This window comes from Seohaeicola zhoushanensis (genome assembly GCF_014656415.1).
Lineage (GTDB): Bacteria > Pseudomonadota > Alphaproteobacteria > Rhodobacterales > Rhodobacteraceae > Seohaeicola_A > Seohaeicola_A zhoushanensis.
This window is the reverse complement of record NZ_BNCJ01000004.1, coordinates 1-57,671: the sequence shown is the minus strand read 5'-3', so window position 1 is coordinate 57,671 and position 57,671 is coordinate 1. Positions and strand designations below refer to the sequence as shown.

Annotated in this window: 45 protein-coding genes and 1 pseudogene (1 of these 46 running past the window's edge); 19 read left to right on the top strand and 27 right to left on the bottom strand. The window is 68.2% G+C overall.

The window, feature by feature from the left end; all coding sequences use genetic code 11:
• Positions 1-939, bottom strand: the 5' portion of a protein-coding gene (locus tag IE266_RS09775; protein ID WP_189679900.1) for an HlyD family secretion protein. The gene continues 12 nt to the left of window position 1, outside the view; 939 of the gene's 951 nt are visible here — the first part of the coding sequence; its start codon is at positions 937-939; its stop codon lies beyond the left edge, outside the window.
• Positions 940-1,122: 183 nt separating this feature from the next.
• Here IE266_RS09775 and IE266_RS09770 point away from each other — a divergent pair, with 183 nt between their 5' ends.
• The 4 genes from IE266_RS09770 to IE266_RS09755 all read left to right on the top strand — a co-directional run bounded on the left by IE266_RS09770 (position 1,123) and on the right by IE266_RS09755 (position 6,605).
• On the top strand, positions 1,123-2,010 hold the full coding sequence (locus IE266_RS09770; protein ID WP_189679899.1) for a DNA adenine methylase: 888 nt from the start codon (positions 1,123-1,125) through the stop codon (positions 2,008-2,010).
• A gap of 417 nt (positions 2,011-2,427) precedes the next feature.
• Positions 2,428-3,063: a class I SAM-dependent methyltransferase gene (locus IE266_RS09765; RefSeq protein ID WP_189679898.1), complete on the top strand. Its 636-nt coding sequence runs from the start codon at positions 2,428-2,430 to the stop codon at positions 3,061-3,063.
• Positions 3,064-3,364: 301 nt separating this feature from the next.
• The gene (locus IE266_RS09760) at positions 3,365-4,516 is read left to right on the top strand and encodes a TAXI family TRAP transporter solute-binding subunit (RefSeq protein WP_229863989.1); all 1,152 of its coding nucleotides are present in this window, start codon (positions 3,365-3,367) and stop codon (positions 4,514-4,516) included.
• Between the two features lie 112 nt (positions 4,517-4,628).
• Positions 4,629-6,605, top strand: a complete 1,977-nt coding sequence (locus IE266_RS09755; RefSeq protein ID WP_189679897.1) for a TRAP transporter permease — start codon at positions 4,629-4,631, stop codon at positions 6,603-6,605.
• Between the two features lie 65 nt (positions 6,606-6,670).
• Here the strand turns inward: IE266_RS09755 and IE266_RS09750 are convergent, their stop codons facing one another.
• From IE266_RS09750 to IE266_RS09720, 7 genes are all read right to left on the bottom strand, one after another.
• Positions 6,671-7,609 carry a ribokinase gene (locus IE266_RS09750; RefSeq protein WP_189679896.1) on the bottom strand — a complete coding sequence of 313 codons (939 nt, stop codon included), beginning with the start codon at positions 7,607-7,609 and terminating at the stop codon, positions 6,671-6,673.
• 72 nt (positions 7,610-7,681) lie between these two features.
• Entirely contained in the window at positions 7,682-8,566 is an 885-nt protein-coding gene (gene purU / locus IE266_RS09745; RefSeq protein ID WP_189679895.1) for a formyltetrahydrofolate deformylase, read from the bottom strand.
• Positions 8,567-8,608: 42 nt separating this feature from the next.
• The gene (gene folD, locus IE266_RS09740) at positions 8,609-9,502 is read right to left on the bottom strand and encodes a bifunctional methylenetetrahydrofolate dehydrogenase/methenyltetrahydrofolate cyclohydrolase FolD (RefSeq protein ID WP_189679894.1); all 894 of its coding nucleotides are present in this window, start codon (positions 9,500-9,502) and stop codon (positions 8,609-8,611) included.
• On the bottom strand, positions 9,487-10,059 hold the full coding sequence (locus tag IE266_RS09735) for a sarcosine oxidase subunit gamma (RefSeq protein ID WP_189679893.1): 573 nt from the start codon (positions 10,057-10,059) through the stop codon (positions 9,487-9,489). The genes folD and IE266_RS09735 overlap by 16 nt, the downstream gene beginning before the upstream one ends.
• Complete coding sequence (locus tag IE266_RS09730) at positions 10,052-12,991, bottom strand: sarcosine oxidase subunit alpha family protein (RefSeq protein WP_189679892.1); 2,940 nt, start codon at positions 12,989-12,991, stop codon at positions 10,052-10,054. The genes IE266_RS09735 and IE266_RS09730 overlap by 8 nt, the downstream gene beginning before the upstream one ends.
• Positions 12,988-13,272, bottom strand: a complete 285-nt coding sequence (locus IE266_RS09725) for a sarcosine oxidase subunit delta (protein ID WP_189679891.1) — start codon at positions 13,270-13,272, stop codon at positions 12,988-12,990. Before IE266_RS09725 ends, IE266_RS09730 begins: the two co-directional genes overlap by 4 nt.
• Positions 13,273-13,279: 7 nt before the next feature.
• The gene (locus IE266_RS09720; protein WP_189679890.1) at positions 13,280-14,530 is read right to left on the bottom strand and encodes a sarcosine oxidase subunit beta family protein; all 1,251 of its coding nucleotides are present in this window, start codon (positions 14,528-14,530) and stop codon (positions 13,280-13,282) included.
• A gap of 94 nt (positions 14,531-14,624) precedes the next feature.
• Between IE266_RS09720 and IE266_RS09715 the strand changes: the two genes are divergently transcribed.
• Positions 14,625-15,575, top strand: a complete 951-nt coding sequence (locus tag IE266_RS09715; RefSeq protein WP_189679889.1) for a GlxA family transcriptional regulator — start codon at positions 14,625-14,627, stop codon at positions 15,573-15,575.
• A gap of 119 nt (positions 15,576-15,694) precedes the next feature.
• Here the strand turns inward: IE266_RS09715 and glnT are convergent, their stop codons facing one another.
• From glnT to IE266_RS09690, 5 genes are all read right to left on the bottom strand, one after another.
• The gene (gene glnT / locus IE266_RS09710; RefSeq protein ID WP_189679888.1) at positions 15,695-16,999 is read right to left on the bottom strand and encodes a type III glutamate--ammonia ligase; all 1,305 of its coding nucleotides are present in this window, start codon (positions 16,997-16,999) and stop codon (positions 15,695-15,697) included.
• A gap of 64 nt (positions 17,000-17,063) precedes the next feature.
• Positions 17,064-18,389: an FMN-binding glutamate synthase family protein gene (locus IE266_RS09705; protein ID WP_189679887.1), complete on the bottom strand. Its 1,326-nt coding sequence runs from the start codon at positions 18,387-18,389 to the stop codon at positions 17,064-17,066.
• A 10-nt stretch (positions 18,390-18,399) separates the two neighbouring features.
• Positions 18,400-19,083: a GltB/FmdC/FwdC-like GXGXG domain-containing protein gene (locus IE266_RS09700; protein ID WP_189679886.1), complete on the bottom strand. Its 684-nt coding sequence runs from the start codon at positions 19,081-19,083 to the stop codon at positions 18,400-18,402.
• A gap of 2 nt (positions 19,084-19,085) precedes the next feature.
• Positions 19,086-19,973, bottom strand: a complete 888-nt coding sequence (locus tag IE266_RS09695; RefSeq protein ID WP_189679885.1) for a class II glutamine amidotransferase — start codon at positions 19,971-19,973, stop codon at positions 19,086-19,088.
• A 149-nt stretch (positions 19,974-20,122) separates the two neighbouring features.
• Positions 20,123-20,779, bottom strand: a complete 657-nt coding sequence (locus IE266_RS09690) for a helix-turn-helix domain-containing protein (RefSeq protein WP_189679884.1) — start codon at positions 20,777-20,779, stop codon at positions 20,123-20,125.
• A gap of 403 nt (positions 20,780-21,182) precedes the next feature.
• Here IE266_RS09690 and IE266_RS09685 point away from each other — a divergent pair, with 403 nt between their 5' ends.
• The 3 genes from IE266_RS09685 (at position 21,183) to IE266_RS09675 (ending at position 26,048) form a co-directional block, all read left to right on the top strand.
• Positions 21,183-21,740, top strand: a complete 558-nt coding sequence (locus IE266_RS09685; RefSeq protein ID WP_189679883.1) for a biliverdin-producing heme oxygenase — start codon at positions 21,183-21,185, stop codon at positions 21,738-21,740.
• A complete protein-coding gene (locus tag IE266_RS09680; protein ID WP_189679882.1) occupies positions 21,733-24,318 on the top strand; it encodes an HWE histidine kinase domain-containing protein in 2,586 nt (861 codons plus the stop codon). Before IE266_RS09685 ends, IE266_RS09680 begins: the two co-directional genes overlap by 8 nt.
• A gap of 68 nt (positions 24,319-24,386) precedes the next feature.
• Complete coding sequence (locus IE266_RS09675) at positions 24,387-26,048, top strand: MFS transporter (RefSeq protein ID WP_268249753.1); 1,662 nt, start codon at positions 24,387-24,389, stop codon at positions 26,046-26,048.
• A gap of 6 nt (positions 26,049-26,054) precedes the next feature.
• Here IE266_RS09675 and IE266_RS09670 read toward each other — a convergent pair whose 3' ends face one another.
• Complete coding sequence (locus tag IE266_RS09670) at positions 26,055-26,531, bottom strand: META domain-containing protein (RefSeq protein ID WP_229864036.1); 477 nt, start codon at positions 26,529-26,531, stop codon at positions 26,055-26,057.
• A 192-nt stretch (positions 26,532-26,723) separates the two neighbouring features.
• Here IE266_RS09670 and IE266_RS09665 point away from each other — a divergent pair, with 192 nt between their 5' ends.
• Both IE266_RS09665 and IE266_RS09660 read left to right on the top strand, forming a co-directional pair.
• A complete protein-coding gene (locus tag IE266_RS09665; RefSeq protein WP_189679879.1) occupies positions 26,724-32,507 on the top strand; it encodes a hypothetical protein in 5,784 nt (1,927 codons plus the stop codon).
• Positions 32,508-32,524: 17 nt separating this feature from the next.
• On the top strand, positions 32,525-33,220 hold the full coding sequence (locus IE266_RS09660; RefSeq protein ID WP_189679878.1) for a CpXC domain-containing protein: 696 nt from the start codon (positions 32,525-32,527) through the stop codon (positions 33,218-33,220).
• 5 nt (positions 33,221-33,225) lie between these two features.
• Here IE266_RS09660 and IE266_RS09655 read toward each other — a convergent pair whose 3' ends face one another.
• Both IE266_RS09655 and IE266_RS09650 read right to left on the bottom strand, forming a co-directional pair.
• Complete coding sequence (locus tag IE266_RS09655) at positions 33,226-33,630, bottom strand: type II toxin-antitoxin system VapC family toxin (protein WP_189679877.1); 405 nt, start codon at positions 33,628-33,630, stop codon at positions 33,226-33,228.
• Positions 33,627-33,851, bottom strand: a complete 225-nt coding sequence (locus IE266_RS09650) for a type II toxin-antitoxin system prevent-host-death family antitoxin (protein ID WP_189679876.1) — start codon at positions 33,849-33,851, stop codon at positions 33,627-33,629. Before IE266_RS09650 ends, IE266_RS09655 begins: the two co-directional genes overlap by 4 nt.
• 180 nt (positions 33,852-34,031) lie before the next feature.
• Between IE266_RS09650 and IE266_RS09645 the strand changes: the two genes are divergently transcribed.
• Complete coding sequence (locus IE266_RS09645) at positions 34,032-34,991, top strand: pirin family protein (RefSeq protein WP_189679875.1); 960 nt, start codon at positions 34,032-34,034, stop codon at positions 34,989-34,991.
• Between the two features lies 1 nt (position 34,992).
• On the opposite strand, the gene IE266_RS09640 is transcribed toward IE266_RS09645, so the two are convergent.
• The 5 genes from IE266_RS09640 to IE266_RS09620 are packed head-to-tail and all read right to left on the bottom strand — an operon-like array spanning position 34,993 to position 39,745.
• Positions 34,993-35,475, bottom strand: coding sequence for a DUF2165 family protein (locus IE266_RS09640; RefSeq protein WP_189679874.1), 483 nt, complete (start codon positions 35,473-35,475; stop codon positions 34,993-34,995).
• Positions 35,472-36,362 (bottom strand): TauD/TfdA dioxygenase family protein, encoded by an 891-nt coding sequence (locus tag IE266_RS09635; RefSeq protein WP_189679873.1) that lies wholly within the window; start codon positions 36,360-36,362, stop codon positions 35,472-35,474. Before IE266_RS09635 ends, IE266_RS09640 begins: the two co-directional genes overlap by 4 nt.
• A 4-nt stretch (positions 36,363-36,366) precedes the next feature.
• Complete coding sequence (locus IE266_RS09630) at positions 36,367-37,755, bottom strand: FAD-binding oxidoreductase (RefSeq protein ID WP_189679872.1); 1,389 nt, start codon at positions 37,753-37,755, stop codon at positions 36,367-36,369.
• The gene (locus IE266_RS09625; protein ID WP_189679871.1) at positions 37,752-38,957 is read right to left on the bottom strand and encodes an amidohydrolase family protein; all 1,206 of its coding nucleotides are present in this window, start codon (positions 38,955-38,957) and stop codon (positions 37,752-37,754) included. Before IE266_RS09625 ends, IE266_RS09630 begins: the two co-directional genes overlap by 4 nt.
• The gene (locus IE266_RS09620; protein ID WP_189679870.1) at positions 38,954-39,745 is read right to left on the bottom strand and encodes a creatininase family protein; all 792 of its coding nucleotides are present in this window, start codon (positions 39,743-39,745) and stop codon (positions 38,954-38,956) included. The genes IE266_RS09625 and IE266_RS09620 overlap by 4 nt, the downstream gene beginning before the upstream one ends.
• Positions 39,746-39,910: 165 nt before the next feature.
• Here IE266_RS09620 and IE266_RS09615 point away from each other — a divergent pair, with 165 nt between their 5' ends.
• Positions 39,911-40,300 (top strand): RidA family protein, encoded by a 390-nt coding sequence (locus IE266_RS09615; protein WP_189679869.1) that lies wholly within the window; start codon positions 39,911-39,913, stop codon positions 40,298-40,300.
• Between the two features lie 131 nt (positions 40,301-40,431).
• On the opposite strand, the gene IE266_RS09610 is transcribed toward IE266_RS09615, so the two are convergent.
• The 5 genes and pseudogenes from IE266_RS09610 to IE266_RS09590 form a co-directional block, all read right to left on the bottom strand.
• A complete protein-coding gene (locus IE266_RS09610) occupies positions 40,432-40,677 on the bottom strand; it encodes a MoaD/ThiS family protein (RefSeq protein WP_189679868.1) in 246 nt (81 codons plus the stop codon).
• Positions 40,670-42,922: a xanthine dehydrogenase family protein molybdopterin-binding subunit gene (locus tag IE266_RS09605; RefSeq protein WP_189679867.1), complete on the bottom strand. Its 2,253-nt coding sequence runs from the start codon at positions 42,920-42,922 to the stop codon at positions 40,670-40,672. Before IE266_RS09605 ends, IE266_RS09610 begins: the two co-directional genes overlap by 8 nt.
• Positions 42,922-43,401: a (2Fe-2S)-binding protein gene (locus IE266_RS09600; protein ID WP_189679866.1), complete on the bottom strand. Its 480-nt coding sequence runs from the start codon at positions 43,399-43,401 to the stop codon at positions 42,922-42,924. The genes IE266_RS09605 and IE266_RS09600 overlap by 1 nt, the downstream gene beginning before the upstream one ends.
• Positions 43,398-44,251: pseudogene (locus IE266_RS09595) on the bottom strand (FAD binding domain-containing protein). The gene IE266_RS09600 and the pseudogene IE266_RS09595 overlap by 4 nt, the downstream one beginning before the upstream one ends.
• Before the next feature lie 129 nt (positions 44,252-44,380).
• Complete coding sequence (locus tag IE266_RS09590) at positions 44,381-45,118, bottom strand: GntR family transcriptional regulator (RefSeq protein ID WP_189679865.1); 738 nt, start codon at positions 45,116-45,118, stop codon at positions 44,381-44,383.
• 371 nt (positions 45,119-45,489) lie between these two features.
• Here IE266_RS09590 and araD point away from each other — a divergent pair, with 371 nt between their 5' ends.
• The 6 genes from araD (at position 45,490) to IE266_RS09560 (ending at position 55,838) form a co-directional block, all read left to right on the top strand.
• Positions 45,490-47,223, top strand: coding sequence for an L-arabinonate dehydratase (gene araD / locus IE266_RS09585; RefSeq protein ID WP_189679864.1), 1,734 nt, complete (start codon positions 45,490-45,492; stop codon positions 47,221-47,223).
• Complete coding sequence (locus IE266_RS09580; RefSeq protein WP_189679863.1) at positions 47,223-48,122, top strand: dihydrodipicolinate synthase family protein; 900 nt, start codon at positions 47,223-47,225, stop codon at positions 48,120-48,122. Before araD ends, IE266_RS09580 begins: the two co-directional genes overlap by 1 nt.
• Before the next feature lie 135 nt (positions 48,123-48,257).
• A complete protein-coding gene (locus IE266_RS09575; RefSeq protein WP_189679862.1) occupies positions 48,258-48,962 on the top strand; it encodes an ABC transporter ATP-binding protein in 705 nt (234 codons plus the stop codon).
• On the top strand, positions 48,959-51,322 hold the full coding sequence (locus tag IE266_RS09570; protein ID WP_229863987.1) for an ABC transporter permease: 2,364 nt from the start codon (positions 48,959-48,961) through the stop codon (positions 51,320-51,322). The genes IE266_RS09575 and IE266_RS09570 overlap by 4 nt, the downstream gene beginning before the upstream one ends.
• A gap of 3 nt (positions 51,323-51,325) precedes the next feature.
• Positions 51,326-52,558, top strand: coding sequence for an efflux RND transporter periplasmic adaptor subunit (locus IE266_RS09565; RefSeq protein ID WP_189679861.1), 1,233 nt, complete (start codon positions 51,326-51,328; stop codon positions 52,556-52,558).
• Positions 52,559-53,129: 571 nt separating this feature from the next.
• On the top strand, positions 53,130-55,838 hold the full coding sequence (locus tag IE266_RS09560; protein WP_189679860.1) for a CHASE domain-containing protein: 2,709 nt from the start codon (positions 53,130-53,132) through the stop codon (positions 55,836-55,838).
• Between the two features lie 33 nt (positions 55,839-55,871).
• On the opposite strand, the gene efp is transcribed toward IE266_RS09560, so the two are convergent.
• The gene (gene efp, locus IE266_RS09555; RefSeq protein ID WP_189679859.1) at positions 55,872-56,438 is read right to left on the bottom strand and encodes an elongation factor P; all 567 of its coding nucleotides are present in this window, start codon (positions 56,436-56,438) and stop codon (positions 55,872-55,874) included.
• 100 nt (positions 56,439-56,538) lie between these two features.
• Here efp and epmA point away from each other — a divergent pair, with 100 nt between their 5' ends.
• Positions 56,539-57,573 carry an EF-P lysine aminoacylase EpmA gene (gene epmA / locus IE266_RS09550; protein ID WP_189679858.1) on the top strand — a complete coding sequence of 345 codons (1,035 nt, stop codon included), beginning with the start codon at positions 56,539-56,541 and terminating at the stop codon, positions 57,571-57,573.
• Positions 57,574-57,671 lie beyond the last annotated feature (98 nt).

The following is a 57,671-nucleotide window of genomic DNA, read 5'->3' as shown; positions in this document are numbered from 1 at the left end:
GTCCGGCAGGGCGACATCGACGATCTGGCCCGGCTTGAGCGGGGTGTCACCGGCTGGCCGCGCCTCGACAAGGTAGACCAGCTTCTGGCGGTTCTCGAGCGAGTAGATCACCGGCGGGGTGAACTCGGGTTCGTCGGAGATATAGGTGATGCGCGCCGCCAGCCCCGGCGGGCAGCCGTCGCAGGCGACGTTCAGCCTGTCCCCCACGGCGACGCGGGCGATGGCGGTTTCGGGGACGTAGAGGCGCAGCTTGACCGCGCCGTCTTCCAGCACCGAGAGCACCGGCGCGGTCGGCCCGGCGATCTCGCCCGCGTTGCGGATCACGTCGAAGACGGTCACCGGGGCCGCCAGCGTCAGCGTGCGCTGCTCGTCGTTCCAGAGCGCGCGCGAGAGCGCCGCCTCAGCCGCCGTCACCTGCGCCTCGGCCTGGGCGATGGCCTGCGGGCGGGCCGGCAGCCGCGCCACCGCCAGCTCCGCCTCGGTCTGGGCGACGCGGGCGGCGGCGATCTGGGCCGCCGTCACCGTCTCGTCGCGCTGGGATTCGGTGGCAGCGCCACGGGTGGCGAGGCTGGAGATGCGGTCGCGGGTGCGGTTGGCCTCGGCCAGTTCGGCGCGGGCCGAGTTGAGGTTGGCCTCGATCACCGCGATCTCCTCGGGGCGCTTGCCCTCGCGCAGGTCGGCCAGGTGCGCCTGTGCCTCGGCGAGATGGGCGCGGGCCTCGGCCACGGCGATCCCGGTGTCGCGCCGCTCCATCTCGACCAGCAGGCCGCCGGCCTCGACCCGGTCGCCGCGCGCCACCGCCACCTGGCGCACCTGCGCCACGGCGACGGGGGCGACCAGGGTGAACTCGCCCTCGACATAGCCGGTGGCGAAGGGGCCTGGCCCGGCGCAGGCCGAGAACAGCGCCGCCGCCAGGGGAAGGGAGCAGAGAGTGACCATGAGCGCCGCCGTTTCCCGATGCCGTATCCGCGCCGGGGCTGGCCCGGCCCCGACAGGCTAAGGGCGCGGCGGGCGGCTGACAATGACCTGAACGCCGCGGGCCCGGCCAGAAACGCCTTGGATTTGCAGCCCCGCGCTGGCAAGACTGGCACCCATAGCGTGCAGGAAGGCCGAAATACCCAGATGCAGTATGCCTTGCCCAGGGAAGACGAAGCTGCGGCGCGCGCCCCCGTCGCGCCCTACAAGACGCAGCTGCTGAAATGGGTGGGCACGAAGCAGAAGTTCGCGCATGAGATCATCGCGCATCTGCCGGCGCGTTTCGGCACCTACCACGAGCCCTTTATCGGCGCCGGCGGCGTGATCGCCACCCTGGCGCCCGAAAGGGCGCTGGGGTCGGACATCTTCGCGCCGCTGGTCGAGATCTGGCAGACCCTCTCGGCCGATCCCGAGCGGCTGAAGCGCTGGTATGCCGAGCGCTGGGCGCTTTACCACGCCGGCGACCGGGTCGAGCAATACGAGAAGATCAAGGCCGCCTACAACGCCGGGCCGAACGGGGCCGACCTGCTGTTCCTTTGTCGCGCCTGCTATGGTGGCGTGGTGCGCTTCCGCAAGTCCGATGGCCATATGTCCACCCCCTGCGGCCCCCATGCGCCGATCCGCCCCGAGGCCTTTGCCCGGCGGGTCGACCAATGGGCGCAGCGCCTGAAGGGCGCTCGGTTCGAACGGCTCGACTATCGCGAGGCGATGGCGCGGGCGCGGCCCGGCGACGTGGTCTATTGCGACCCGCCCTATGCCTTCTCGCAGACCATCCTCTACGGCGCGCAGGGCTTCAGCCTGGCCGAGCTCTTCGAGGCCATCGCGGATTGCAAGGCGCGCGGCGTGGCGGTGGCGCTGAGCATCGACGGCACCAAGAAATCGGGGCAGCTCTATTGCGACATCGCCCTGCCCGAGGGGCTTTTCGAGCGCGAGCTACTGGTGAATGTCGGCCGCTCGATGCTGCGCCGGTTCCAGATGGGCGGCCAGACGCTGGAGGCCGAAGAGGTGCGCGACCGGCTGCTGCTGACCTACTGAGGCCGGGCGCGGGCAGAAGTGGCGAAAAGTTGCCGCACCCTGCCCCATTCGTTTGCAATCCTGATACGTAAACTGTGCAACTTGGGAGCGAAGATGGCCCGCGCCGTTGACGTGCGCGCGAGTCTCCCTTACGTCAGCAATGCGATTCCGACGCTTTGTCCATCAATCGCGACACGACCCAGTCACGGAAGGTCTTATTCTTGCCCGACCTGACCCTGCCAAGCGCGGTTTTCTTCCCGCCTTGCCACCCGACCCTCAGGCGCCCCGATCGGGCGTTCGGCGGCTTTTCCGGCAGCATGTCCGGCCAATCCGCGCCTCTCCCGCAGATCGAACAACAGGCTTCAGGTCTCTGAAGCAGGACAAGACCAAACCAAGGATCGGCAGCCCGACGCCGACACGAAGAGGAAAGTCAGACACTTGGAAATCGCGGCAATCAAGAATTCCTACAAGTACTGGGCCCCGGTCTACGATTACACCTTCGGGGCGATCACCCGCGCGGGGCGCCGGTGGGCGGTGGACTATATCAACGGCCGGTCGGGCCGGGTGCTGGAGATCGGTGTCGGCACCGGGCTGTCGCTGCATCGCTATGGCAGCCATCTCGACATCACCGGGATCGACGTCTCGTCGGACATGCTCGACAAGGCGCGCCAGAAGGTGGCCGAGAAGGGGCTGACCCATGTCACCCGGATCAGCGAGATGGACGCGCGCAGCCTGGCGTTTCCGGACAACCATTTCGACACCGTGGTGGCGATGCACCTGGTCTCGGTGGTGCCGGAGCCCGAGAAGGTGCTGGCCGAGATGGCGCGGGTCTGCAAGCCCGGCGGCGAGATCCTGATCGTCAACCATTTCGCCCGCAGCGAGGGCTTCCTGGCCGCGCTGGAGCGGCTGTTCGCTCCGCTGGCGAACGTGATCGGCTGGCACTCGGACTTCGAGATGGAGAAGGTGACCGGGGTCAGCTCGCTGGAGGTCACCGCGGTGAAGTCGATTCCCCCCTTCGGCATGTTCACCTTCCTGCGCCAGCGCAAGCGCGGCGCGGATGCGGTCGCGGCCTGAACGGGTCATGAGATTGACCGGTGGCGGGATGACCGCCGCCGGCTTTGGCTGACGGGCGCCCTGCGGGGCGCCGCGCCCTTGCTTCCTTGAGATAACGGCACTCCGGACCCGATCCGCGCGGGATGCGGCGCTGCGTCGGAATGTCCCCGTACACGCAAGCTTTAGCTTCGCGGCCGGGTTACGTCTTGACATTGACCTCGCACGCCTGATGATCGCAGTGCGAAATGAATTTCCGCAAAAACAGGAAGAACGTCACCGGAGGGGGAGCTCCGGTCCGTATCGCGACAAGGGAGGAAACCAGATGAAACCCAAGAAATTCATGTGCTTGCTGGCAAGCGTGGCGGTCATGACCGCGGGTCCGGCACTGGCGCAGAGCACGACGGCAGAGCTGCCCAAGCAACTGTCCTGGACCGCTTATGACACCGGCTCGGCGGGCTACAATCAGGCCGTGGCGATCGGCGCGGCGCTGCAGGATACGGTCGGCGTGAACCTGCGGGTGCTGCCCGGCAAGAACGACGTCTCGCGCACCGAACCGCTGCGCCAGGGCAAGGTCGATTTCTCGGCCACCGGCGTCGGCGGCAGCTTCATGGCGCAGGAAGGCGCCTTCGAGTTCGGCGCCGAGAACTGGGGACCTCAGCCGATTCGGGTGCTGCTCGCCAACAACGGTGGCGCGATCAACCTGGCGGTCGGCGTCGCGGCGGACCTCGGGATCAAGGAATACGCCGATCTCAAGGGCAAGCGCGTGGCCTGGATCGTCGGCGCGCCGGCGCTGAACGTGAACACGGGCGCCTATCTCGCCTATGGCGGGCTGACCTGGGACGATGTCGAGCGGGTCGAGTTCGGCGGCTTCGGTGCGTCCTGGAAGGGGCTGATCGAGAACCAGGTCGACGCGGTCTTTGCCTCGACCAACTCGGGCATGGCCTATGAGGCGGCATCGAGCCCGCGCGGGCTGTTCTGGCCGCCGGTCGACCCGGAGAATGCCGAGGGGCTGAAGCGGATGCAGGCAATTGCGCCCTTCTTCGTGCCGAACAAGGCAAAGGTCGGGGCCACCATCGACGGCACCGACGGCTACCAGGGTGCGGGCTATGCCTATCCGGTGCTGGTGGGGACCGACACCACCGATACCGACCTGACCTACAACATGACCAAGGCGATGGTCGAACTGTTCGACGCCTACAACGGCAAGGCGCCGGGCATCGGCGGCTGGGCGCTGGACAAGCAGGACATGACCTGGGTGGTGCCCTACCACGATGGGGCGATCCGCTACTTCAAGGAAGCCGGCATCTGGAACGACGAGGCGCAGGCCCATAACGACAGGCTGATCGCACGGCAGGCCGCGCTGAAGGCCGCCTGGGATGAACTGAAGGCCGAGAAGCCGGCGAACTGGGAAGAGGCCTGGGCCGAGAAGCGCCGCGCCGCGCTGGCCGCGGGCGGGTTCGAGGTGGTCTTCTGATCTGAACCCCGACCTTTGCCGCGCCCCGTGACCACGCGGGGCGCGGCCCTGTCCGGCCCTGCGCCGGACCAATCACATCATAAAAATCTATCCTCGACAGGGAGGTGATGCCATGAGCCAGCAGCAGTTCGAAGCCGCAGCGGTGGATGGGTCGTCGGTCAGTGAACGTATCGGCGGAATGCAACGGGTCGCGGTAATCGCGGCAACGGTCTTCGGCCTCGTGCTGGTCGTGCATCAATTGTTCAATCTCCGCGTCGGCGGTCTAGTGCTGATCGAGGGCCGCTATCTCGCCCTTTTGGGCGGGCTGTTCATGGCGGTGGCCTTCCTCACCTTCCGGATCAACGGATCGAAGGAGGGCGCGCCCTCGGTGCTGGACTGGGTGCTGGCGGGTATCGCGCTTTGCGCCACCGGCTACCTGGTGGCGACGGCGCAGCGGAACCTGTCGGAAGGCTGGGAATATGCCGCGCCGGAGACCGCGCGCTATGTCGCCTATGTCTTCTTCGCGCTGGTGCTGGAGGCGACGCGCCGGGCCGGCGGGCTGGTGCTGTTCCTGATCGTGACGCTGTTTGCCTTCTACCCGACCTTCGCGGGCCATGTGCCCGACCCCTTCTCGGGCTTCCAGAGCAGCCTGAGCGATGCGCTGGCCTATCACGTCTATTCCTCGGAAGCCTCGTTCGGGATCCCGATGAAGGCCTTCGGCGGCGTGGTGATCGGCTTCATCCTGTTCGGCGCGGTACTTCAACGCACCGGCGGCGGGCAGTTCTTCAACGATCTCGCGCTGTCGATGGTGGGCGGCTATCGCGGCGGGGCGGCCAAAGTGTCGATCTTCGCCTCGGGCTTCATGGGGTCGATGTCGGGATCGGTGATCTCGAACGTGCTGACCACCGGCGCGGTCTCGATCCCGGCGATGAAGCGCACCGGCTTCTCGGCCCGCACCGCCGCCGCGACCGAGGCCTGCGCCTCGACCGGCGGGGTGCTGATGCCGCCGATCATGGGGGCCACGGCCTTTGTCATGGCCTCGTTCCTGTCGCGGCCCTATATCGAGATCGCACTGGCTGCCGCCATTCCGTCGCTGCTGTTCTACTTCGGGCTCTTCGCGCAGATCGACAGCTATTCGGCGCGGCGCGGCCTCAAGGGGCTGGCCCGTGTCGACCTGCCTAGCCTGCGCGGCACCCTTCGCGACGGCTGGCTCTATATCGGCGTCTTTGCCGTGCTGATCTTCATGCTGGTGGTGCTGCGCCGCGAGACCTCGGCCCCCTTCGTCGCCACCGCCCTGCTGCTGGTGGTGAACCAGATCCTGCCGGCGCACCGGCTGACGCTGTCGCGGCTGGGCGACATGATCGTGGGAGTCGGCCAGGGCCTGGCCGAGCTGGTGGCGATCCTGCTGGGCGTGGGGCTGATCGTCGGGTCGTTCTCGGCCACGGGGCTGGCGGGCACGCTGGTGAACGAGCTGGTCTTCCTTGCCGGCGACAATACCTTCGTGCTGCTGCTGATGGGCGCGCTGACGGCCTTCATCTTCGGCATGGGGATGACGGTCACCGCCTGCTACATCTTCCTGGCGGTGGTGCTGGCCCCGGCGCTGGAACAGGGAGGGCTGAACCAGCTCGCGGTGCACCTGTTCATCCTCTACTGGGGCATGGTGAGCTTCATCACCCCGCCCGTGGCGCTGGGCGCCTTTGCCGCCGCCGCCATGGCCGGCGAGAATGCGATCAAGGTGGGGCTCGAAGCGATGCGGCTGGGCGGCGTCATCTATATCGCGCCCTTCTTCTTCGTGCTGAACCCGGCGCTGATCGGACAGGCCCCGGCGGCGGAGGTCGTGGTGGCGCTGGTCTCGGCGCTGACCGGGGTCGCGCTGATCAGCATGGCGCTGCAGGGCTATGTCAGCCTGCTCGGCCCCCTGCCCTCGGGTCTTGCCGGGATCGGGCTGCGGGTGCTGCTGTTCTTCGGCGGGCTGATGTTCGCGATGCCGCATTCCGACAAGCTGGGCGGGCTGGGCTATCTGGAGACCGCCGCGCTGGGCCTCGCGCTCGCGGCGCTGCCGCTGGGGCTGGCCTACCTGGCCGGGAAGCGCGCGGCGCGCCCGGCCTGAGCGCGGGTTTCGGGCGTGGCGCCGGGGCCTTACTGCGGGTTGCGGTCCTGCGCGTTTCGATACGCTCAGGCGGTCGCGCTTCTGCCCGCAAGCAGCGCGTCGATCTCCTCGGCGCGCGGCATGGCCGATTGCGCGCCGACCTTGCGGCAGGTCAGCGCGGCGGCGGCGACCGCGCGCTGCAGCGCGGCCTCGTCGGACAGCCCCTCGGCCAGTCCCGCCGCATAGGCACCGACAAAGGTGTCGCCCGCGCCGGTGGTGTCGACCACGTCGACCGGGATCGCCGGCAGGGTCAGGACATCGCCGCCGGGCAGGCCACGGCAGACCCCCTCGGCCCCGAGCGTGGCGATGATCCGGCAGCCGATGCGCGCCGCCAGCGCGGCGACGGCGGCGGGGATGCTGTCGCCCGCCGTGAGGCCCAGCGCGGTGCAGGCCAGCGCCAGTTCGTGTTCGTTCACCACCAGGATATCGACCTGGCCGAGCAGGTCGGCCATGGCCTCGGCCGATGCGCCCTCGGGCGCGGGGGCGAGGTTGAGCAGGACGGTGCAGCCGGCGGCCCTTGCGATCGTGGCCGCCTTGGCCACCTCGTCGAAGGGCACCTCCATCTGCATCACCAGGAGATCGCCGGGCCCGCCATAGGCCGGCGCATCCGCCTGCAGGCGCGCATTCGCCCCCGCCGCGACGGTGATGCTGTTCTCGCCGGTATCGTCCAGCAGGATCACCGCGCGGCCGGTCGGATCGGCCACCGTGCGGATGCCGGAGACGTCAATGCCCTCGGCCTCCATCGCGGCGCGGATCACCGGCCCGAAGGGATCGTCGCCCACCGCCCCGTGCATCGCAACGCCCCCCGGCCGGCCCAGCGCGCGCGCCGCGGCCACCGCCTGGTTCGCGCCCTTGCCGCCGTGAAGGGTCAGCGACTCGTCGGCCATCACGGTTTCGCCCGGCCCTGGCATCCGCCGCATCCGGAAGACGAAATCGACATTGATGGAGCCGAAGACATGGATCACGGCGTGCTCTCCCGAATGGTCGTCACGCCGTGATAGCCGGGCCGGCCCCGCGCTGCCAAGCCCGCGTTGGCCTCAGCCCATGCGTTCCGAGGCGTAGGCGCCGGGCGAGGCCGGGAAGACCACCGTCTTGTTGCCGTTCAGGAAGACCCGGTGATGGGCATGGGCATGGATCGCCCGCGCCAGCACCTGCGCCTCGACGTCGCGGCCCAGCGAGACATAGTCATCCGAGCTTTGCGCATGGGTGATGCGCACGGTGTCCTGCTCGATGATCGGGCCTTCGTCGAGGTCGGCGGTGACGTAATGCGAGGTCGCGCCGATCAGCTTCACGCCGCGTTCGAAGGCCTGCTTGTAGGGGTTCGCGCCCTTGAACGAGGGCAGGAAGGAGTGGTGGATGTTGATGATCCGCCCCGACATCTTCTGGCACAGCTCGTCCGAGAGGATCTGCATGTAGCGCGCCAGCACCACCAATTCGGCGCCGGCCTCTTCGACCACCCGCATGATGGCGGCCTCGGCCTCGGGCTTGTTCGCCTTCGTGACCTTGATGCAGTGGAAGGGGATGTCGTGGTTCACCACCACCTTCTGGTAGTCCATGTGGTTCGAGATCACCGCCACGATCTCGATCGGCAGCGCGCCGATGCGCCAGCGGTAGAGCAGGTCGTTCAGGCAGTGGCCGAAGCGGCTGACCATGACGACGACCTTCATCTTGGCGGCTTCGTCGTGGAAGCCGAAGGTCATGTCGAAGGGCTCGGCGACGGCGGCGAAGCCCTTCTCCAGCACGTCCAGCGCGACGCCCTGTTCGGACAGGAAGCTGATGCGCATGAAGAACTGGCCGGTGTTGATATCGTCGAACTGCGAGCTGTCGACGATGTTGCAGCCCTTGTCCGCGAGAAAGCCGGCGATGGCGGCAACGATGCCGCGCTTGGTGGGGCAGGCCACGGTCAGGCAGTATTTGTTCATAACGGTCCCTTTCAGGGGCTTCGGTTCAGGCAGGGGCCGCCGTCAGACGGTCAGCCCCTCGGGTTCGGGCTGCCCGTTGGCGCGGCAGCAGGCGGTGAGCGTATTGGCGAGCAGGCAGGCGATGGTCATCGGGCCAACGCCGCCGGGCACGGGGGTGATGGCACCCGCCACTTCGGCACAGCTCGCATAGTCGCAATCGCCGACGAGGCGGTCCTTGCCGCTTTCGACGCGTGTGCGATTGATACCGACATCGATCACCGTGGCGCCGGGTTTCAGCCAGTCGCCCTTGACCATTTCGGGCCGGCCGACGGCGGCGATCACGATATCGGCGCGGCGCACGACCGCTGGCAAGTCCCTCGTGCGGGAATGGGCGATGGTCACGGTGCAGCTGTCACCCAGCAGCAACTGCGCCATCGGCTTGCCGACGATGTTGCTGCGCCCGATCACCACGGCCTCCATCCCCGAGAGCGAACCATGCAGGTCGCGCAGCAGCATAAGGCAGCCCAGCGGGGTGCAGGGCACCATCGCCTTTTGCCCGGTGCCGAGCAGACCGACGTTGGAGATGTGGAAGCCGTCGACATCCTTGGCCGGATCGATGGCGTTGATCACCAGGTCGCTGTCGAGATGGCCGGGCAGCGGTAGCTGCACGAGGATCCCATGCACCGCCGGGTCGGCGTTCAGCCGGGCGATCAGTGCCAGAAGGTCGGCCTCGGAGGTGGTCGCGTCGAGCTTGTGCTCGAAGCTCGCCATGCCCGCCTCGAGCGTCTGTTTGCCCTTGTTGCGGACATAGACCTCGCTTGCCGGGTCCTCGCCCACCAGCACCACCGCCAGGCCGGGGGTGATGCCCGTTTCGGCCTTCAGCCGGGCGACGTGGTCCGCCACCCTGCCCCGGACCTTGGCCGCGAAGGCCTTGCCGTCGATTACTGCTGCGCCCATCCGCTCGTCTCCATTCTGCGGGCAGTGGTGGAGAGCGCGTGCCAGAGGCTTTCCGCCGCCGAGCGCGTCCCCCAGACCGCCAGTTCGGCCTCGGCCCGGCGGATGACGAACACGCCCATGTGCTCGACCGCCGTCCGCGTCGCCCGGCCGGGGGCCAGCGAAGCCGTGTCCAAGTTCACCAGACGTTCGAGCAGCCGCCCGACCGTCGCGCCGCTCTTGGCCGAGAACTCGAACAAGGTCCAGCCGTCGGTCTGTTCGGTCAGCGAACATCCTGGAAGATTGGGCAAAAAAGTTGCAACCACGTCGGTGTCGGCCTTGCCCGGCACCTCGACCATCCACTGGCCGGGGCCGGTCCAGAAGGCGGCCAGCCCCTCGCCCACCGCCCATGCGCCGGGGCCGGGCAGCGCCAGCCCCAGCGGCGCGGGCTGCGCCGCGCCCCGCCGCAGCGCGACCGACAGCAGCGCGGTATCGGGCCGTTCCGCAAGGGTCAGCGCGCCGAAGGTTTCACGGCGCGGTTCCGTCGCGCCAAGGGCGCAGATCGCAGTCAGGTCAGTCACGCTGGCGTCCTCCTTCGGGGTCGACGAAATGGGCCGAGGCGACACGGAGCCGGACGCTCTGCCCCTCGACCGGGTTGGCGGCGACGATCACCTCGCCCAGGCGCTGGTCGCCGTCTTCCAGGAAGCCCAGCCCGATGGAATGGCCGAGGTGCGGCGAGAAGCAGGCCGAGGTGACCCAGCCGTGGTCGTTCGCGGTGTCCTGCGCCGCGCCCTCGGTGAAGAGATGCGCGCCCGCCACCACCTTCTGCGCCGGATCGACCGGCACCAGCCCGACCAGCCGCCGCCGGTCTTCGGCCAGCCCCGCGCGCCGCGACATCACCGCGCCGATGCTGTCCTTCCTGGCCGAGACCATGCGCCCCAGCCCCAGCATCGTCGCCGTGGTCTGGCCGTTCAGCTCGGCCCCGGCGGCGTGGCCCTTCTCGATCCGCAGCACGGCGAGCGTTTCGGTCCCGTAGGGCGTCACGCCAAGGTCGGCCCCCGCCTCCATCAGCCGCGCCATCAGCGCGTGGCCATAGCGCGCGGGCACCGCGATCTCGTAGGCGAGTTCGCCCGAGAAGGAGATCCGGAACAGCCGCGCGCGCAGGCCGCCGCAGACGGTCAGGCTGGCGCAGGCCATGAAGGGGAAGGCGGCATTCGAAAGGTCGAAGCCGTCGACGATGCGGTCCAGCAGCGCGCGCGATTTCGGCCCCGCCACGGCGATCTGCGCCCAAGCGTCGGTGGTCGAGATCAGCTGCACGTCAAGCTCGGGCCAGAGGCACTGGCGCGCGAATTCCATGTTGCGGAAGACCGGGCCGGCGTTCGCCGTCGTGGTGGTGACGATGAAGTGATCCTCGGCCAGCCGGGCGCAGGTGCCGTCGTCATAGGCGGTACCATCCTCGCGCAGCATCAGGCCATAGCGGGTCATCCCGACCTTCAGCGTGGCGATCATGTTGGCGTAGATGCGGTTCAGGAACTCGCCCGCATCGGCGCCCTGCACGTCGATCTTGCCAAGCGTCGTCACGTCGCAGAGGCCGACGCCCGCGCGCACCGCCAGCGCCTCGCGGTCAACCGACTGGCGCCAGTGCGTCTCGCCGGGTTGCGGGAAATACTGCGCCCGCATCCATTGCCCCACCTCGACGAAGACCGCGCTCTGCGCCGCTGCCCAGTGGTGGGTCGGGGTCAGCCGGCGCGGGCGGAAATGCGCCCCGCTGTCGCCGCCGCCCAGCACACCCAGCGACACGCCGGTATAGGGCGGGCGATAGATCGTGGTGCCGGTCTCGGCGATGCCCTTGCCGGTGAGTTCAGCCATCACCGCGAGCGCGGTGACGTTCGAGGTCTTGCCCTGGTCGGTTGCCATGCCCAGAGTCGTCCAGCGTTTCAGGTGCTCGACCGAGCGCATGTTCTCCTGGTGCGAGAGCGCGATGTCCTTGACCGTCACGTCGTTCTGGTGGTCGACCCAGGCGCGCTTGCGCCCCGGCACATGCCAGAAGGCGGCCGCGGCGGTGCTGCGGTCCTCGGCCTTCGGCAGGTCGGGCTGGCCCGCGGCGATGCCGAGGTCGGCGAGCGTCTCGGCGGCCTTGCGGGCGCCATCGGCCAGCGCCTGGGCCGTGCTGCCCTGCCCAACGCAGGCGCCTGCCGGGACCAGCCCGACGGGGCCGCCCGCGCCCGGCAGGAAGGCGTTGCTGCCTGCGTCCCAGACCGGGCGGCCGCGATGGTGCGAGGCGAGGTGGACGTTGGGGTTCCAGCCGCCCGAGACGCCCAGCGCGGCGCAGTTTATCCACTCGCGCCGGCCGTTGGCCGTCACCTCGACCGAAGTGAGGCCCAGCCGCCCCTTCGAGTCGCTGACCATGCCGCCCGCGATGAGCCGGTAGTCGCCCTGCGCCACCGCATCGGCGCGGGTGTCGATCACCGCGGCGACCGGCACGCCCCGCGCGGCGAGGTCCAGCGCCGTGCGGTGGCCGTCGTCGCCATTGGTGAAGACCGTCACCGGCCCGCCGGTGCCCGGCGCCGCCGCCCAGCGGTTGGCATAGGCGCGCATCGCGCCCGCCAGCATCACGCCGGGGCGGTCGTTGTTGGCGAAGGGAATGTGCCGCTCGGTCGCGCCGGCGGCCAGCACGGCCCGCCGCGCGGTGATCCGCCAGAGCGTCTGTCGCACGCCCTGCCCCGGATCGGGCAGGTGGTCGGCCACCCGCTCGACCGCGCCGTAGACGCCGTGGTCGAAGACGCCGAAGACGGTGGTGCGCGCCAGCACCCGCACGTTGGGCATGGCGCGCAGCTCGGCCTCGGCCGCCGCGACCCAGTCGACCGCCGGAGCGTCGTCGAGCAGGTCGCTCTCGGCCAGCAGCCGCCCGCCAAGGCGAAAGTCCTCGTCGGCCAGCACCACCCGCGCGCCGGCGCGCCCGGCGGTCAGCGCGGCGGCAAGGCCCGCCGCCCCGGCGCCGATCACCAGCAGGTCGCAATGCAGGAAGCCCTTGTCATAGGCATCCGGGTCCGCCGCCTCGGCCAGCCGCCCCAGCCCCGCCGCCCGGCGGATCGCCGGTTCGTAGAGCTTTTCCCAGAAGGCGCGCGGCCACATGAAGGTCTTGTAATAGAACCCCGCCGCGAAGAAGGGCGACAGCAGGTCGTTCACCGCCAGCAGGTCGAAGTTCAGCGGCCCGACGTGGTTCTGCGAGGTGGCGGTCAGCCCGTCGAAAAGCTCGGCCATGGTGGCGCGGGTGTTGGGTTCGCGCCGCGCCCCGTCGCGCAGTTCGACCAGCGCGTTGGGTTCTTCCGACCCGGCGGCGAAGATGCCGCGCGGGCGGTGATACTTGAACGACCGCCCGACCAGCCGCACGCCATTGGCCAGCAGCGCCGAGGCCAGCGTGTCGCCGGGGTGGCCGCGATAGGCGCGCCCGTCGAAGGTGAAGGCGATGGTGCGGTCGCGGTCGATCAGCCCGCCGGAAAGCCGCGTCATGCCCGCCCCTCCCGCCGCGCCAGCGCCACGTCGCGGGCCAGCTCCGCGCCAAGGATCTCATGCGTGAGCGTGTTGCGCGTGACCACCAGCCACGAACGGTCGCCCTGTTCGTGATACCACAGCTCGCGGTGGACCCCGGCGGGGTTGTCGCGCAGGAAGACATAGTCGCAGAAGGCGTCCTCGCCCGCCGCCGGGTCGGGACGGTCGATCAGGGCGGCATCGCCGAGATAGGTGAACTCCTGCGCGTCGCGCAGGCCGAGAAGGGGATGCGGGATCAGCATGGCGGCCTCAGTGCAGGTTCGGCGTGGCACCCACGCCCTTTTCGTCGATGACATGGCCGCGCGCGAAACGGTCGAGCCGATAGGCGGTCGCGGTCTCGTGCGGGGTGTCGGTGGCCAGCAGGTGGGCGAAGGCATAGCCCGAGGCGGGCGTTGCCTTGAAACCGCCGTAGCACCAGCCGGCGTTGAGGTAGAGCCCTTCGACCGGGGTGCGGTCGATGATCGGCGAGCCGTCCATCGACATGTCCATGACACCGCCCCAGGCGCGCAGCAGCCGGGCGCGGCCGATGCGCGGCATCAGCGCCATGCCGCCTTCCAGCACATCCTCGAAGACCGGCAGGTTGCCGCGCTGCGCATAGGAGTTGTAGCCGTCGATATCGCCGCCGAAGACCAGCCCGCCCTTGTCGGACTGGCTGACATAGAAATGCCCGGCGCCGAAGGTGATGACGCCGTCGATCACCGGCTTGAGCCCCTCGCTGACGAACGCCTGGAGGACGTGGCTTTCGATCGGCAGGCGCAGCCCGGCCAGCGCCATCACGCGGCTGGACGACCCCGCCGCCGCCACGCCGACCTTGCCCGCGCCGATATAGCCGCGCGTGGTCTCGACGCCCAGCACGCGGCCGCCCTCGATGCGGAAGCCGGTGACCTCGCAGTTCTGGATGATGTCGACGCCGCGCTGGTCGGCGGCGCGGGCATAGCCCCAGGCCACGCCGTCATGGCGCGCGGTGCCGGCGCGGCGTTGCAGCAGCCCGCCCTTGATCGGAAAGCGCGCGTTGTCGAAGTTGAGCCAGGGATACATCCGCCGCACCCCGGCCTGGTCGAGCAGCTCGGCATCCGCCCCCGACAGCAGCATGGCATTGCCGCGCCGCCGGTAGGCATCGCGCTGCGCGTCGGTGTGCAGCAGGTTCAGGATGCCGCGCTGGCTGACCATCGCGTTGAAGTTCAGATCCTGCTCCATCCGCTCCCAGAGCTTCATGGAGAACTCGTAGAACGGCTGGTTGCCGGGCAGCAGGTAGTTCGAGCGGATGATCGTCGTGTTGCGCCCGATGTTGCCCGAGCCGAGATAGCCCTTTTCGAGCACCGCGACCCGCGCCTGACCGAAGACCGCGGCGAGGTGATAGGCGGTCGCCAACCCGTGCCCGCCGCCGCCGACGATCACGATGTCATAGGATGGCTGCGGATCGGGGTCGCGCCACAGGGGCGTCCATCCCTTGTGCCCGGTCAGGGCCTCTCTGATCACCCGGAACCCCGAGAATGTCATTGCCTGCGACTCCTTTGTCCTCCCCCTTTCCTAGCGGCTGCGTCGCGGCAATTCTTTCTTCAAACTGACATTGATTTCTGAAATCATGCCACGCATGACCCACCGCAGCATCGCCTTCGTCCTGCTGGACGGCTTCGCCCTGATGTCCACCGCCGCCGCGCTGGAACCGCTGCGCGCGGCCAACCTGTTTTCCGAGACCGAGCTTTACGCCACCCATATCCTGACCCCCGGCGGCGGAAGCGTGCGCGCCTCGCTTGGCAGCTGGTTCGACAGCCGCCCGCTGGCCGAGGCGCCCGAGGAGCTGGACCTGGTCTTCGTGGTGGCGGGGGGCGATCCGATGGCGGTGCGCGATGCCGCTCTCTTCGCCTGGCTGCGGCGGATGGACCGGGCCGGCGTGGCGCTTGGCGGGATCTCGGGCGGGGCGGCGATCCTGTGGCGGGCCGGGCTGCTTGAAGGGCGGCGGTTCACCCTGCACTGGCACCACATGGACGACCTGCGCGCCGAGGACCCGGCGGCGCTGATGGACCGCCGCCTCTTCGTGATCGACCGCGACCGCTATACCTGCGCCGGGGGCACCGCGCCGCTGGACATGATGCACGCGATCATCGCGCGCGACCACGGCAGCCGCTTTGCCCGCTCGATCGCCGACTGGTTCATCCAGACCGAGGTGCGCCTGGCCGATGCGCCGCAGCAGGCCGGGGCGGCCGCCGGCTATGGCCCCCTGCCCGCGCCGGTGGGCGCGGCGCTGGAGCTGATGGAAACCCATGTCGCCGACCCGCTGTCGGTCGACCAGCTGGCGGCGCTGGCGGCGATCTCGCCCCGGCAGCTGCAGCGCCTGTTCGCCGAGAGCCTCGGCGCGCCGGTGGCCGAGGTCTATCGCAACCTCCGCCTCGACGTGGCCCGCGACCTGGTGCGGCGCTCGACCCTGCGGATGGGCGAGATCGCCCAGATGACGGGCTTTGCCGCGCAGGCCCATTTCTCGGACGCCTACCGCGCCCGGTTCGACACCACGCCGAGGGCAGACCGGGGGCGGGTCAGTGTCTGAACGACCGTCTGTATTGGGTTCCCGCGATCATCGCACCCCGCACCTTCGCGCCACCCACCCCACCCGCCCCATGCAACGGGGGGCCGAAGCCCCCCAAGACCCGACCGGAGCAGGATCGGTCATATGTCGAGCGTGTTGTCCTTCTCCCACTGCGAGAAGTGCGAGACATAGCTCATCCATTCCTGCCGTTTCATCTTGATGTAGGACGCGGCAAAGCCGGTGCCCATCATCGCCTTCAACTCGGCGTCGGCGTCGAAGTTGCGGATGGCGTCGAGCAGGTTCAGCGGCAGCTTGGGCGCGTCCTTGACCAGGTGGCCCTCGGCATACATGTCGATGTCGTACCGCTTGCCCGGATCGGCCTTGCAGCGCACGCCCGAGAGGCCCGCTGCGATGATGACGGCCTGAAGCAGGTAGGGGTTGGCCGCCCCGTCCGGCAGGCGCAGTTCGAACCGCCCGGGGCCGGGGACACGTACCATGTGGGTGCGGTTGTTGCCGGTCCAGGTGACGGTGTTCGGCGCCCAGGTCGCGCCCGAGATGGTGCGCGGGGCGTTGATGCGCTTGTAGCTGTTCACCGTCGGGTTGGTGATCGCCGCCAGCGCCTCGGCGTGTTTCATGATGCCGCCGAGGAAGGTGCGGCCCTGATCCGAAAGGCCCAGCTCCTTCGTCTTGTCGGCGAAGGCGTTGACCTTGCCCTCGCGGTCCCAGACCGAGATATGGGCGTGGCAGCCGTTGCCGGTCAGGCCCTCGATCGGCTTGGGCATGAAGGTGGCGCGCAGGCCGTGCTTCTCGGCCACCGATTTCACCATGAACTTGAAGAATGAATGGCGGTCGGCGGTCACCATCGCGTCGTCAAAGCCCCAGTTCATCTCGAACTGGCCGTTGGCGTCCTCGTGGTCGTTCTGGTAGGGGCCCCAGCCGAGTTCGAGCATGTAGTCGCAGATCTCGGCGATCACGTCATAGCGGCGCATCACCGCCTGCTGGTCATAGCAGGGCTTCTCGGCGCTGTCGTAGGGGTCCGAGATCCGGTCGCCCTCGGGGGTGAGCAGGAAGAATTCGGCCTCGATCCCGGTCTTGACGCGCAGCCCTTCGGCGTCGGCTTCCTTGACCAGCCTTGCCAGCACGTTGCGCGGCGCCTGTTCCAGCGGCTGGCCGTCCATCACGCAGATGCCCGGCACCCAGGCCACGTCCTTCTTCCAGGGCAGCTGGATAACGCCCGAGGGATCGGGCACCGCCAGCATGTCGGGGTGCGCCGGCGTCAGGTCGAGCCAGGTGGCGAAACCGGCAAAGCCCGCGCCGTCGGCCTGCATGTCGGCGATCGCCTGGGCCGGCACCAGCTTGGCCCGCTGCCCGCCGAAGAGGTCGGTGTAGGAGATCATGAAATACTTGACGCCGTTCGTCTTCGCGAACTCGGCCAGATCGGTCATCTTGGTAATCCTTTCCCTGTTCCGGTTGGCGCGGGCCTCGTTGGACCCGCGCCCTGAATGGTCGTCAAAAGCCCGGCTTGCCCGGCCACCAGTCGGTGCCGGCCAGCGGCACCCGCGCCATGGCTGCGGCCTCCATGGTCAGCGCGCAGAGGTCCTCGGGTTCGAGGTTGTGGACGTGGCTCTTGCCGCAGGCCCGCGCGATGGTCTGGCATTCCAGCGTCATCACGTTGAGGTAGTTGCGCAGCCGCCGCCCCGCCGCGACCGGGTCGAGCCGCTTCATCAGCTCGGGGTCCTGGGTGGTGATCCCCGCCGGGTCGCGCCCCTCGTGCCAGTCGTCATAGGCGCCGGTCGTGGTGCCGAGCTTGCGGTATTCCTCTTCCCACTTCGGGTCATTGTCGCCCAGCGCGACCAGCGCGGCGGTGCCGATGGCGACCGCGTCGGCGCCCAGCGCCAGCGCCTTGGCCATGTCCGCGCCCGAGCGGATCCCGCCCGAGACGACCAGCTGCACCTCGCGGTGCATGCCCAGATCATGCAACGCCTGCACGGCGGGGCGGATGCAGGCCAGCGTCGGCTGGCCGACGTTCTCGATGAAGACGTCCTGCGTGGCGGCGGTGCCGCCCTGCATCCCGTCGAGCACCACCACGTCGGCCCCGGCCTTCACCGCCAGCGCGGTGTCGTAATAGGGCCGCGCGCCGCCGATCTTGACGTAGATCGGCTTTTCCCAGCCGGTGATCTCGCGCAGTTCGAGGATCTTGATTTCCAGATCGTCGGGCCCGGTCCAGTCGGGGTGCCGGCAGGCCGACCGCTGGTCGATGCCGATGGGCAGGTCGCGCATCCCGGCGACGCGCTCGGTGATCTTCTGGCCCAGCAGCATCCCGCCGCCGCCCGGCTTGGCGCCCTGCCCCACCACCACCTCGATGGCGTCGGCACGGCGCAGGTCGTCGGGGTTCATGCCGTAGCGGCTGGGCAGATACTGGTAGACCAGCTTTTCGGAATGGCCGCGCTCCTCGTTGGTCATGCCGCCGTCGCCGGTGGTGGTCGATGTGCCCGCCAGCGTCGCACCGCGCCCCAGCGCCTCCTTGGCATGGGCCGAGAGCGCGCCGAAGGACATGCCGGCGATGGTCACCGGGATCTTCAGCTCGATCGGCTTCTTGGCAAAGCGCGTGCCCAGCACCACCGAGGTGTCGCAGCGTTCGCGGTAACCTTCGAGCGGGTAGCGGCTGATCGAGGCGCCGAGGAAGAGCAGGTCGTCGAAATGCGGCACCCGCCGCTTGGCCCCGCCGCCGCGGATGTCGTAGATGCCGGTCGCCGCGGCGCGGCGGATCTCGGAGTTGACCTCGTTCGAGAAGGTCCAGGACTGGCGCGGGAGTGTCTGCGGTGTCTTATCCATGTCCGGCCTCTCAATACGCGTCGGCGTGGTCGATGTTGAAATTGTAGAGCTTGCGCGCCGAGCCATAGCGGCGGAACTCCTCGGGTTTCGCGTCGGCGCCGGTGCGCTCCAGCAGCTCGGCCAAAAGCGCCAGGTGCTCGTGCCGCATCTCCTTCTCGATGCAGTCCGCGCCCAGCGACTTGACCGTCCCGCGCACGAAGAGGCGCGCCTCGTAGAGGCTGTCGCCCAGCGCGTCGCCGGCATCGCCCAGCACGACAAGGTTGCCCTTCTGCGCCATGAAGGCCGACATGTGGCCGATGCTGCCATGCACCACGATGTCGATGCCCTTCATCGAGATCCCGCAGCGCGAGCTGGCGTTGCCCTTGATGTTGAGCAGCCCGCCCCGGCCGGTCGCGCCGGCATACTGGCTGGCGTCGCCTTCGACGATGACGGTGCCCGACATCATGTTCTCGGCCACGCCCGGCCCTGCCGAGCCCTCGACATGGATGGTGGCGAGCTTGTTCATCCCGGCGCAGTAATAGCCGGTCGAGCCCTTGACGGTGACCGAGATCGGCGCGTCGAGGCCGACGGCGACGGCATGGCTGCCGCGCGGGTTCTCGATGACCCATTCGGTCTGGTTGGTATCCGCGCGCTGCGCCTGAAGGGTGGCGTTGACCTCGCGCAGGTCGGTTTTGGACAGATCGAGCACCTGCATGATCAGCGTTCCCAGAAATAGACGGTGGCGGGTTCGGGTTCCCAGACGCGGGCGGTCTCGATGCCCGGAAGATCGGCGAAGGCACGGTATTCGCTGGCGAAGGCGACATAGTCGTCGGTCTCGGCCATCACCGCGGGCTTGCAGGCGACCGGGTCGCGCACCACGCCGAAACCGGTCTTGGTGCCGGTGACGAAGGTGAAGAACCCGTCGAGATCCTTCAACGTGCCTTCCAGCGCCTCGCCCAGGGTCGCGCCCTCGGCGATGCGGCTGGAGATATAGGCGGCGCCGACCTCGGTGTCGTTCTCGGTCTTGGTGTAGATGCCCTTGCGGGCCAGCCGGCGGCGCATGTCGTTGTGGTTCGAGAGCGAGCCGTTGTGGACCAGGCACTGGTCCCCCGCCGTCGAGAAGGGGTGCGCGCCCAGCGTCGTCACCGCGCTTTCGGTAGCCATGCGGGTGTGGCCGATCCCATGGCTGCCACCCATCGCGCGGATGCCGAAGCGGGCGGCCACGTCCTTGGGCAGGCCGACCTCCTTGAAGATCTCCATGCTTTCGCCGACGCCCATCACCCGGACGCCGCGCTTGTCGAGGAAGGCGAGCGCCGGGGCCTCGGCGTCGAGCGGCACGTTCAGCACCGCGTGGGTGTCGACCACCCGCATCGCCACCGGCGCGCCCAGCGCCTCGCCCAGCGCCAGGTCGAGCCCGGCGAAATCGGCGGCCGGGGTGTCCGACTGCACGGTGATCTTCAGCTTGCCGCTTTCCTCACCGTAGATCGCGATGCCCGCACTGTCCGGACCGCGATCCGTCATCGTGATGAGCATGTCGGTCAGCATATCGCCCAGTCTCGGGCGCAGGGCCTCCTTCTTCAGGAAAAGGCCAACGATGCCGCACATGAATTCCCTCCATCAGCTTCGCATGGGCCAACGTCCGGCCCGCTGCGAATCTGATTAGCAGGAAAATTTTTGTCTCCACAAGAAAGTCACGCACTCAAGGTCAATATTTTTTCCCGTCGAGAAAGATCATTGTTCAAAAACTGTGCACATCACCGCTGCTGGGGGTAGGTGATGATCGAAAGAAAGCGGATCGGCAGGGTGGTCAGCCCCTCTGGCCCGTGCGGCGCGTCGGAATCGAAGATCAGCGAGTCGCCCGGTTCCATCTGGTATAGCTGGTCGCCATGCCGGTAGGTCATCTCGCCGTCGAGCATGTAGAGTACCTCGATCCCCTCGTGCTGGAAGGTGGGGAAACGGTCGCTCTGGCTGTTCAGCACGATCAGGTAGGGTTCGACCACCACGCCCGAGTTGTTGGCCCCGATATGGCCGAGCAGGTGATACTGGTGCCCCGCGCGGGTGCCTTCGCGCTCGATCTCGACGCCGCCGCCGGCCTTGACGTGCATGCAGCCCTTGCCCTCGTCATAGCCCGAGAAGAGCTGTACCAGCGGCACCCGCAGCGCATCGGCCAGCGCCGAGATGGTGTTGAGCGAAGGCGAGATCACGCCGTTCTCGATCTTGGAGAGCATACCCACCGACAGGCCGGTACGGGCGGCAAGGTCGGCCCCGGTCATCCGCTGCCGCTTGCGCAGCTCGCGGACCTGCCGGCCAATGGCGACTTCGAGGTTCTTCTCGCGCACCTCCTTCACCGCGTGGGGGTTCTGGTTCAGCGATTTGCCATCCTTGCCGGCGGGCTTCGAGTCGGTCTTCATGCTTCAGGCGGTCCTTGTTTCTTCTCGTTTCCGCTGCAGCGGTGGCATTGTGCCCTCGCGACCGGCCACGTCCGGGCCGGAAACGACCTCCCCGAAATATTCCTGCAAAGAAAATTCCTTGACCAGCGGAAAAACCGTGCGTCTCCGTGCCATCCGGATGTTAGCGCATGACAGGGTCGCCGCAGCCGATGGAATATTTCGAGAATTTCCGGGAACCGGCTTGCACCTGCCGGCGTTTGGACCTGAGCGAACCTTGGATTTTGAACATGAGTGAGACGACAGGACCCTGCCGCCATCCGGGCGCAGGCAGCAAGAACGCCAGAAGCAGGCGCACCCCGGCAGGCGAAACCGCATCCATCACGGCAGATCCGCGTTCCGGCCGACAGGTCGTTAGGACGGTTTCGTGACGCCCAACTCCCCTCTCCAGCACCAGGGCACCAAGGGCTTTCGCCTTGCCCTGCGCGATGCCACCCGGGAAGACCACGAGGCCACCGAGCGGGCCTTCGGCGACCTGCTGGATGCGCCGCACCGCCACCTGCCGCAGTTCCTTCGCGCCCAATGGCTCGCCTTCGATGCCCTCGAACGCAGCATCGCGGCACATCCCTCGCCGTTCCTGTCGGACGTCCTCGCTGCCCTGAGCGCCGATGGCGCGGCGGGTGGCGCCTTGCCCCCTGCCCGCCCGCTCGACCCGCTGGCGGTTGCCTATGTCACCGCCGGCTCGCGCCTTGGGGCGGCGGTCCTGCGGCGGCGGCTGACCGAGGCGGGGGTCGATCCGATGCCCGCCTTCTTCGCCGCCGGCAAGGCCGAGAGCGGATGGCACGAGATCTGCGCGGCGCTGGACGCCATCCCGCAGGAGAGCCCGCGCGCAGAGCAACTCGTCGCGGATGTCCGCCACGCCTATCGCTGTTTCGAAGATGCAGCCACAACCGCCCGGCAAGAAGGCACACGAGCTTATGGCTGAACCGAAAGTCGACCTCACCAACTGCGACCGCGAGCCGATCCACCGGCTGGGCCGGGTGCAATCCTATGGCGCACTGCTGGCCCTCGGGCCGGACTGGACCGTGCTGAACGCCTCGGCCAATCTGGATAGCATCCTTGGTTCGGATGCAGCCTCGGCCATCGGGCAGCCGGTATCGACGCTGATCGACGCGGAAGCACTGAAACGTATACGCAGCAGCATGGGCGCGGTCGAGAGCAGCGACAACGCCGTGCGCCTATTCGGGCTGAAGGTGCGCGAGGCGCTCGGGCCGTTCGACGTGTCGATCCACCAGTCGGGGCGCCGGCTGCTGGTCGAACTCGAACCGAAGGGCCGCGCCGTCGAGGTCGACGTGATGGCCGAGGTGCACCCGCTGATCCGCCGCATCCGCTTCCGCGACAGTTTCGAGTCGCTGGCGGCCGACGCCGCCCGCAGCCTGCGGGCGCTGTCGCATTTCGACAGCGTGATGGTCTACCGCTTCGAGCGCGACGGCTCGGGCAAGGTGATCGCCGAGGACCGGGCCGACGGCAAGCGCCGCTATCTCGGCCAGCACTTCCCGGCGAGTGACATCCCGGTGCAGGCGCGCGCGCTCTACAAGCGCTCGCTGCTGCGGCTGATCGCCGACGTCTCGGATACCGGGGCGCGCATCCTGCCGGAACCGGGGCCGGGCGAGGAAGAGCTCGACCTGTCGATGGCGGTCACACGCGCGGTGTCACCCATTCATCTCGAATACCTGTCGAACATGGGTGTCGGCGCCTCGATGTCGGTGTCGATCATGAAGGACGGCGAGCTTTGGGGGCTTTTCGCCTGCCACCACGACGGGCCGCATTACATCGACTACGAACGCCGCACCGCGGTCGAGATGTTCGGGCACCTGTTTTCCTACGAGTTGGGTCGCTACGAGGAATCGGTGCGCCGCAAGGCGAGCGAGGACACCAGCCGCCTGCAGAACCGCCTCATGTCGCAGGTCGTCGACGGGCAAGATCTGTCCGGGCCGCTGCTGGCGATGTCCGATGGTATCCAGGGGCTGATCCCGCATGACGGCATGGCGCTGCTCTGGGCTGGGAAGATCGCCACGCGCGGCGACACCCCGCCCGAGGGTGCTATCCGCGCGCTGGCCGATACGCTGGCCGCGCCGGTTGGCGAGACCGGCGACGTGGTCGCGATCGGGAGCCTGGCGAGCCGGCTGGAAGGCGCGTCGGACTACGCCAAGACCAGCGCGGGCGCGCTGATCCTGCCGGTCTCACGTGGTGGCAGCGATTTCGTCATGTTCTTCCGCCGCGAGATCGAGGCGGTGATGGATTGGGCGGGCGACCCGAGCAAACCCGTCAAGGTCGGGCCGAACGGCATCCGGCTCACGCCGCGGCAAAGCTTCGAGGTCTGGCGCGAGATGGTTGTCGGCCACTGCGCGCCCTGGTCGGACTACGCGCTGCATGCCGCCGGCACCTTCCGCACCCTGCTGCTCGAGGTCGTCCTGAAGGTGGCCGAGGCACAGACGCTGGAACGCAAGCGCGCCACGGAACAGCAGCAGTTGCTGATATCCGAGCTGAACCACCGGGTGCGCAACATCCTGAACCTGATGCGCGGGCTGGTGGCCCAGTCCAAGGTCGGCGCCACCTCGCTGGCCGAATTCACCGACAGCCTCGACGGGCGCATCTATTCGCTGGCCCAGGCGCATGACCAGCTGACCCGTGACAGCTGGGAACCGGCCTCGCTGCGCCAGCTGATCCTTCTGGAGTTCGAGGCCTACGCCGATGCCAAGGCGCAGCGCGTCACCATCAAGGGGCCGGACGCCCGGATCCTGCCGACTGCCTACACGGCGCTGGCGCTGGTGCTGCACGAGATGGCGACGAACTCGATCAAATACGGCGCGCTTTGCGACAAGGCGGGCCGGGTCGATATCGAGCTGTCCTTCGACGCGCAGGGTGCCCTGACCATCGACTGGAAGGAGCGTGGCGGCCCGCCGGTCGCCCCGCCGCAGCGGCGCGGCTTTGGCACCACCATCATCGAGCGGTCGATCCCGCACGAGCTTCGCGGCTCGGCATCGATCGACTACAAGGTCAGCGGGGTCGAAGCGCGCTTCGTCGTGCCGGCCCCACTTGCGACGCGCGACGAAGAGCCGGAGACAGACATGAACACCGCCACCCCCTCCTCGGATATGCCTGCAAACGCGGCGCGGCCTACCACGGCCGTTTCGGGCGAAGGCCTCGTCCTGGAGGATTCGCTGATCATCGCGCTCGACGCGGCGGATACGCTGAAGGAACTCGGGGCCTCGAACGTGCATATCAGCTCGTCGGTCGGTGAGGCGCTCAAGATGATCGAGCAGCGCAGGTTCGACTTTGCCCTGCTCGACGTCAATCTCGGCTCGGAACAGTCGGTGCCCGTGGCGGAACGGCTGGCGGAGATCGGCGTGCCCTTCGTGCTGGCCACCGGCTATGGCGAGGCCGCCGCGCTGGTCGAGAGTTACCCGCCCTGCGTGATCGTGCAGAAGCCCTTTGCCAGCGACACGCTGTCCTCGGCTTTCGAGCGCGCGCTGGCGTCCGACGCCCCGCGGGCGGGCTGAGCCAAGGCGCGGGTTGACGCGAAGTCCTTGCGCTTGCCCCCGGCTTCTGGTCGGTATGGGGCAATAGAATTTCAAGCAGCGCCAAAGCACGCCGCCAGATGCCCAATAGCACGCCAACCCTCGCCGTCTTCCGCAACCGGACCTTCCGCAGCCTGTGGATCGCCACGCTTGCCTCGAACTTCGGCGGCCTGGTGCAGTCGGTCGGCGCGGCCTGGACGATGACCAACCTCACCGACTCGCAGAGCATGGTGGCGCTGGTGCAGACCTCGGTGACGCTGCCGATCATGGTCTTTTCGCTGACCGCCGGGGTGTTTGCCGACAACTTCGACCGCCGCAAGATCATGCTCTGGGCGCAGTGCTTCATGTGCGCGGTCTCGATCGTGCTGGCCTTCCTTGCCTACGAGGGATTCCTGACGCCCTGGCTCCTGCTTTCCTTCACCTTCCTGATCGGCTGCGGCACGGCGATGCACAACCCGTCGTGGCAGGCCTCGGTCGGCGACATCGTCTCGCGCGAGGAGTTGCCGGCGGCGGTCTCGGTCAACAGCATGGGCTTCAACCTCATGCGCAGCGTCGGCCCGGCGGCGGGCGGCGCCATCGTCGCCATTGCCGGCGCGGCGGCCGCTTTTGCGGTGAACGCGATGAGCTATGTGGCGATCATCGCGGCGCTGTTCCACTGGCATCCCGACCAGGCCCCGCGCCGGCTCCCGCGCGAGATGTTCGTGGGCGCCTTCGCCGCCGGGCTGCGCTATGTGGCGATGTCGCCGAACCTGCTGCGGGTGATCGCGCGCGGCTTCATCTTCGGCCTCTCGGCCATCGCCTGCCAGGCGCTGCTGCCGCTGGTGGTGCGCGACCAGCTGGCAGGCGGTGCACTGGTCTATGGCATCCTGCTTGGCGCCTTCGGCTTTGGCGCGGTGCTGGCGGCGCTGGCCAATGCACGGCTGCGCGAGCGATTTCACAACGAGGTCATTACCCGCTTCGGTTTTCTCGGTTTTGCCATCAGCACGGCGACCATAGCCCTCAGCCCGCATGCGATCCCGAGTGCGCTGGCGCTGCTGCTCTCGGGCTTCTGCTGGGTGCTCTGCCTGTCGCTCTTCAACGTGACGGTGCAGCTTTCGACCCCGCGCTGGGTGGTCGGGCGGGTGATCGCGCTCTACCAGACCTCGGTCTTTGCCGGGATGGCCGGCGGCAGCTGGCTCTGGGGTGCCGTCTCGGACAATGTCGGGCTGACGATCGCGCTGCTTGCGGCGGCGGGCGTGCTGGTCTTCGGGCTGTTCGTCGGCTTCCTCGCCCCCCTGCCGGATTCCAGCGAGATGAACCTCGCCCCGCTCAACCGCTTCCGCGAGCCGCCGCTGCAGCTCGACATCACCCAGCGCAGCGGGCCGATCATGGTGCTGGTCGACTATCGCATCTCGCAGCAGAACGTGCCGCGGTTCCTCGAACTGATGGGCAAGCGGCGGCGCATCCGCATCCGCGACGGGGCGCAGCAATGGGCCCTGCTGCGCGATCTCGAGGACCCGGACAACTGGACCGAGACCTACCACGTGCCGACATGGGTGGAATACATCCGCCACAACGAGCGCCGCACCCAGGCCGACGCCGAGGTGACCGATGCGCTGACGGCGCTGCACGAAGGCCCCGAGCCGGTGCGGGTGCACCGGATGATCGAACGCCAGACCGTGCCGATGCGCGACGACACCCCGCGCAAGCCGCGCGACCCGCAGGCCGGCTGAACCCGCCTAGCCCGCGTCGGCGCGGCGCGCCTTCACCCGTTCGAGGGTCTGCGCATAGAGCGTCAGCGTGCCGTCCGCGCCGATGACGAACCGGTCGCAGACTTCGAGCGCGCGCATGAAGTCCGTGTCGGCCCGCATCAGCTCGGGCGCGCATTCCTCGTTGTCGAAGGTCATCTCGCCAAGATTCAGCCTGTCGCCCTCGACCGTTGCCTCGCCCTGGTAGCCCCGGCAGCCACCGCTGCCCGCCAGCATTCCGCCCGCGAAATGCATCACCACTTGTGCCCCATCCGGCAGATCGGCCCCGGCGATCCAGGTTACGGACCAGGTGCCGTCAAGGCTGGTGGTCGTCTCTTGCTCGGTCATCGCCACGATCCCCTCTGCGCTGGTCAGGAGATCCGTGGCCGGACCGGAGGGCGACAGGCCTCCGCCAATCCAAAGCGCACCGGCAAGGGCGATCATGCTGAAGGTCAGGACGCCGACCATTTCCAAGCCTTTCGCGGGTCTCCTGCGCCAGTGTCGCGCCGCGGCCCGCATCGGTCAATGCCGCGTTGGGGCTATCGCCGGAAAGCCGCCGAGCCGAGCGCCACGGTTGCGAGACTCGGCGTCGCGTGGCACAGTCTTGGGACCAATCGATATTTTAATCCGTTCCATTTTTCATTTTGAGAGGGTGCCCCAATGCCCGCCATGTCGAAGGAAGCCATCAAGACTCTGCGCGCAGATATCGCCGAGGCCCGCAAACGCGCGGTGAACTTCGGCCTTTGCCTGGGCAAGAAGCCCGACGCCACGGTGCTGGTCACCCACAAGAGCAAAGCGGCCGAGACCCTGGCGCGCGAGGCGAAGAAGGCCGGCGAGACGGTCAAGACCGCCTGCGGCGTGCTCGAGGTCGACGGCAGCAAGCTGAATTTCACCTGCAGCGAGGATCCGCCCTCGGGCTTTGCCAAGAACCTCAAGGGGTTCATCAAGGCGGCCGGGCTGACCAGCATGAAGGTCCGAATCCTGAGCCTGGACGGCAACCTGCTGGAAGACGACGGCGACCCGGAGGAGACCGAGGACGGGGTCGAGGCGCCGGGCTACGAGGATACCACCGAGGAGAGCCCGGAAGAGCTGGAAAGCCGGGAGACTGGCGTCGAGGAGGAGCCGGAGCTGGAACCCGAGCCGGAGCCTGAACCCGAGCCGGAGCCCGAGGTCGAGACGGTTGTCGAACCGGAACTGGAACCGGAACCGGAGCCCGAAGAGGCGCTGCAACAGTCCGCAGAGGAGGTCCCCGCCGCCGCGAGCCCCGAGCAAGAGCAGCCGGCCGAGGCCAACCCGCTGGAAGCGAAGTGGAACGAGCTGCACGCGGCGATCGAGTCGATGGTCGAACAGGCGCGTTCGATCGACGGCCGCGTCGCCGAGGCCTGGGCCAAGATCAAGGGTGTGGCCGACAAGGGCGATTTCGACCTGGCGCTGAAGACCGCCGAGAAGCTGGGCGGCCATCTGAGCGGCATCCTCGCCAAGGCTGCGGCGGCGGCCTCGGCTCCGGCGGTGTCGCCGGAAGTCTCGGAAGCCGCGCGCAAGAAGTGGGTCGAGATCGAGGACCGCCTGCGCGGCCATGTCGAGGCGGCAATCGAGGCTGGCTGGCCCGCCGCCGAGAAGATCCGCCAGGCCTGGGCCGAGATGCTGGCGAAGACGGCGGATGGCGTGGGCGACTTTGCCGGGGCGATCAAGGGTGCGCCGGCGCTGATCCTCTTGCTGAAGGAAGGCAACAAGGCCCCGGCTGGCGGCGGAACCGCAGCCGCGCCGGCCGAGGCGCAGGGCGAGACCGCCGCCGCGCCGCAGGCCGATGGCGAGACCGACACCCTGCCCCCACCGCCCGTAGCGGGTGGCCCGGGAGATGGCGCAGGCGCGCCGCCCCCGGCCGAAGGGGCCGGCGACGCCGCCCCTGCCGATGCACCGCCGGCTGCTGCAGGCGAAGGCTTTGCCACCACCCCCGCCCCGGCGGCCAAGACCGCCGATCTGAGCGGCGACGACGCCGCCAAAATCGCGCGGATCGACACTGACCTGAAAGCGATCGACAAGCTGGTCACGGCCTATATGGCGGTGATCCCCGGCTCGGCCGAGCCGAAGCCCGTGGCCTGGACCACCGAAATCACCGCGAAAACCACCTTCCTGGCCGAGATGCAGGCCGCCGGCGCCGTGATCGAGACCGCCAAGCTCGACAAGGCGCTGAAGGAGTTGACCGCGCTGGTCAACACGATCAATGCCAAGACCGTCGAGAAGAAGGACTGGAAGAAGGCGCGCGACCTCGTCGATGCGCGCATCCTGACGCTCGACCATCACGCCCAGGCCACCTCGGCCGAGATCCAGCCCAAGATTGACGACATCAAGGCCAAGCTGGCCGCCGCCACCGCCAAGGCCGATACGCAGGACTTCAAGGGCGCGATCAAGGATGCCGAACCGCTGCTGGCCGCCTGCGACACGGTCGAGCTGCTGGCCGACGACTGCGCCCATTACAAGGCCGTGCTGGTCTCGCGCCAGAACCTGGTCGCCAGTTCGGCGGGCAACCCCGCGACGGGTGTCGCCAAGATCGACGGGATGCAGGCCAAGTGTCAGGACCTGCTGAACAAGGCCGCCACCGATGCCGCCGCCGACAAGTTCAAGGAGGCGGTCAAGAAGCTCGACGAGATCCCGCCACTGCATACCGAGATGCTGGTGCTGCAGCAGAAGAAGGCCGATTACGACTGGTATCTGACCCAGATCGACCCGGTCTTCACCACGATAAACGCGCTGCCCAACGATCAGAAGGCCCTGCTCGAACCGGGTCTTGCCGCCTTCCGCAAGGCCTATGCCGATGCCAAGGTCGCGGTGACCGGCGACTATAATGCCTCGGCCAACCTGATGATGCTCATCAACATGAAGGAGCGTCCCTTCTACGCCGCCGCCGCTGCCGCGGTCGCCGCCTACATGCCGGCCAAGACCGCCTTCGAGGCCAAGCTGGCGGAACTCGACGGCCATGCCGGCAAGGCCGGGATCGACGCCTTCCTGCAGGCGATGAAGGCCGACAAGGCGCAGGCCGAGACCGAGGCCGCCGCCAAGCGGTTCCCGGCGGCGACGGGGCTTTACACCCGAAGCCAGCCGCAATGGGTAGCCGAGAAACAGCGTGCCGATGACTGTGTCGCCTACGAGGCCAAGCTGGCTGCGCTGACCCCGCTGGTCGATGCCGAGCGCGGCCGCGCCGGGGCCGAGAACGGTGTCGGCCAGGCCGATACGCTGATCTCAACCGCCGCGAAGCAGGCCCTGGCCGGGGACTATGCCGGCGGCCTCGCGAACCTCACCGAGGCCGAGAAGCGCGCCGGCGATGCCAAGACCGCCGCTGATGCCTGCGAGGCGCTTGGCAAGCTCAAGGACACCGCCGCGCTCGACGACATGGCGACCGATTACGCCAAGGCGCACAAGGTCTATACCGACATGAAGGCCGCGGTGGACAGCGCCGACAACACCGGCACCTTCCGCGCCGAGATCGCCAAGGCCGACAACCCCGCAGGGGCAGCCGCTGCGGCCGCCGCCAAGGCCCCGCCGGATTTCGCCGAGGCGCGCACACAGCTCGACGCCGCCATCGCGCATCTCGAGAAGACCATGCCCAAGGTCATGGCCTGGGGCCCCTACAAGAACCACCACTCGGCGGCCAAGATGGACATCAACCTGAACCTGCCGGGGCTCAACAGCGACAACTGCATCCAGCCGCATATCGACGAGGCGACGGCCCTGCTGGCCGCCGCCGACGCGCTGGCGGCGGATCCTGCCTGGGATATCGCCGGGGCCGAGGCGCAGCTGACCAAGTGCAAGGTGGTGATCGACGCGGCCAAGGCCGATGCCGCGCTCTATCCCGCCGTGCGCAACGACGTGGCGACGATCACCGCGATCAAGGCGACGTTGGGCAATGCCGCGAATGCGCCGGTGGTCGCCTTCATGCCGGCCCGCGTGGCGCGCATCGACAAGTATCTCGCCGATATCCCCGCCGCCATCGCTGCCCGCAAGATGAAGGAGGCAGCGGCCGAGGCCAAGCAGGGGGCCGCGCTGCAACAGCCGGTAACCGATGAACTGGCCGCCGGTGCCGAGGCGATCCGGCGCAAGACGGCCTGGTATGACGTGAGCCTCGGCAAGGTGACCGGCCAGGCGGTCTGCCAGGACCTGATCGACCAGGCGGCGGAAAAGCTGAAGATCTACACCAAGGACATGGGCACGCCGAATTTCGCCGCCGCGGTGGAGAGCATCCGCCCGCCGAACTGGGACCTGATGGCCGCGAAGAAGCTCCTCGACGCTTCCGTCGCCTACGAGCCGCTGCGGATCGCCGCCGAGGCGCAGCTGAACTCGGTCCGCGCTGTGCGCAATGCCGGGGTCGAGACCGAGCTCAAGGCGCTGGAGGCGCGCTATGACGCGGCGCCGGCGCTGACGGCGGCGGGCAACTACCACCGCGCGACGATCGAGATGACCGAGATCGCGGCGGCCTGCCCCAATCTGCTGACCAAGGCCAACGGCTACCAGCCCTACGAGGACGCCCGCGTTCCGGCCAAGGAGAAGATGGACGAGGCGGCGGCGCACAAGCAGGCGGCGGCGATCCAGCCGATGATCCAGCGCATCACCGCCAAGTATGCGCAGGGCGAGAAGGCGGCGGCGGATGGCGACTATACCGGCGCCAGGACGCTGATGGAGGAAATCAAGGCCGACGCCGAGGCCGCAATCGAGAGCGCCGACCAGCACGCGAGAATCGAGCTGGCCACCGATGTGCTCGACGCGGCCGCCGATACCGGCATCCTGCCGCCAGCGGTGATCCTTGCCACCGAGGAACTGCTCGACCACCTGAAATCCAAGCCCGAGCACGTCGGCGCCAATGCCGAACTGGCCGCCGCCGCCGCGCAGCTGGCCGTTGCCAAGGCCGGTGTCGGGGCGACCAAGGCGGCGCTCAAGGCCGCCATCGCCGCCTGCAACGCCGCCGACGAGAAGATGAGCCAGTACCGGATGCTGGAACAGTCGGTGAAACGCGCGCAGGACCAGGTCGCCGCGATCAAGGGCCATGCCCAGGGCGCCTATGTCGCCCCGCTGCTGACCCCGGTCGAGACCGCCGTGAACAAGGTGCTGCCCGACGCGCAGGCGAGCGGCGACCACATGGCGCAGCAGACCGCGCTCGACGCGCTGGTGGTGCAGCTGGTCGACCTGGACCAGATGGCCGACGACTATGCCAGATACCTCACCACCCGCGCCGAACCGACGGTCGAGCCGCAGGTCGAGGTGCTCGAGAAGCACGACCACCGCTATGCGATCAAGGCCCCGATCGACACCATGCGCGCCAAGCTGGCCGAGGCCGCCAAGCAGGCCGAGGCCCACAAGCCGGCCGATGCGCTGGCCCTGCTCGAAGAGGTGCGCAAGATCGGGATGAGCGCCAAGATGCTTGCCGACATGCGCGCCAACGTGCCGCCGACGCCTGCGGACGTGAAGGAGATCCTCGCCCGTCCCGGCGGCGAGGCCGAGCTCGACGCGATGATCGGCCAGCTCGAACCCGACGCCCAGCGCGCGATCCTGCGCGTGGCCTTCGAGGCGCGTTTCGGCTGCAAGCTGGAGATCTACACCTATAACGCCGCGACCAAGACCCATACGCTCGACGCCATCGACGGGATGAAGACCGGTCCCAACATCAAGCGCTTCTTCGAGCTGATGTCGGCGCTGCCGCCGGCGGATACCACCGATAACGACAGCCTGCTGATCTGGAGCGAGAAGCAGGCCGGCGGGTCGAAATACAGCGGCGACCGGAAAGAGGTCATCATGGACGAGGGCCAGGATGAATCGAGCGGCTACTACGGTTTCGGCCGCGACTTCGAGGTCGGCGGGCAGGACGAGAACTGCAAGCCGGTCGACGACGAGCCGGTGACCCGCTTCAGCTGGAACACCCTGCACGAGGTCGGCCACGCGGTGGACGACAAGCACGGCTACATGGACAAGAACGGAGCCTCGGCGAACCACGGCGGCTGGCAGGTGCATGGGCGCGACTATGGCCCCGTCGCCAAGGTCATCGCCGATCACTACAAGTTCGACCAGACCTATGTCGAACAGGCGATGCTCAAGGTCGCCAATATCGCCATGCCCGAGGTGCCCTCCGGCGGCGCGGTCACGCCCGAGGAATGGGAAAAGCGGCGCATCGCGGTCTTCAACCACATCCAGCTGGCGCTGGAGGCGACCAAGCCCTGGAACTCCAATTCGCAGGCCGAGCGCATCGCGATTGGCGGGCGGGTCTACCAGGAAAGCTATCCGGGCAGCTGGACCAGCTACCTGCTCGCCGCGCGCGGTCAGGGGATGACCGGCTACCAGTTCCGCGCCCCCGGCGAGTGGTTCTCGGAACTCTACGCCGCCTATCACATCGGCAAGATGAAACCCGAGCACCCGGCCGCCGGCTGGTTGCAGACGCTCGCCGCGCCGGCACCGTGAGCTGAGGAGAGTTAGCGATGTCCCTGTTCCAGCCCCTGAACCTGATCTGCCCGAAGTGCGAGGCGCTCATCACCATGGAGGCGGTCGGCTCGGTCAATGCCGACCGCCGCCCGGACCTGCGCGATGACATCATGAGCGACCATTTCCAGGACGCCTCCTGCGGCGCCTGCGGCTTTACCTTCCGGCTGCAACCCAACTTCAACTATCTCGACGCCGGGCGCGGCCAGTGGATCGCCGGGATGCCCTCGGCGCGGATGCCCGACTACCTCGAGATCGAGGACGAGGTGAGCGACCTCTTCGCCACCAGCTATGGCAGCCGGGCGCCAGCCGCCGCCCAGGCCGTTGGCACCGCGCTTGCGGTCCGGCTGACCTTCGGCTGGCCGGCGATCCGGGAAAAGCTGCTGATCCGGCAGGAGGACCTCGACGACGTCGTCGTCGAGATGCTCAAGCTCGACCTGCTGCGCCGCCTGCCCGAGGCGCCGCTGGCGCCGGGAACCGAGCTGCGGCTGATCGGCACTACCGAGACGATGCTGAGCTTTGTCTGGGTCGAGACCGCCTCGGAGGAGGTGGTGGGCGAAGTGCTGGTGCCGAGGGGCCTTTACGACGCCATCGCCGAGGCGCCCGAGGCCTGGGCGCCGATCCGGGCGCAGCTGGTGAACGGGCCATTTGTCGACATGCAGAAGCTCTACATGGGCGAAGGCCGCGCGGCCTGATCCCCCTAGAACGGGTCGAAGACCCGCACCCCGGCGCGGGCAAAGTCCGCGCCGTTCGCCGTGACCACCACGGCGTCGCGGGTCAGCGCCTGGGCGGCGATCATCAGGTCGGCCGGCCCCGGCCCGATCCGCGCCGAGAGCACGCCCCAGACCATCGCATCCTGTGCCGAGAAGGCCAGCACCCGGTCGGCGAAGACGGTCACCGTCCGTTCCAGCCAGCGGCGCAGGTCGCCTGCGGCATCCGGGTCCTTGGCCTCTTGCAGGTGGATCCCGAGGGCGATCTCGCTGATGGAAACCACGCTGAGGAACAGCTCCTCCTCGTGCCGTGCCTTCAGCCAGGCGGCCAGCCTGGGCGCCCGGTCGGCCCGGCGCGACGAGGCGATGACCCCGGTGTCGAGGATGTATTTCATCGCGCCGCGTCGTGGCGGGATTCACCGCCCGGATAGGCAAGCAGGTGATCGGCAAAGCCCTCGCGCTGGGCCTGCGCCGCCTCGACCAGCCAGTGGTATTCCTGCGCCGCCACCACCACCACCGCCGGCTTGCCGCGCCGGGTCACCTCTTGCGGCCGGCCGGCAAGCGCCGCCTCGACCACCGCGCTGAACCGGTTCTTCGCCTCCTGCAAGGTCAGCATCGCCGCCCCCTATCTGGCCTGTTGTCTGGCCAGTCTAGCCGAAGTGTACCACCGCTCAAGCCTCTTGCCATGGCTGACACCCCCTGCGCGCCAGCGCACAGTTTCGTGCACTCGCAAGGCGCGACAGCGCGGGCGGGATGCGTCATGCTGGGTGCAGCGATCCAAGCGAAGGAGCCTGCCATGAGCTGGAACCCCACCCATTCCCCCGATTGCCCGCAGATCGACGGCGACGCCATCGAGACGCTGATCATCCCGCGCGCCCGCGATCTCGGCGGGTTCGAGGTGCGCCGCGCGCTGCCTTCCAGCCAGCGCCAGATGGTTGGCCCCTTCATCTTCTTCGACCAGATGGGCCCCGCCGAGTTCATCACCGAAGGCGGCATCGACGTGCGCCCGCATCCGCATATCGGGCTGGGCACGGTCACCTACCTCTACCAGGGCGAGTTCGAGCACCGCGACAGCCTCGGCACGCATCAGATGATCCATCCCGGCGAGGTGAACTGGATGGTCGCCGGGCGCGGCGTCACCCATTCCGAGCGCACCAGCGCCGAAACCCGCGCCAAGCCGCACCAGAAGCTCTTCGGCATCCAGACCTGGATCGCCCTGCCCGAGGACCGCGAGGACATGGCGCCCGATTTCGAGCACCACAAGGAAGCGGCGCTGCCCTTCATCGAGGACGCGGGCGCCCAGGCCCGGCTGATCCTCGGCACCGCCTATGGCAAGGAAAGCCCGGTGACGATGCAGTCCGAGACCTTCTACCTCGACGTCGTGCTGGCGCCGGGCGCCGCCTTCCCGTTGCCGGACGATCACGAGGACCGCGGCCTCTACATCACCACGGGCGAGGTGGAGGTGGCCGGCCAGACCTTCGAAGCGGGCCGCATGATGGTCTTCCGCCCCGGCGACCGCATCTCGGTGCGCGCCGGCGCGCAGGGCGCGCGGCTGATGGCGCTTGGCGGCGCGACGATGAACGAACGCCGCTATGTCTGGTGGAACTTCGTCTCCTCCTCGCGCGAAAAGATCGAGGCGGCGAAGGAGGCCTGGAAGGCCGCTGACTGGACCGGCGGGCCCTTCCACCTGCCGCCGGGCGATACCGAGGAGTTCATCCCCTTCCCGCCCGAGCTGGAGAATACCCGGCCGAAGTAGCCTAGCGCATCAGCACCAGCAGCACGCCCAGGCCCCAGAACAGCAGCATGAAGTGGTTGGCCTGGGCCGACTGGTGGCAATACCAGTAGCAATAGTAGTTGCCGCCGATGATGAAGCCGGCCCAGACCAGGGCAAAGAAGGCGGTGGCGAGGGTGGCGCAGACGCTGGCGAAGCCCGCCGCCGCCATGCCCGCCGCCGCCGCGGCCAGCAGCAGCGCGGCCCCGAGCAGCAGAACCGCCGCAATCGTCTCGGCCCAGCGCACAAAGCCGAACAGCAGGTCGATCGTCCTTTCGCTGCGCACCCGGCGGTCGGCCACCAGCGCGAAGGCCTCGGGGTAATCCCGCTCCATCAATTCCAGCCGCAGCACCTGCGCCAGCACCTGGCGGTTCAGCGCCGGAATGCGCCAGTTGTCGGCCACCGCCACCGCCATCCAGAGGCCGAGGCTGCCGACCAGCGCCGCGTCCAGCAGCAGCGGCCAGGTCATGCCGTCTCGCCGATCCGGGCCAGCGCGTCGAGGCCGTCAACGGGGCGCGCGCTGACGCAGATGCTCGAAAGCGTGCGCGGCTTGTCATAGGGCCAGGGCGTGCCCCGGTGCAGCACAGCGCGCTGGTCCCAGATAAGCACGTCGCCGACCTGCCACTGGTGCGAATAGACGTATTCCGGCCGAGTGCAGAAGCCGATCATCTCGTCGATCAGCGCCTGGCTCTCGGCCTCGTCATAGCCGTCGACCTTGAAGGAATGGCTGGCGAGGTAGAGCGCCTCGCGCCCATTCACCGGGTTGGTCCAGATCGCGTTCCAATGCTGGTCGGGCCACTTGTTGAACATTGCCTGCGCTGCCAGCTCGGGCGAGATCTTGGCGCGCGAGTGGCGATAGGCGTGCCAGACGCCGCGGCCCCGGATCCGTTTCTTCAGCGCCTCGGGCATCGCCGCCCAGCCGGCACGGGTGCTCGCAAGTTCGGTCGCGCCGCCGGTCTCGGTCACCACGCGTGCGATCAGCAGGTTGGTCAGCGCCGGCTGCGGCATGAAGGTGCTGTCGCAATGCCACAGGAAGTTCGCCTTGAGGTGCAGCGTGTGGTGATCCATCTCGGCGGTGGTCGAGCCGTCGTCCTTCACGTTCGAGACCTTCGGAATCTCGAACGCCTGCCCCGGTTTCCGCTCATCCGCCTTGCGGTCCTCGATCGGGCCGAAAAGCGTCGCCAGCGCCATGTGCTGCGCGTCGGTGATCTCCTGCCGCCGGAACAGCAGTGCCGAGTGTTCCTCGAAGAGCGCCCGGATTTCCGGGTAGCCTTCGCCCGTGCTGACATCCGACAGGGCGACGCCCTCGACAGCGACACCGAAATGCGGGTTCAGCGGGGTGGTCGTGATGGTCATGCTCTCAATCCCTGTCCAAGGCTTCGATCTCGTCCGCATCCAGGTGGCGGACATCCTCCCAGACCCGCGACTTGCCCGGATTGAGCAGCCCCTTCGGATCCATCCGTTTCTTCCAGGCGAGGTGGCGGTAGTTACCCTTCAGCCCGCCGCCCTCGACATGAAACGTGTGCGCGTCCCAGACCGAATGGCCATGCGCGCGGTAGATGTCGTCGATCTCGCGCAGCCGTTCCTCGGTCGAGAACCAGATGATCGGCAGGTTGAAGGCGACCACCTTGCCGTCGAGCCGCGCGAATTCGTGGTGCTGCCAGACATCCTCGCCCAGCGCCGCCTCGACGCGGGCGACGGCCTCGGCGTCCGAGGCATCGGGCACCCCGATCTGCTGGTAGGTCGCGGAACGGTCGGCCTTCAGCACCTGCAGGGTCGTGTGGTTGTAGGCGAATTCGAAGACATGCGGCAGGCCGGCCGCAACCCGTTCCGGATCAGTCATGGCGAGGTCGATCTCGCCGCCCTGCGCCGCGATCAGACCGCGGAAGGCCTCCAGCCCCTCGGCCGGAACCAGTGCCACCAGCAGGTGCCTGTCGGCGCGGATATGGTCCTTGAGCCGGGGGAAATAGCCCACGATCCGCGCCTCGACCGCCGAGACCAGCTTGCAGCCGATACCGGCCCGGCTCGCCAGCGCGTAACCGGCGGCATAACAGTCGCGGTAGGTGTCGAAGGTCGCCATGCAGCCGATCCAGTCGCGCGTCGGCACGGTCTTCAGCGTGACCTCGGTGATCGCCCCGTTCAGCCCCCAGGCGTGGTGGATCTGCAGGGCCTCCTCACCCTCGAAGAGATGCTCCTTCGGCTCGGCCTCGACCGACAGCGCCTTCAGCGCGATCAGGTTGCCCGGCTCGCGCAGCGCCCCGTTCGAGAGCGACCCGATCCCCGCCGAGCCACCGGCGACGAAGCCGCCGATTGTGGCGATATCCTGCGTCGAGGGGAACATCGCCATCTCCCAGCCTTCCGCGATCAGCGCCCGGTTGATATCGGCCATCAAGGCCCCGGCCTCGACCCGCACGAAGCCCTCGCCGATCTCGAGGATGCGGTTCATGCCCGTGGTCTCGACGATCAACCCTCCCCGCAGCGGCACCGCCTGCCCGTAGTTTCCGGTGCCGCCACCGCGCAGCACGACCGGGATATCGGCCGCATGGGCGACGGCGAGGCAATGCGCCAACTCCTCGCGCGTCTTCGGCACCGCCACGAGATCGCCAAAGCTCCTCTTGAGCTGCGCGTTCAGGATCGGCGAATACCAGAAGAAATCGCGCGAGCGTTTCTTCACCAGCACCGCCTCGTCGATCACCTCGACCGGCGCAAGCTGCCGCGCGATGGCGCCCCAATCGGTTGCGTCGGTCATGCTGCCAGCCTCTCCAACAAGTCACCCAGGGGAACCGCGCGCGGCGGCGCGCTCAGCAGGTCGGCCAGCGTGGTGGCCTCGAAGCAGATCAGGCCCTGCACCGCCGCGCCCGCGAGCGTCACCGCCTCAAGGCCCATGGCCAGCCGCGCCTCGGTCGAGATCATGCCCAGCCACCTCCCGAAGGGCGGGTCGAGATGCCCGGCCACCGCCGCCAGCGCCAGCGTCGCCAGCGGGTTGTGATTGCCCACCGGGCAGAAGGCATCGCGCACGTTGTCGGCGCCCAGCACCACCCGCACGCCACCCGCGCGCAGCTCGTGGATCCGGGTCAGCCCGCGCCGGTCGGGCGTGCCATCCGCGCGCCCCTGCAGGTAGAGGTTGGTATAGGGCAGCGCCGCCACCGCGATCCCGGCCCGCGCCAGCTTGTCGATGACGCGCGCGAGGTCGCCCCCTGTCCGGTTCATCAACGCGCAGGCATGGCCCAGCAGCACCGGCCCATTGAAACCACAGGCCAGCGCCGCATCGGCAACCCGCTCAACCCCGTCGAGCCCCGGCGCCAGCCCCTCGTCGACATGGACGTCCACCGCCAGCCCGAAGTCCTGCGCCAACCGGAACAGGTTGGCGATCCCCGCCGCGCGCTCGGGCTGATCATAGACGAAACAGCCCAGCACCCCGCAGTCGCGCGCCACGCGGGCCGCGATGCGACGGGCGTGCCCCGCATCGGCCATCACCGGCATACTCACCAGCGCCGCCCGCTGCAGCACCAGAGGATAAGCCTCGGCCACCTCGCCCAGCACCTCCCAGGCCAGCGGCACGGCGGCGGGGTCGTCGACCGTTCCCCAGTCGACGTGACTGCGCACCGCCCCGCAGCCCGCCGTGGCCAGTTCGTCCAGGCCCCGCGTCGCCCGCGCCCGGATATCCTGAGCCGTCCAGCCCGCCCGGTCCTGCCGCTGCGCTGCAATCGCCGCCATCAGATCGCCGCCCACGTGGGGGATGCGCCCCACCGTGTGGCACTTGTCGAGATGCACATGCGGATCCGCAAGCCGCGGCATGACGATGCGCGACGGCTCCGCCGTGGCCGGAGCCAGCCCGACCACCTGCCCCTGTCGCATCACGAGGTCACCTGCCAGCAGGTCGCCGCCGGAGGCAGCGAACCCCGCCAGCGCCGCCGGCACCAGCACCCCCGGCAGACGGGTCTCGCTCATGCCCCGCCCCCTAGATCGAACTGCGCGAACTCCCGCAGGAAGGTGGCGAAGTTGCGCCCCGCGCTCTCGATCAGCGCGCGGCCCTTTTCGGCCGTGGCCAGCGCGGCATTGCCGCAGGCCCCTTCCGGGTTCAGGTCCTCGATCACCCAGGCCGGCGATGCCGCTTGCCCGCTCAGCCCGATCCAGTCGAATTCCGCTTCCCAGCGATCCAGCGACGTGACGAAATCCCGCGCCTCTGCCATGTTCACCAACGCAGGCTTCACCGCCAGCATCGCCGAGGTCTCCAGGTCCCCGGCATGGATGTCCCGCGCATAGGCTTCGGCCGAGATCAGCCCCTCCGTCTCGGCAAACCCGAACCAGCCGCAGACCGCGACGATCATCCTGTTCGCCACCCGCAACTCGCGTGCCGCCACCTGCAACAGCGCGGTGTTCCCGCCATGCCCGTTGAACAGCACCAGCCGCCGCACGCCCGTGCGCGCCAGCGAGGCGCCGATATCGCGCAGCACCGCCAGCAGCGTCTCGGGGCCCAGCGTCAGCGTGCCGGGAAAGCTCAGATGCTCGTTGCTCTTGGTGACCGACAGCACCGGCAACGCCAGCACCGATTGCTCGGGCCCCAGCTCCCCCAGCATGGCCGCCACCGCCGCCTCGATCAGGTCGCGGTCGACCGAAACCGGCAGATGCGGCCCATGCTGCTCGATGGCGCCGAGCGGCAGCACGGCGACCAGATCGCCGGGCAGCTCGCGAAAGGCCGAGGACGGCAGGTCGGCCCAATGGCCCTGCAGGCTCATGGCCAACACCCCGCACAGCCAGGCACACGCATGTCCATTTCTCCCTCCCGGAAGGTGGTTGTCACGCGGCCCTGAGATGAATCTGTGCCAGAGATGTGAGGCAGAGGTTTTCAGAAGCCGCCCGCTCAGGCAAGCCTTAATCTGCCGCCCGGACCGGAGAGAGAGATGAAAGCCCTGATGCCCCCGACCCTGCGCCCGCCCTTCGGCGCCTATGCCCACGGAACCGAGATCCCGCCCGGCTGGCGCATTGTGCGCACCTCGGGGCAACTCGGCATCGGCCCGGACGAGACCATCCCCGCAGGCGCATATGACCAGGCCATGCTCTGCTTCGAGGCGATCCGCGCGATCCTGGCCGAGGCCGGCATGGGGCCGGCGGATGTCGCCCATATCTCGGGCTTCGTCACCGCGCGCGAGGATTTCCCGGACTACATGCGTGCCCGAGACGCCTTTGTCGGACATACCGCACGCCTGCCCGCCTCGACCCTGCTGATCGTCTCGGGCTTCACCCGCCCCGAGTTCCGCGTCGAGGTCGAGGTGATGGCCGCCGCCCCCTGATTTCTCTTCTTCCAAAATACTCGGGGGGAGTCGCCCGGAACGGGCGGCGGGGGGCAAAGCCCCCCTTCAACGGTGGCCACGAGCGCGGCCCCCCGTGCAAGGCGTAGGGCGGGGTTCACCCCGCCGCCCCCTCAGCCGCCCTTCAACCGCTGCATCAGGAAGACCTCGCTCTCGGCTGTGACCGGCGCATCGTTCTGCGCTGTCACCACCTCGCCATCGATCGCCACGGTGACGCCATCGGCGAAGAAGGGCTCGAGGCCCGGATGCGCCTTCACAAGCGCATCCAGCATCTCGCCCACGGTCGAGGCCTCCACCGTCACCACCTGCGCGCCATCGGTGAAGCGGCGCAGCCCCGACCAGAGGTTGACCTCAACCATCCCGCGACGCCTTCATCGCCGCCAGCACCTTGGGCGGGCTCAGCGGCAGGTGGCGGATGCGCGCGCCGGTGGCGGCGGCCACCGCGTTGGCGACGGCCGGCAGCGGCGGGGTGATCCCGGTCTCGCCGACGCCGCGCACGCCATATGGGTGGCCGGGGTTCGGCACCTCGACGATGACCGTGTCGATCATCGGCAGGTCCGAGGCGACCGGCACGCGGTAGTCGAGGAAGACCGGGTTCTGCAGACGGCCGTCCTTGCCATAGACATACTCCTCGTTAAGCGCCCAGCCGATGCCCTGCGCCGCGCCGCCCTGGTACTGGCCCTCGACATAGGCCGGGTGGATCGCGCGGCCGGCGTCCTGCACCACCAGGTAGCGCAGGATGGTGGTGCGCCCGGTCTCGGGGTCGACCTCGACATCGACGACATGGGTGCCAAAGCTCGCGCCCGCGCCGCCCATGGTCACCTCGTGGTGCCCGGCGATGGGCCCGCCGCTCGCGCCCATGCCGGCGGCGATCTCGCCGATGGTCATCGGCGGGAACTTCCCGGCGTTGTCACCGGCCGGGCGCGCCGCGCCGTCGGCCCATTCGACCGCCTCGGGCTCGATGCCCCACTTCTTCGCCGCGCGCTTGCACATTTCCTTGATGGTCTGGTTCGCCGCCTCGACCAGCGCCTTGCCGTTGGCAAAGGTCGCCCGGCTGCCGTGGGTCGGTTCGTTGACGCCCAGCGCGCCGGTCTCGACCACGTTCACCCGCACGTCCTCGTAGGGGATGCCATAGGTCTCGGCCGTCATCAGCCCGACCGAGGCGCGCAGCCCGCCGATGTCCGGCGTGCCGATCGAGACCGTCACGGTCCCGTCCTCGCCCAGCGCGACCGAAACCGAGGTCTCGCCGCCATGATTGAACCAGAAGCCCGAGGCGACGCCGCGGCCCTGGTTGGGGCCAAGCTTCACCTGGTAGTTCGGATGCGCCCTGGCCGCCTCTAGCGTCTCGACCAGGCCGATCTGCTTGTATTTCGGGCCATAGCTCGCCTTGGTCCCCTCGCGGGCGCCGTTCTTCAGGCGCACCTCGATCGGGTCGAGGCCCAGCGCGCGGCACATCTCGTCAACCAGGCTCTCGACCGCGAAGGCCGCCATGGGCGAGCCGGGCGCGCGGTAGGCGGCGGCCTTGGGCCGGTTTGCCAGCACCTCGTAGCCCTCGTGATGGATCGCCGGGATGTTGTAGCAGGCAAAGGCACAGCTCAGCGCCTCGCCCACCGGCGACATGCCGACAAAGGCGCCGCCCTGCATCCGGAACACCGCCGAGGCGGCGGTCATGGTGCCGTCCTTCTTCATGCCGATCTTGACGTCCATCGAGGCCGAGGCCGTCGGCCCCGTCGCCCGCAGCACCTCGGCCCGGCTCATCACCAGCTTGACCGGGCGCCCGCCCGCCTTGCGCGACAGCGCCAGCGCGATCGGTTCCGAGAAGATCGTCGTCTTGCCGCCAAAGCCGCCGCCGATTTCCGAAGGGGTTACCCGCAGCTGCGCCGCCTCGATGCCCAGCACCGCCGCGCTCATCCGGCGGATGTACCAGTGGCCCTGGGTGCAGACCCACATCTCGCCCTTGCCGTCCTCGCCCAGCTGGCCGACGCAGGCATGGGGTTCGATATAGCCCTGGTGCGTCGCCTCGGTGCGATAGGTGTTTTCCATCACCAGGTCGGCCTCGGCGAAACCCGCCTCGACATCGCCGTGACCGAAATCGAGACAGCGCGCCACGTTGGGCGGCGAGCCTTCCGGAACGGTGTGATCCGCCGCGCCTTCCTGCACCACCGGCGCATCCATGCGCATCGCATCATCGACGTCGATCACATGGGGCAGCACCTCGTATTCCACCTCGATCAACCGCGCCGCGTCCTGCGCGATCAGCGCCGAGGTCGCGGCCACGGCGGCGACCGCATGGCCGTCATAGAGCGCCACGTCCCCGGCCAGCGTGTTGTCCTGCAGGTTCAAGTCCTCGCCACTGAGGCCCGTGGGCAGGTCGGCGCGGGTCACCACTGCCTTGACGCCGGGCAGTGCCAGCGCCTTGCTGGCGTCGATCTTCAAGATCTTCGCATGGGCATGGGGCGAACGCACCACCGCGGCCCAGAGCATGTTCGGCACCGAGAAATCGGCGCCATAGCGGGCGCGGCCGGTGACCTTGTCGAGCCCGTCAGGGCGGTTGGGTCGGGTGCCGATCAGCTTGTAGCCGGCCTTCAGTTCATCCTTGGGCATCAGGCGGTCTCCCTCATCTCGGCGGCGGCGGCCTGCACCGCGCGCACGATCTTGTCATAGCCGGTGCAGCGGCAGAGGTTGCCGGCCAGCCAATAGCGGATCTCGGTCTCGGTCGGGTCGGGGTTGGTTTCGAGCAGGTTCTTCGCGGCGACCAGGATGCCGGGCGTGCAGATCCCGCATTGCAGCGCGGCATGTTCGATGAACTGGCGCTGCAGCGGGTGCAGTTCGCCGCCTGCGGCCATGCCCTCGATGGTCTCGATGGTCTTGCCCTGCGCCTCGACGCCGAGGACGAGGCAGGAACAGACCAGCGTGCCGTCCATGGTGACGGAACAGGCGCCGCAGTCGCCGGTGCCGCAGCCTTCCTTGGCGCCGGTCAGGTCAAGCTGGTTGCGCAGGCAGTCGAGCAGCGTCTCTCGCGGATCGCAGAGGAACTCGGTCTCGTCGCCGTTGACGGTGGTGGTAACGTGGATCTTGCTCATGCGGTGGCCCCCCTGGCCCGGTCATAGGCTATGCGGGCGGCGCGCTTGGCCAGCACCCCCGCGACTTCGGTGCGGAAAGCGACGGTGCCCCGCTTGTCGTCGATCGGCTGCCCGCCGCCGCCAGGCGCTCCAGCGCGGCCTCGTCCAGCGTGCTGCCCTCGATGGCCGACGCCGCTTCGGGCACCAGCACCACCGTTGGCGCCACCGCGCCCAGCGCGACCCGGGCCGAGGCGATCCTGTCGCCCTCGACCGTCAGGCTGACGGCGCAGCCGACCACGGCAATGTCCATCTCGGTGCGCGGGATGAAGCGCAGGTAGGCATCGCCGCCGTTCTTGCCGCGCGGCGGCAGGGTGATCGCCGCGATCAGCTCGCCTTTCTTCAGCGAGGTCTTGCCCGGTCCGGTCGGGATATCGGCGACCGCTACCTCGCGGGTGCCTTCCGGCCCGACCACCGTGACCATGGCACTGGCCGCGACCAGCCCCGGCACGCCGTCGGCGGCGGGAGAGCCGTTGCAGAGGTTGCCGGTCAGCGTCGCGCGGCCCTGCACCTGGGTCGAGCCGACCAGCTCCATCCCCTCGACCACGCCCGGCCAGTCGGCCGACAATTCCGCATGGCGGCCCAGCGCGATGCCCGGAACGGCAACGCCGATGCGCCAGCCGCCTTCAGCGGTGCGCTGGATGTCGCGCACGCCGGGAATGTGCTTGATGTCGATCAGGTCATCCGGCGTCACCAGCCCGGCGCGCAGTTGCACCAGAACGTCGGTGCCGCCGGCGAGGAACCGCGTCACGCCCCCTGCCCCGGCCGAGACGCGCGCCGCGTCTTCAAATGTCGATGGAGTGTGATAGCGCATGTTGCCTCCTTTCCGCGCCCGGGCGAGTCTGCCCCGGGCCTAGGTACCCCACGATCAAGCAATGCCCGCCGCGAAGGTGCAAGCGAAAGCAGGACCATTGGGCAAAGAATTGCGTCGAGGCCGCCGGGCTCAGCGGTAGAGGTTGTCGTCCTGGGTGAAATACTCGGGCCGTTCCGCGCGCAGGTCGTCGACCCGGCTGATGGTGCCCGACAGGTGCCGGCGCATGGCCTGGTCCGCCGCCTCGGGGTCACCGCTCTCGATGGCTTCCAGGATCGCGGTATGGGCCTCGACGATATCGGCCATCTTGCCCTTCTTGGGCAGTTCCATCCGCTGGCAGCGCGCCAGGTGGCCGAGCTTGCTGCCCACCAGTTCCTGGATCGCCCCGACCCCGACGCCGCGATAGAGCGTCTGGTGGAAGGTGCGGTCGAGGTCGTTGTACATGTCCATCTGCGCGATATCGCCGACCAGCGCGTTCTGCATCTGCACGATGGCGCGGGCGCGCTTGATGACATCGGGCCTCTGCGCCGCCGCCAGCCTGCGCACCACCTCGCATTCCACCGCCACGCGCAGGAAGTGGGTCTCGTAGAGTTGCTTCACGTCGATCCGCCGCACCACGGTGCGCGACTGCGGATAGATCCGCACCAGACCGTCCTGTTCCAGCTTCTGCAGCGCCTCGCGGATCGGGGTCTGGCTGACACCGAACCGCAGGGTGAGTTCGTTGCGCGCAAGAACGGTGCCGGGCGGCATCTCGAGGCCGATGATCTGCCGGCGCAGCGCATCGTAGACCCGCTGCGCCGCCGAGACGGCGGCGACACCGCCTTGGCCGGTCTCGCTGGTGCCGGGGCGGTAGGCGTATTCCAGGGACATGACGGTTCCGTTCCTGCCGGCGGCCCAGGCTGGCGCCGCGCTGCTTGCGCCCATCATAGGCGCCCGGCGGCGCTTGCACCACTCCCGGCGCGCGGCAAAGGCCCTTTGCCGCCGATGCCGGCATCCGCGCCACGGGTCGCCGCCGCTTGACCCAATTGATATGCTAATATAGCAAATCCTGAAAGGCTTGCGAGGCGAGGCGGCCAATGCCCGACCGCCCATGGGGCGGCTGGAATGCGGATCCCGACCTGCCCGACCGCCTGCATCGGGGAGACTGACATGACCGAACACGCCCCCTGCGACGTCCCCGCGGGCGCGCCGCGGCCCTCCAAGCCTAAGGCAAGGCCGCCGATGCGCCGGGGCGGGCAGCCATGACGCGCAAGAAACCGGAAGACCTCCGCTCGGCACGGTGGTTCGCGCCCGACGACCTGCGCAGCATGGGGCACCGCAGCCGCGCGATGCAGATGGGCTGGAACCCGGAGGACTGGGAAGGCAAGCCGGTCATCGCGGTGATCAACACCTGGTCGGACCTCTCGCCCTGCCACCATCACCTGCGCGACCGGGCCGAGTTCGTGAAGAAAGGCGTGCTGGCGGCAGGAGGCACCCCGGTCGAGATGCCGGTGCATTCCTTCTCGGAGCAATTCCTGAAACCCACCTCGATGCTCTATCGCAACATGGGCGCGCTGGAGGTCGAGGAGACCATCCGCGCCCATCCCATAGACGGGGCGGTGCTGCTGGGCGGCTGCGACAAGTCCACGCCGGCACTGGTGATGGGCGCGCTCAGCGCCGGGGTGCCGTTCATCTTCATGCCCGCCGGCGCAATGCTGCGCGGCAACTACGCGGGCGAAAAGCTCGGTTCGGGCACCGATGTCTGGAAATACTGGGACGAGCGCCGCGCCGGCACCATCGGCAAGGAGCAATGGGACGGCGTGCAGGGCGGCATCGCCCGCAGCTACGGCACCTGCATGACGATGGGCACCGCCTCGACCATGATGTCGATTGCCGAGGGTTTCGGCCTGACGCTACCCGGCGCATCCTCGATCCCCGCGCCGGATGCGGGCCACAAGCGCATGGCCGCCGCCTGCGGCCGCCGCGCGGTGGAAATGGTCTGGGAGGACCTGACGCCCGACAAGATCGTGACATGGCAGGCCACCCGCAACGCCGTCACCGTGGCCATGGCCACCGGCTGTTCGACCAACGCAATCATCCACCTGATCGCCATGGCCCGCCGCGCCGGCATCCCGCTGGAGCTCGACCACCTCGACACCATCGGGCGCACGACCCCGGTGCTGGCGAATATCCGGCCCTCGGGCAAAGAGTATCTGATGGAGGACTTCTTCTATGCCGGCGGCCTGCCCGCGCTGATGAAGGAACTGGGCGACAAGCTCGACCTGTCGGTGATGACCGTCACCGGCAAGTCGCTGGGCGAAGGCATCGCGGCGGCGGTGAACTACAACCCCGACGTGATCCGCCCGCTCTCGAACCCGGTCTACCACGAGGGCTCGCTGGCCGTGCTGAAGGGCAACCTCGCGCCTGATGGGGCGGTAATCAAGCCAGCGGCGATGGACCCGCGCTTCCAGACCCATCGCGGCCCAGCCATCGTCGCCGACAGCTATGCCGATCTGAAGACCATCATCAACGACGAGAACTACCCGATGACCCCGGACCACGTTCTGGTGCTGCGCAACGCCGGTCCGCTCGGCGGCCCCGGAATGCCGGAATGGGGCATGATCCCGATGCCGAAGGCGCTGCTGAAGCAGGGGGTGCGCGACATGGTGCGCCTGTCGGATGCGCGGATGTCCGGCACCTCGTATGGCGCCTGCATCCTGCATGTCGCGCCCGAGGCCTTCATCGGCGGCCCGCTCGCGATGATCCGGACCGGCGACATCATCGAGCTCGACATCCCGAACCGCAGCCTGAACGTCGCGCTCTCGGACGCGGAACTCGACGCACGCAAGGCCGACTGGACCGCGCCGCCGCCGCGCTATGAACGCGGTTACGGCAAGATGTTCTCGCAGCACGTCGAACAGGCCGACAAGGGTTGCGACTTCGACTTCCTGCGCACCGATTTCGGCGCGCCGGTCCCGGAACCGGAGATCAACTGATGCCGCATGACCTGAAGACCGCCCTGCGCGGCATCTCCGGCATCCTCGTCGCGCCCTTCGACGAGGACGGCGAACTGGCGACCGACCGCCTGTCTCCCATCGTCGACCGCGCCATCGGCGCCGGGGTGCATATCCTCGTCGCCAATGGCAATACCGGCGAATTCTACGCGCTGGACGAGGTCGAGGCGCGCCGCTTCGCCGAGGCCGCCGCCGCGCAGATCAACGGCCGCGTCCCGCTGGTCTGCGGCATCGGCCGCGGCATCCGCGAGGCCAGCCGCGCCGCCGCCCATGCCGCCTCGCTTGGCGCGGATGCGCTGATGGTACACCAGCCGCCCGATCCCTTCGTCAGCCCGCGCGGCCTGCGCGACTATGTCGCCCGTATCGCCGAGGCAGGCGACGGCACGCCGCTGATGCTCTACCTGCGCAACGACCTGATCGGCACCGCAGCCATCGCCGAGATCTGCGCAGTGCCCGGTGTTGCCGGCGTCAAATGGGCCACGCCCAACCCTCTGAAGCTCAAGGCTGCAATGGAAGCCGCGCCCGACCACATCATTTGGGTCGGCGGGCTGGCCGAGGTCTGGGCCCCGCCGCTCTACGCCGTCGGCGCGCGCGGTTTCACATCGGGGCTCATCAACGTCTGGCCCGCGCGCTCGGTGGCCATCCACGCTGCTTTGGACAAGGGCGACTATGACGAGGCCAACCGCCTGATCGCCGGCATGACCGTCTTCGAGGACATCCGCGCCGAGGAGATGGGCGGCACCAATGTCACCGGCGTCAAGTCCGCGCTGAAGCTGATGGGCGAGGATTGCGGCGCAACCCGCCCGCCCTCGGCCTGGCCGCTGACCGACAACCAGCAGGCGCGCCTGGCCGCCTTCATGAGGCAAAACGGCCTGGCCTGAGCAGGGGTGAGGGGACCATCCCGGCCCGTTGGCTTGACCCGGCAGGCACAGCGAACTCAGATGTTGGTTGACCGAGGTCAACTTGTGGTACGCCTTGTCGTGCAACACTGCCGCGCAAGCAGATCGGAGCAACGGATGACGCCGGCCTATTCCGCGAGGGGCCTGAGCAAGGTGTATGGCGAGGGCCCCTCGGCGGTCCACGCCCTGCGCGGTGTCGACCTCGACATTCCGGCGGGCGAGATCGTGGTGATGCTGGGCGCCTCGGGCAGCGGCAAGTCGACCCTGCTCAACATCCTTGGCGGGCTCGACCGGGCAAGCAGCGGCACTGCCCATTTCCGCGACCTCAGCCTGACCGACCTCGACGACCGCGCCCTGACCCGCTACCGGCGCAACCACGTCGGGTTCGTCTTCCAGTTCTACAACCTGATGCCGAGCCTCACCGCCCGCGAGAATGTCGAGCTGGTGACCGAGATCGCCGCGAACCCGATGCCCGCCGACGAGGCGCTGGCCATGGTCGGGCTGAAGGACCGGCTCGACCATTTCCCCTCGCAGCTCTCTGGGGGCGAGCAGCAGCGCGTCGCCATCGCCCGCGCCATCGCCAAGCAGCCCGAGGTTCTGTTCTGCGACGAACCGACCGGCGCGCTTGACAGCGCCACGGGCCGCGCGGTGCTGAAGGTGCTGAACGACGTCAACGCCCGGCTCGGCTCGACCCTGCTGATGGTCACGCATGCCGCCAGCATCGCGCAGATGGCGCATCGGGTGATAAAGCTCGCCGATGGCGCGATCCGCGACGTGCAGGTGAACGCGACGCGCCTGCCCCCCGAGGAGATACACTGGTGAGCCCGCTCGACACCAAGCTGCTGCGCGACCTCGCCCGGATCAAGGGGCAGGTCATCGCCATCGTGTTGGTGATCGCCGTGGGGGTGCTGCTGCAGGTGATGATGTCGGGCCTCGTCGCCTCGCTCAGCGAGACGCGCCGCGCATACTACGAACGCAACCGCCTGGCCGATGTCTTCGCCCCGGTCGCCCGCGCCCCCGAGGCCGAACTCGCGCGCCTCGCCGCCCTGCCCGGCGTTGCGCGCGCCGAGGGGCGCGTGGTCGGCGCGGCGCTGATCGACCTTGTCGAGGAGGCGGTGCCGATCCAGGCCCGCGCCCTTTCGCTGCCCGACTTCGGTGAGGCGACGTTCAATACCATCTACCTGACCGCCGGCCGCCTGCCCGAACCCGGCGGGCGCGACGAGACCCTGCTGCTGACTGCCTTCGCCAGGGCGCGTGGCATCGCCCCCGGCGACAGGTTGCCCGTCACCATGAATGGCACGCGGCGCAGCCTGCATGTCGTCGGCCTGGCGGAGGCGCCCGACCTGCTTTACATCGGCGTCCCCGGCGAGATGATGCCCGACCCCGCCCGCGTTGCCGCGCTCTGGATGCGCCGCACCGAACTGGCCGCCGCCTATGACATGCAGGGCGCCTTCAACGAGGCGCTGATCGCGCTGAGCCGCGACGCCACCGAGGCCGCGGTGCTCGACCGGATCGACGCCCTGCTCGACCCCTGGGGCGGCACCGGGGCCTATGGGCGCAGCGACCTGGTGTCCGACCGTTTCGTCTCGGAAGAGATCGGCGGGCTTGCCACCATGGCCCGCGCGGTGCCGCCGCTGTTCCTCGCCGTGGCGGCCTTCCTGCTCTACATCGTCGTCGGCCGCATCGTGCAGTCCGAACGCGAGGAGATCGGCCAGCTCAAGGCCTTCGGCTATACCAATACCGAGGTTGCCTCGCATTACTTCAAGCTGGTGCTTGCCGTGGCCATCGCCGGCGCGGCGCTTGGTTGCCTGCTGGGGGTGCTGGCGGGGCGCGCGATGATCCCGATCTACCTGACCTTCTACAACTTCCCCTTCCTCGTCTTCCGCCCCGACCCAGCGGCCTTTGCCATCGGTGCCATCGCCAGCGTCGCCGCCGCCTCGGCCGGCGGGATCATCGTGCTGCGCCGGGTCTTTGCCTTCACCCCGGCCGAGGCGATGCGCCCCCCCGCCCCGCCCGACTTCTCGCGCACGATCACCTTCACCGGGCGTGCCGCCCGCCTGCTCGACCAGCCCACCCGCATGGTGCTGCGCGGCATCGCGCGCCAGCCCTGGCGGACGCTGGCGCTGGCAGCGGGCATCGCCGGGGGCATGGCGCTCGCCTCTGGGATGACCACGATCTACGGCGCCTTCGACCGGATGATGGACCTGAGTTTTACCGTGATCGACCGTTCCGACGGTACCGTCGTCTTCACCCATCCGCTGGGCGAGAAGGCGGCCCTGGAACTCGCCCGGATCCCCGGCGTCTTTTCTGTCGAGCCGGTGCGCGATGTGCCCGCCATCCTGCGCAACGGGCGCGAGACCCATCGCGGCAGCGTCACCGGCCTTGTCGACACTCCCGAGATCGCCCGCGCCATCGATGCCCGCATGGCCCCTATCGCGTTGCCCGACAAGGGCATCGTCCTCAGCCAGGCGCTGGCCGATATCCTGAACATCGCCCCTGGCGAGATGCTGACCGTCGAGGTGCGCGAAGGCCGCCGCCCGGTGCTGGAGGTGCCCGTCACCAAGGTCGCCACCAGCCTGATCGGCGCGCCCGCCTACATGCGGCTCGACGCGCTGAACCGCGAACTGGCCGAGCCGGGGCGCATCTCGGGCGCGCGGCTGCGGGTCGACCCGGCCCGCGCCGAGGAGATCTGGCGCCTGCTCAAGGACCGGCCAACCGTGGCGGGCGTGAGCGTGGCCAAGGATGCCCGCGCCTCGCTGCAGAAGCTGATGGACCAGGGCGCGGGATCGGCGCGCTATATCATGGGCGCGGTCGCCTTCGTGATCACCTTCGGCATCATCTACAACGCCGCCCGCATCGCCTTTACCGAACGCGCCCGCGACCTCGCCTCGCTGCGGGTGATCGGCTTCAGCAAGGGCGAGGCCGCCTTCATCCTGCTCGGCGAACTTGCCGTCATCGTGCTGGCGGCGCTGCCGGTCGGCTCGCTTGCCGGCTATGGGCTGACCTTCGCCATCGCCGCCGGCTTCTCCTCGGAGCTCTACCAGATTCCGGCCGCCTTCGACCCCTTCAGCCACGGCTTTGCCGCCAGCTTCGTGCTGGGCGCGGCGCTGGTCTCGGGCTGGATGGTGAAGCGCGACCTGGACCGGACCGACCTGATCGCGGTCCTGAAATCAAGGGACTGACCCATGCGCCAACGCCGCTTTTCCCGCCCCATCCTGATCCTTGCCACCGTCGCGCTTGTCGGGGCCGGGCTGGCCTGGGCCTTCTGGCCGCGCCCGACGATCCTGGACATCGGCGAGGTCACCCGCGGCCCAATGCAGGTGACGATCAACGAAGAGGGGCGCACGCGGGTGCGCCAGGCCTACATGGTCTCCACCCCCGTCAACGGTCGCCTGCTGCGGGTCGAGGGGCTGCCCGGCGACCCTGTCGAGAAGGACAAGACCGTGGTGGCCCGGATGCGCCCCGCCGACCCTGCGGTGCTTGACGTGCGCACCCGCGAACAGGCGCTGGCGGCGGTCGATGCGGCGCGCGCGGCCACCCAGGTCGCCGAGGCCAATCTGGAAGCCGCCACCGCCGATTACGACCTGCTGCTCTCCGATCTCGAACGCAGCCGCCGGCTGGCCGCCAGCGGCACGATCAGCCACGCCGCGCTCGACCGGGCCGAAGGCGCCGCCCGCGCCGCCGAGGCGCGCCAGCACACCGCCGAGGCCGCCGTCGCCCAGCGGAAGGCAGAACTGCAGAGCGCCGAGGCGCAGCTGATCGGGATCGCCGATCACACGCAGCTTCACGCACTCGAGGCCCGTCTGGGCGAGGAACTGTCGATCCTGTCGCCCTCCGATGGCGTCATCCTGCGCGTCATCACCACCGACGAACAGATCCTGGCCGCCGGGGCCCCGATCCTTGAAGTCGGCGATATCCGCGAGGGGCTGGAAGCCGTGGTCGAGCTGATCTCCTCCGACGCCGTGCAGGTGCGCGTCGGCAACCCGGTGCGCATCGCCGCCTGGGGCGGTGCGACCGACCTGGCCGGGACGGTCACCCGCGTCGATCCCTTCGCGGTCACCAAGGTCTCGGCCCTCGGCGTCGAGGAACAGCGCGTGCCGGTCGTCATCGCCATCGACACGCCGCCGGACCTGCGCGACGGCATCGGTCACGGCTTCCGCATCGAGGCCCATATCGTCATCTGGCAGGCCGAGGACGTCACCCGCGTTCCCGCCAGCGCCCTGTTCCGCGAGGGCGGCGACTGGGCGGTCTTCGTCATCGCCGACGACACCGCAGAGCTGCGCACCGTCCGGATCGGGCACAACAACGGGCAGGAGGCCGAGGTGCTGGACGGCCTGGCCCCCGGAGACCTCGTGGCCCTCTACCCTCCCGCCGGGCTGAGCAGCGGGCAGAGCGTCGAGCGACGACAGGTGGATTGAGTACGGGCCCCATGGAGGCCGCGGAGTCTTGACGTTCGGCCGGCCATCATATGATGCCGAAATGCATCTTTCGGAGTGGAAATATTTTCTGCCGGCAAGATCGCTTGGCAGCCCGCGGACCGGCAGTCTTTAATCTGGCAAGTTGCCTGCGGCACGACGCGACCTTCGCAAAGGAGTTTCAGCCGCCACCCTTTGGCTGAGAACATTGAATTTCACCCGTTTGCCCAATCGGCTTTGCTCGGGTTTTTCCACTTTGCGAAACTCGATATCTCTCAAGCAGAACAAAGGCCGACGGAATTTGCTCAGGACACGCGAACGGAGATCGCCAAACCATTGATACAACTATAGCTTGTGGGCTGAATGAAAATGGTTAATATTCCATCTAAACCCACGCATTTGGCTCGCAGTGACGGGAATAAGAGGGAAACAGGCCTTGGTCTTTCGCTTTAGGTCAGTGCGATACGCACTTATCGCCGTTTGCCTCGGGCTGACCACGCTGTCCTATTGGGTCGTCGATAACATCGCGCGCACGCGATCCCTCGATGCTTTCGAGACGATAACGGCAGACAGCATGTCGACGCTTGTCGAACGGCTAAGCGCCTATCGGCAAAGCCTGAACGGCCTCAGCGGCCTGTTCGCGGCCTCGCATCGCGTCACGCAGGATGAGATCGACGCCTATGTCAGCCAGATCGACATGGCCGCGAACATGCCCGAGGTCAACGGCCTGGGCCTGATCGTCTCGGTCCAGCGCGCGGAGCTTCCCGGCTTCATGGCAGAGGCCCGCGCCGATGGCGTTCCCGAGTTCACGATCCACCCGGCCAGCGACGCCGATACGCTCTTTGTCGTCAAATACATCGCCCCCCGGTCGGACAACACCGCGCTTCCCGGCCTCGACATCGGCTTCGATCGCGGCTGGCGCGCGTCGGCGATTGCCGCCCGCGATACCGGCCTGACGCAGATGACCCCGCTCGGGCAGTTCACGCCGGACGACAAGGCCGAGGCCGGCTTTCTGCTGCTCCGGCCGATCTATGCCCCGCGGGCCTCGACAGTTACGGCAGCCGAACGCCAGGCAGCCCTGATCGGCTGGGCGTTCGCGCCCCTCATCAGCGCGCGTTTCCTCGAGGATTTCGCAAGCCTGCGCACCCAGCTGTTCGAGATCCAGCTCTTCGACGGCAAAGGCACGAACACCGGCGATCTGATCTATAGTTCTGTGGCCAACCCCGATGCTTCGACCGCCTTTTCCAAGACGGCGGAGATCGAGGTCTTTGGCCGCATCTGGACCATTCACTGGCAGAGCACGCCGGAGTTCGACGCAGCCCAGCCCTGGCGCGCGCCCTATGTCGTCCTGGCCATCGGCCTCAGCCTTACCCTGCTGATCGGCCTGATCTTCCGGATGATGGCGCGCAGCGAAAGGCGCGTCCGGAGCCAGGTGCGCGAGAAGACCCGCGCTCTCAGGACCAGGGAAGAGGAATACCGCTCGGTCTTCGAGAACGCGCATATCGGCATCCTTACCCTTGATGGCGCAGCCGTCATCCTGCGCGCGAACGAAACCGCCATCGAGGGTCTCGGCGGCCAGCGCGACCGTATCATCGGCCACCCGGTGGAGGATATCCTTCCCGAAATCGACATCGCGCTGAACGGGGGAAAGTGCTTTGGTCCCCCGCCAGCGCCCGGCATGGACGAACGGATCTTCGACTATCGCCAGAGCCAGTGGCGCGACGTCAATGGCGAGTTGCGCCGCACCATACTCCTGCTCGACATCACCGAGCAGGAAGAACACGTGGCCCAGATCAAGGAAACCGAGAAGCGGTGGAACCTCGCGCTCAAGGGCGCGCAAATCGGTGTCTTTGATCTCGATGTTACAACCGGCAAGTCGGTGGTCTCGGACAGCTGGCGGCGGATCATGGATGTCGAGCTCGAGCCCGACGACTTCAACCCGCAATCGGTCTTCATCGACCGGGTCCACCCGGACGACTACAAGCGGCTGCGCGCCAGCGACGACGCTTGCCTGCGCGGCGAGACGGTGCGGTCATCTTGCCATTACCGCGTCCGCTTCGGCGAGGACGAGTGGCGCTGGATGCATTCGGACGGCACGGTTGTCGACTGGGACAGCAACGGACGCGCCCTGCGCTTTGTCGGCGCCCAGACCGACGTTACCGAGCAGATGATCGCCCAGAACGCCCTGGCGCTCAGCGAGGAGCGCTTCCGGCTGGTGTTCTTCCATGCCCCGGTTGGCAAGGCCATCGCCGAAGGCAAATACTATTTCACCGCCGTGAACGAGGCGATGTGCAAGTTCCTCGGATATACCGAGGAGGAACTGCTGACCAAGATCCGCCTGCGCGACGTTCTCGACTGCGAGGATCTGGCCGACATCTACAACGAAATCGACCTGCGCCGCGAAGCCGGCGAAAGTTCGATGCAGGCGGAAAAGCAGTTCATCCTGCGTGATGGGACGAGAGGCTGGGGTCTCATCAGCATCTCCTGGACCATGGACGAAAGCCTTGGCGACCTGCTTTTCATCGTGCAGATCAACGACATTTCCGAAATCAAGGAAATGGAGCGCACCAAGAGTGAATTCGTCTCGACGATCAGCCACGAATTGCGCACCCCGCTTACCTCGATCCGGGGCTCGCTCGAACTCATGGCTTCGGCCGAGCTTGCCGAGTTCCCCGACAAGCGCAAACGGCTGCTCGACATCGCCCGCCAGAATTCGGACCGCCTGCTGCGGCTCATCAACGACGTGCTCGACCTAGAGCGGATCGAGTCGCGGCGTTTCGAGTTCGCCCACTACGACGAGGACGCGGACGAGCTTCTGACCGAATCCTGCGAGATCAACTCGCCCTTTGCCGTCAAGCTGAACGTCTCGCTCGAGATCGCGCAACTGACCGGAGGAGCCACGGTCAGCGTCGACCGCAACCGCTTCGGCCAGGTGATGACCAACCTCATCTCCAATGCCTGCAAGTTCTCGGACCCCGCAGGCACCGTTCGCATCGGCGCCGAGATCGAGGGCGGCTTCGTGAGGTTCTGGGTGAACAATCGTGGCCCCGGCATCCCCGATTCCTTCCGCGCGCGGGTCTTCACCCCCTTCTCGCAGGCCGACGGGACCGATACGCGCCGCGTCGGCGGCACGGGGCTTGGCCTCAACATTGCCAAGCAGATCGTGGAACGGATGGGCGGGACGATCGGTTTCACCTCGGTCGTCAACGAGGAAACCACCTTCTGGTTCACCTGCCCCCTTTCCGAGGAAGCCACGGCAGACCAACGCCAGGTGGCCGGCTGACGGCCCGCGCGAAGCGGGCCGCCTCGAACGCACTCAGCTCTTGGCGCGCTCGACGTAGGTGTTGTCGGCGGTGTTGATCACGATCCGGGTGCCGACGTCGATATGCGGCGGCACCATGACGCGCACGCCGATCGTGGTCATCGCCGGCTTGTAGCTCGACGAGGCGGTCTGCCCCTTCACCACCGGCTCGGTCTCGGAAATCTCGACGACGATCTTCTGCGGCAGTTCGATGGCGATCGGGGCGCCCTCGAAGGTCTGCAGGAAGACCTTCATGCCCGGCTCGAGATAGGCGGCCGCGTCGCCGACCACATCGGGGGTCGCCGTGACCTGGTCGAAGGTCTCGGGGTTCATGAAGTGATAGCCCTCGCCGTCGTCATAGAGGAAATCCCACTCCCGCTCGTCCACGGTGGCCTTCTCGACCTGCTCGGTGGTCTTCCAGCGTTCGGTGGTCTTCACCCCGTCGGAAATCCGGCGCATGTCGACCGAGGTGGTCGGCGTGCCCTTGCCGGGGTGGAAGTTCTCGGCCTTGAGAACGACATAGAGCCGCCCGTCCAGTTCGACGACGTTGCCCTTGCGGAGAGAGGAGGCGATGACTTTCACGGGGTTTTCCTTGTGGATGGTCGCGTTGCGCTCTATGCGCCGGTATCGGACAGGGGCCTAGCCCATGTCCGCGCGAGAATCCAGAGAAAGAGCAGAATCCATGACCGACAGCCGCTGGTGGAGCCCCTCCCGTCACGCCGACCGCCGGCCGATCCTGCTGGCGCGCAACCGAATGCAGGCGGCGATCCGGGCATTTCTGGCGGGCGAGGACTTCGTCGAGGTCGACCCCGCCGCGCTGGCGGTCAGCCCCGGAAACGAAGCCCATCTGCACGCCTTCGCGACCGATGCGATAGGCAATGACGGTCTCGGGCGGCGGATGTATCTGCACACCTCGCCTGAATTCGCCATGAAGAAACTGCTCGCCGCCGGCGAGAAACGCATCCATGCCTTCGCCCATGTCTGGCGCAACCGCGAGCGCGGGCCGAAACACAGCCCGGAATTCACCATGCTCGAATGGTATCGGGTGGGCGAGGACTATGCCGTCCTGATGGAGGACGTCGCCGAGATGGTCCGCCTCGCCTGCCGGGCGGCGGGCACCGATGTCCTGCGGTACAACGATATCACCTGCGATCCCTTCGCGCCCTTTGAACGGGTTTCGGTTGCCGAGGCCTTCCGCCGCCATGCCGGGATCGACCTGCTGGCGACACTGAACGGGGCCGCAGCCGTCCGCCCTGCCCTTGCCGCCCAGGCCAGTGCCGCCGGGATCCGCATTGCCGAGGATGACAGCTGGTCGGACATCTTCTCGCGCATCCTCTCGGAACGGGTGGAACCGCACCTGGGCCACGGCCGCATCACAGTGCTCGACCGCTACCCCGCCGCCGAAGCGGCGCTCGCCCGGGCCTGCACCGACGACCCGCGCGAGGCGGAACGCTTCGAGGTCTATGCCTGCGGGGTCGAGCTCGCCAATGGCTTTGGCGAACTGACCGACTCGGCCGAACAGCGCCGTCGCTTCGAGGCCGAGATGGACGAGAAGCAGCGTGTTTACGGCGAGCGCTATCCGCTCGACGAGGATTTTCTCGCCGCGCTGGCGCTGATGCCCGAGGCTTCGGGGATCGCGCTGGGGTTCGACCGCCTGGTGATGCTGGCCACCGCCGCGCCGGGCATTGACGCGGTTGTTTGGACGCCTGTTGGGTAGAGGTGGTTCTGGACGCTGTTTTTGGGATTAATGGTCGTCAAACGCATGAACGCCGCCCTGATTATGGGCGGCGTTTTGTGTAGTGTTTGTAAAGAGAG

What these genes read in the sequence shown, in the direction of transcription:
- IE266_RS09770 (WP_189679899.1), top strand. Translation starts at nt 1,123, where the DNA reads ATGCAGTATGCCTTGCCCAGGGAAGACGAAGCTGCGGCGCGCGCCCCC.
- IE266_RS09760 (WP_229863989.1), top strand. Translation starts at nt 3,365, where the DNA reads ATGAAACCCAAGAAATTCATGTGCTTGCTGGCAAGCGTGGCGGTCATG.
- IE266_RS09755 (WP_189679897.1), top strand. Translation starts at nt 4,629, where the DNA reads ATGAGCCAGCAGCAGTTCGAAGCCGCAGCGGTGGATGGGTCGTCGGTC.
- purU (WP_189679895.1), bottom strand. Translation starts at nt 8,566, where the DNA reads ATGAACAAATACTGCCTGACCGTGGCCTGCCCCACCAAGCGCGGCATC.
- folD (WP_189679894.1), bottom strand. Translation starts at nt 9,502, where the DNA reads ATGGGCGCAGCAGTAATCGACGGCAAGGCCTTCGCGGCCAAGGTCCGG.
- IE266_RS09730 (WP_189679892.1), bottom strand. Translation starts at nt 12,991, where the DNA reads ATGACGCGGCTTTCCGGCGGGCTGATCGACCGCGACCGCACCATCGCC.
- IE266_RS09725 (WP_189679891.1), bottom strand. Translation starts at nt 13,272, where the DNA reads ATGCTGATCCCGCATCCCCTTCTCGGCCTGCGCGACGCGCAGGAGTTC.
- IE266_RS09720 (WP_189679890.1), bottom strand. Translation starts at nt 14,530, where the DNA reads ATGACATTCTCGGGGTTCCGGGTGATCAGAGAGGCCCTGACCGGGCAC.
- IE266_RS09715 (WP_189679889.1), top strand. Translation starts at nt 14,625, where the DNA reads ATGACCCACCGCAGCATCGCCTTCGTCCTGCTGGACGGCTTCGCCCTG.
- glnT (WP_189679888.1), bottom strand. Translation starts at nt 16,999, where the DNA reads ATGACCGATCTGGCCGAGTTCGCGAAGACGAACGGCGTCAAGTATTTC.
- IE266_RS09705 (WP_189679887.1), bottom strand. Translation starts at nt 18,389, where the DNA reads ATGGATAAGACACCGCAGACACTCCCGCGCCAGTCCTGGACCTTCTCG.
- IE266_RS09700 (WP_189679886.1), bottom strand. Translation starts at nt 19,083, where the DNA reads ATGCAGGTGCTCGATCTGTCCAAAACCGACCTGCGCGAGGTCAACGCC.
- IE266_RS09695 (WP_189679885.1), bottom strand. Translation starts at nt 19,973, where the DNA reads ATGTGCGGCATCGTTGGCCTTTTCCTGAAGAAGGAGGCCCTGCGCCCG.
- IE266_RS09690 (WP_189679884.1), bottom strand. Translation starts at nt 20,779, where the DNA reads ATGAAGACCGACTCGAAGCCCGCCGGCAAGGATGGCAAATCGCTGAAC.
- IE266_RS09680 (WP_189679882.1), top strand. Translation starts at nt 21,733, where the DNA reads ATGGCTGAACCGAAAGTCGACCTCACCAACTGCGACCGCGAGCCGATC.
- IE266_RS09670 (WP_229864036.1), bottom strand. Translation starts at nt 26,531, where the DNA reads ATGGTCGGCGTCCTGACCTTCAGCATGATCGCCCTTGCCGGTGCGCTT.
- IE266_RS09665 (WP_189679879.1), top strand. Translation starts at nt 26,724, where the DNA reads ATGCCCGCCATGTCGAAGGAAGCCATCAAGACTCTGCGCGCAGATATC.
- IE266_RS09660 (WP_189679878.1), top strand. Translation starts at nt 32,525, where the DNA reads ATGTCCCTGTTCCAGCCCCTGAACCTGATCTGCCCGAAGTGCGAGGCG.
- IE266_RS09655 (WP_189679877.1), bottom strand. Translation starts at nt 33,630, where the DNA reads ATGAAATACATCCTCGACACCGGGGTCATCGCCTCGTCGCGCCGGGCC.
- IE266_RS09650 (WP_189679876.1), bottom strand. Translation starts at nt 33,851, where the DNA reads ATGCTGACCTTGCAGGAGGCGAAGAACCGGTTCAGCGCGGTGGTCGAG.
- IE266_RS09645 (WP_189679875.1), top strand. Translation starts at nt 34,032, where the DNA reads ATGAGCTGGAACCCCACCCATTCCCCCGATTGCCCGCAGATCGACGGC.
- IE266_RS09640 (WP_189679874.1), bottom strand. Translation starts at nt 35,475, where the DNA reads ATGACCTGGCCGCTGCTGCTGGACGCGGCGCTGGTCGGCAGCCTCGGC.
- IE266_RS09635 (WP_189679873.1), bottom strand. Translation starts at nt 36,362, where the DNA reads ATGACCATCACGACCACCCCGCTGAACCCGCATTTCGGTGTCGCTGTC.
- IE266_RS09630 (WP_189679872.1), bottom strand. Translation starts at nt 37,755, where the DNA reads ATGACCGACGCAACCGATTGGGGCGCCATCGCGCGGCAGCTTGCGCCG.
- IE266_RS09625 (WP_189679871.1), bottom strand. Translation starts at nt 38,957, where the DNA reads ATGAGCGAGACCCGTCTGCCGGGGGTGCTGGTGCCGGCGGCGCTGGCG.
- IE266_RS09620 (WP_189679870.1), bottom strand. Translation starts at nt 39,745, where the DNA reads ATGAGCCTGCAGGGCCATTGGGCCGACCTGCCGTCCTCGGCCTTTCGC.
- IE266_RS09615 (WP_189679869.1), top strand. Translation starts at nt 39,911, where the DNA reads ATGAAAGCCCTGATGCCCCCGACCCTGCGCCCGCCCTTCGGCGCCTAT.
- IE266_RS09610 (WP_189679868.1), bottom strand. Translation starts at nt 40,677, where the DNA reads ATGGTTGAGGTCAACCTCTGGTCGGGGCTGCGCCGCTTCACCGATGGC.
- IE266_RS09605 (WP_189679867.1), bottom strand. Translation starts at nt 42,922, where the DNA reads ATGCCCAAGGATGAACTGAAGGCCGGCTACAAGCTGATCGGCACCCGA.
- IE266_RS09600 (WP_189679866.1), bottom strand. Translation starts at nt 43,401, where the DNA reads ATGAGCAAGATCCACGTTACCACCACCGTCAACGGCGACGAGACCGAG.
- IE266_RS09590 (WP_189679865.1), bottom strand. Translation starts at nt 45,118, where the DNA reads ATGTCCCTGGAATACGCCTACCGCCCCGGCACCAGCGAGACCGGCCAA.
- araD (WP_189679864.1), top strand. Translation starts at nt 45,490, where the DNA reads ATGACGCGCAAGAAACCGGAAGACCTCCGCTCGGCACGGTGGTTCGCG.
- IE266_RS09580 (WP_189679863.1), top strand. Translation starts at nt 47,223, where the DNA reads ATGCCGCATGACCTGAAGACCGCCCTGCGCGGCATCTCCGGCATCCTC.
- IE266_RS09575 (WP_189679862.1), top strand. Translation starts at nt 48,258, where the DNA reads ATGACGCCGGCCTATTCCGCGAGGGGCCTGAGCAAGGTGTATGGCGAG.
- IE266_RS09565 (WP_189679861.1), top strand. Translation starts at nt 51,326, where the DNA reads ATGCGCCAACGCCGCTTTTCCCGCCCCATCCTGATCCTTGCCACCGTC.
- IE266_RS09560 (WP_189679860.1), top strand. Translation starts at nt 53,130, where the DNA reads ATGTCGACGCTTGTCGAACGGCTAAGCGCCTATCGGCAAAGCCTGAAC.
- epmA (WP_189679858.1), top strand. Translation starts at nt 56,539, where the DNA reads ATGACCGACAGCCGCTGGTGGAGCCCCTCCCGTCACGCCGACCGCCGG.